This is a genomic window from Microbacterium thalassium (assembly GCF_014208045.1).
GTDB classification, from domain to species: Bacteria; Actinomycetota; Actinomycetes; order Actinomycetales; family Microbacteriaceae; genus Microbacterium; species Microbacterium thalassium.
This window is the reverse complement of the sequence record NZ_JACHML010000001.1, coordinates 1312041-1369711: the sequence shown is the minus strand read 5'-3', so window position 1 is coordinate 1369711 and position 57671 is coordinate 1312041. Positions and strand designations below refer to the sequence as shown.

Annotated in this window: 50 protein-coding genes (2 of these 50 cut by a window edge); 36 read left to right on the top strand and 14 right to left on the bottom strand. The window is 71.4% G+C overall.

Translation table 11 applies throughout. The annotated features are described in order from the left end of the window. From HD594_RS06340 to HD594_RS06290, 11 genes are all read left to right on the top strand, one after another. A protein-coding gene (locus HD594_RS06340) for an ATP-dependent helicase (protein WP_184750142.1) crosses the window boundary here: on the top strand, positions 1-275 show its 3' portion. Its footprint begins 4507 nt before the window's first position; 275 of the gene's 4782 nt are visible here — the last part of the coding sequence; its start codon lies beyond the left edge, outside the window; its stop codon occupies positions 273-275. After that, positions 262-1056 carry a DNA-formamidopyrimidine glycosylase family protein gene (locus HD594_RS06335; protein ID WP_184750141.1) on the top strand — a complete coding sequence of 265 codons (795 nt, stop codon included), beginning with the start codon at positions 262-264 and terminating at the stop codon, positions 1054-1056. The genes HD594_RS06340 and HD594_RS06335 overlap by 14 nt, the downstream gene beginning before the upstream one ends. Positions 1057-1309: 253 nt before the next feature. Then, the gene (locus HD594_RS06330) at positions 1310-2470 is read left to right on the top strand and encodes an ABC transporter ATP-binding protein (RefSeq protein ID WP_309297737.1); all 1161 of its coding nucleotides are present in this window, start codon (positions 1310-1312) and stop codon (positions 2468-2470) included. 37 nt (positions 2471-2507) lie between these two features. Continuing rightward, positions 2508-3701 (top strand): polyamine ABC transporter substrate-binding protein, encoded by a 1194-nt coding sequence (locus tag HD594_RS06325; RefSeq protein ID WP_184750140.1) that lies wholly within the window; start codon positions 2508-2510, stop codon positions 3699-3701. Beyond that, on the top strand, positions 3694-4638 hold the full coding sequence (locus HD594_RS06320) for an ABC transporter permease (protein ID WP_184750139.1): 945 nt from the start codon (positions 3694-3696) through the stop codon (positions 4636-4638). The genes HD594_RS06325 and HD594_RS06320 overlap by 8 nt, the downstream gene beginning before the upstream one ends. A gap of 2 nt (positions 4639-4640) precedes the next feature. Beyond that, a complete protein-coding gene (locus tag HD594_RS06315; RefSeq protein ID WP_184752623.1) occupies positions 4641-5549 on the top strand; it encodes an ABC transporter permease in 909 nt (302 codons plus the stop codon). A 140-nt stretch (positions 5550-5689) separates the two neighbouring features. After that, positions 5690-7399, top strand: a complete 1710-nt coding sequence (locus tag HD594_RS06310; protein ID WP_184750138.1) for an amidohydrolase — start codon at positions 5690-5692, stop codon at positions 7397-7399. 38 nt (positions 7400-7437) lie between these two features. Beyond that, positions 7438-8868, top strand: coding sequence for an NAD(P)/FAD-dependent oxidoreductase (locus HD594_RS06305; protein WP_184750137.1), 1431 nt, complete (start codon positions 7438-7440; stop codon positions 8866-8868). Further along, positions 8865-9227, top strand: a complete 363-nt coding sequence (locus HD594_RS06300; protein WP_184750136.1) for a cupin domain-containing protein — start codon at positions 8865-8867, stop codon at positions 9225-9227. The genes HD594_RS06305 and HD594_RS06300 overlap by 4 nt, the downstream gene beginning before the upstream one ends. Before the next feature lie 17 nt (positions 9228-9244). Next, the gene (locus HD594_RS06295; protein ID WP_184750135.1) at positions 9245-10360 is read left to right on the top strand and encodes a DmpA family aminopeptidase; all 1116 of its coding nucleotides are present in this window, start codon (positions 9245-9247) and stop codon (positions 10358-10360) included. 181 nt (positions 10361-10541) lie between these two features. Then, on the top strand, positions 10542-11246 hold the full coding sequence (locus tag HD594_RS06290) for a hypothetical protein (protein WP_184750134.1): 705 nt from the start codon (positions 10542-10544) through the stop codon (positions 11244-11246). A 55-nt stretch (positions 11247-11301) separates the two neighbouring features. Here the strand turns inward: HD594_RS06290 and HD594_RS17825 are convergent, their stop codons facing one another. Continuing rightward, positions 11302-12870 (bottom strand): PucR family transcriptional regulator, encoded by a 1569-nt coding sequence (locus HD594_RS17825; RefSeq protein WP_184750133.1) that lies wholly within the window; start codon positions 12868-12870, stop codon positions 11302-11304. A 170-nt stretch (positions 12871-13040) separates the two neighbouring features. Between HD594_RS17825 and HD594_RS06280 the strand changes: the two genes are divergently transcribed. The 4 genes from HD594_RS06280 (at position 13041) to HD594_RS17820 (ending at position 17268) form a co-directional block, all read left to right on the top strand. Then, entirely contained in the window at positions 13041-14528 is a 1488-nt protein-coding gene (locus tag HD594_RS06280; RefSeq protein WP_184750132.1) for a CoA-acylating methylmalonate-semialdehyde dehydrogenase, read from the top strand. A gap of 25 nt (positions 14529-14553) precedes the next feature. Further along, complete coding sequence (locus HD594_RS06275) at positions 14554-15927, top strand: aspartate aminotransferase family protein (RefSeq protein WP_184750131.1); 1374 nt, start codon at positions 14554-14556, stop codon at positions 15925-15927. A 281-nt stretch (positions 15928-16208) separates the two neighbouring features. Then, the gene (locus tag HD594_RS06270) at positions 16209-16616 is read left to right on the top strand and encodes a transferase (RefSeq protein ID WP_184750130.1); all 408 of its coding nucleotides are present in this window, start codon (positions 16209-16211) and stop codon (positions 16614-16616) included. Between the two features lie 40 nt (positions 16617-16656). Further along, positions 16657-17268, top strand: a complete 612-nt coding sequence (locus HD594_RS17820; protein WP_184750129.1) for a thermonuclease family protein — start codon at positions 16657-16659, stop codon at positions 17266-17268. A 13-nt stretch (positions 17269-17281) separates the two neighbouring features. On the opposite strand, the gene HD594_RS06260 is transcribed toward HD594_RS17820, so the two are convergent. Beyond that, positions 17282-17680, bottom strand: a complete 399-nt coding sequence (locus HD594_RS06260) for a DUF1304 domain-containing protein (protein WP_221446567.1) — start codon at positions 17678-17680, stop codon at positions 17282-17284. 35 nt (positions 17681-17715) lie between these two features. Here HD594_RS06260 and HD594_RS06255 point away from each other — a divergent pair, with 35 nt between their 5' ends. After that, complete coding sequence (locus tag HD594_RS06255; protein ID WP_184750128.1) at positions 17716-18492, top strand: LysR family substrate-binding domain-containing protein; 777 nt, start codon at positions 17716-17718, stop codon at positions 18490-18492. A 206-nt stretch (positions 18493-18698) separates the two neighbouring features. Here the strand turns inward: HD594_RS06255 and HD594_RS06250 are convergent, their stop codons facing one another. The 4 genes from HD594_RS06250 to HD594_RS06235 form a co-directional block, all read right to left on the bottom strand. Beyond that, positions 18699-21179 carry a CHAT domain-containing protein gene (locus HD594_RS06250; RefSeq protein WP_184750127.1) on the bottom strand — a complete coding sequence of 827 codons (2481 nt, stop codon included), beginning with the start codon at positions 21177-21179 and terminating at the stop codon, positions 18699-18701. 76 nt (positions 21180-21255) lie between these two features. Beyond that, the gene (locus HD594_RS06245; protein WP_184750126.1) at positions 21256-22881 is read right to left on the bottom strand and encodes a S8 family peptidase; all 1626 of its coding nucleotides are present in this window, start codon (positions 22879-22881) and stop codon (positions 21256-21258) included. 58 nt (positions 22882-22939) lie between these two features. Beyond that, positions 22940-23410 carry a hypothetical protein gene (locus HD594_RS06240; RefSeq protein ID WP_184750125.1) on the bottom strand — a complete coding sequence of 157 codons (471 nt, stop codon included), beginning with the start codon at positions 23408-23410 and terminating at the stop codon, positions 22940-22942. Next, positions 23397-24017: an RNA polymerase sigma factor gene (locus HD594_RS06235; protein ID WP_246413903.1), complete on the bottom strand. Its 621-nt coding sequence runs from the start codon at positions 24015-24017 to the stop codon at positions 23397-23399. Before HD594_RS06235 ends, HD594_RS06240 begins: the two co-directional genes overlap by 14 nt. A gap of 114 nt (positions 24018-24131) precedes the next feature. On the opposite strand from HD594_RS06235, the gene HD594_RS06230 reads away from it, so the two are divergent. After that, positions 24132-24878, top strand: a complete 747-nt coding sequence (locus HD594_RS06230; protein ID WP_184750123.1) for a glutamine amidotransferase-related protein — start codon at positions 24132-24134, stop codon at positions 24876-24878. On the opposite strand, the gene HD594_RS06225 is transcribed toward HD594_RS06230, so the two are convergent. From HD594_RS06225 to HD594_RS06205, 5 genes are read right to left on the bottom strand one after another with little or no spacing between them, the layout of a single operon-like run. After that, the gene (locus tag HD594_RS06225) at positions 24875-25363 is read right to left on the bottom strand and encodes a glutaminase (protein WP_246413901.1); all 489 of its coding nucleotides are present in this window, start codon (positions 25361-25363) and stop codon (positions 24875-24877) included. The genes HD594_RS06230 and HD594_RS06225 overlap by 4 nt on opposite strands. A 3-nt stretch (positions 25364-25366) precedes the next feature. After that, a complete protein-coding gene (locus HD594_RS06220; RefSeq protein WP_184750122.1) occupies positions 25367-26572 on the bottom strand; it encodes a cation:proton antiporter in 1206 nt (401 codons plus the stop codon). 33 nt (positions 26573-26605) lie between these two features. Continuing rightward, complete coding sequence (locus tag HD594_RS06215; protein WP_184750121.1) at positions 26606-27319, bottom strand: GTP pyrophosphokinase; 714 nt, start codon at positions 27317-27319, stop codon at positions 26606-26608. Positions 27320-27367: 48 nt separating this feature from the next. Next, entirely contained in the window at positions 27368-28207 is an 840-nt protein-coding gene (locus tag HD594_RS06210; protein ID WP_184750120.1) for a transposase, read from the bottom strand. Next, a complete protein-coding gene (locus tag HD594_RS06205; RefSeq protein ID WP_184750119.1) occupies positions 28183-28971 on the bottom strand; it encodes a patatin-like phospholipase family protein in 789 nt (262 codons plus the stop codon). Before HD594_RS06205 ends, HD594_RS06210 begins: the two co-directional genes overlap by 25 nt. 175 nt (positions 28972-29146) lie before the next feature. Between HD594_RS06205 and HD594_RS06200 the strand changes: the two genes are divergently transcribed. The 4 genes from HD594_RS06200 (at position 29147) to HD594_RS06185 (ending at position 33235) form a co-directional block, all read left to right on the top strand. Beyond that, positions 29147-30013: an LLM class F420-dependent oxidoreductase gene (locus HD594_RS06200; RefSeq protein ID WP_221446566.1), complete on the top strand. Its 867-nt coding sequence runs from the start codon at positions 29147-29149 to the stop codon at positions 30011-30013. After that, positions 30010-30639 carry an HAD family hydrolase gene (locus tag HD594_RS06195; RefSeq protein ID WP_271171324.1) on the top strand — a complete coding sequence of 210 codons (630 nt, stop codon included), beginning with the start codon at positions 30010-30012 and terminating at the stop codon, positions 30637-30639. The genes HD594_RS06200 and HD594_RS06195 overlap by 4 nt, the downstream gene beginning before the upstream one ends. A 119-nt stretch (positions 30640-30758) precedes the next feature. Beyond that, complete coding sequence (locus HD594_RS06190; protein ID WP_184750117.1) at positions 30759-32120, top strand: cryptochrome/photolyase family protein; 1362 nt, start codon at positions 30759-30761, stop codon at positions 32118-32120. A gap of 56 nt (positions 32121-32176) precedes the next feature. Beyond that, positions 32177-33235 carry an LLM class flavin-dependent oxidoreductase gene (locus HD594_RS06185; RefSeq protein WP_184750116.1) on the top strand — a complete coding sequence of 353 codons (1059 nt, stop codon included), beginning with the start codon at positions 32177-32179 and terminating at the stop codon, positions 33233-33235. 33 nt (positions 33236-33268) lie between these two features. Here the strand turns inward: HD594_RS06185 and pheA are convergent, their stop codons facing one another. Continuing rightward, complete coding sequence (gene pheA, locus HD594_RS06180) at positions 33269-34231, bottom strand: prephenate dehydratase (protein WP_184750115.1); 963 nt, start codon at positions 34229-34231, stop codon at positions 33269-33271. Positions 34232-34299: 68 nt separating this feature from the next. On the opposite strand from pheA, the gene HD594_RS06175 reads away from it, so the two are divergent. The 10 genes from HD594_RS06175 to HD594_RS06130 all read left to right on the top strand — a co-directional run bounded on the left by HD594_RS06175 (position 34300) and on the right by HD594_RS06130 (position 43834). Next, on the top strand, positions 34300-34800 hold the full coding sequence (locus HD594_RS06175) for a flavodoxin domain-containing protein (RefSeq protein ID WP_184750114.1): 501 nt from the start codon (positions 34300-34302) through the stop codon (positions 34798-34800). A gap of 42 nt (positions 34801-34842) precedes the next feature. Next, a complete protein-coding gene (gene pgm / locus HD594_RS06170; protein WP_184750113.1) occupies positions 34843-36486 on the top strand; it encodes a phosphoglucomutase (alpha-D-glucose-1,6-bisphosphate-dependent) in 1644 nt (547 codons plus the stop codon). Beyond that, complete coding sequence (locus HD594_RS06165) at positions 36483-37169, top strand: HAD family hydrolase (RefSeq protein WP_184750112.1); 687 nt, start codon at positions 36483-36485, stop codon at positions 37167-37169. Before pgm ends, HD594_RS06165 begins: the two co-directional genes overlap by 4 nt. Positions 37170-37360: 191 nt before the next feature. Continuing rightward, complete coding sequence (gene phnD, locus HD594_RS06160) at positions 37361-38350, top strand: phosphate/phosphite/phosphonate ABC transporter substrate-binding protein (protein ID WP_271171323.1); 990 nt, start codon at positions 37361-37363, stop codon at positions 38348-38350. A gap of 64 nt (positions 38351-38414) precedes the next feature. Beyond that, positions 38415-39221 (top strand): phosphonate ABC transporter ATP-binding protein, encoded by an 807-nt coding sequence (gene phnC / locus HD594_RS06155; protein ID WP_184750111.1) that lies wholly within the window; start codon positions 38415-38417, stop codon positions 39219-39221. Further along, positions 39218-40033 carry a phosphonate ABC transporter, permease protein PhnE gene (gene phnE, locus HD594_RS06150; RefSeq protein WP_184750110.1) on the top strand — a complete coding sequence of 272 codons (816 nt, stop codon included), beginning with the start codon at positions 39218-39220 and terminating at the stop codon, positions 40031-40033. The genes phnC and phnE (HD594_RS06150) overlap by 4 nt, the downstream gene beginning before the upstream one ends. After that, a complete protein-coding gene (phnE, locus tag HD594_RS06145) occupies positions 40030-40902 on the top strand; it encodes a phosphonate ABC transporter, permease protein PhnE (RefSeq protein ID WP_271171322.1) in 873 nt (290 codons plus the stop codon). Before phnE (HD594_RS06150) ends, phnE (HD594_RS06145) begins: the two co-directional genes overlap by 4 nt. A 178-nt stretch (positions 40903-41080) precedes the next feature. Then, complete coding sequence (locus HD594_RS06140) at positions 41081-42202, top strand: Gfo/Idh/MocA family protein (protein ID WP_184750109.1); 1122 nt, start codon at positions 41081-41083, stop codon at positions 42200-42202. Beyond that, on the top strand, positions 42195-43097 hold the full coding sequence (locus HD594_RS17340) for a DUF6807 domain-containing protein (RefSeq protein WP_184750108.1): 903 nt from the start codon (positions 42195-42197) through the stop codon (positions 43095-43097). Before HD594_RS06140 ends, HD594_RS17340 begins: the two co-directional genes overlap by 8 nt. Further along, positions 43094-43834 (top strand): cupin domain-containing protein, encoded by a 741-nt coding sequence (locus tag HD594_RS06130; RefSeq protein ID WP_184750107.1) that lies wholly within the window; start codon positions 43094-43096, stop codon positions 43832-43834. The genes HD594_RS17340 and HD594_RS06130 overlap by 4 nt, the downstream gene beginning before the upstream one ends. Before the next feature lie 103 nt (positions 43835-43937). Here HD594_RS06130 and HD594_RS06125 read toward each other — a convergent pair whose 3' ends face one another. Then, the gene (locus HD594_RS06125; RefSeq protein ID WP_338103829.1) at positions 43938-50279 is read right to left on the bottom strand and encodes a rhamnogalacturonan lyase family protein; all 6342 of its coding nucleotides are present in this window, start codon (positions 50277-50279) and stop codon (positions 43938-43940) included. A 496-nt stretch (positions 50280-50775) separates the two neighbouring features. Here HD594_RS06125 and HD594_RS06120 point away from each other — a divergent pair, with 496 nt between their 5' ends. Beyond that, entirely contained in the window at positions 50776-51774 is a 999-nt protein-coding gene (locus HD594_RS06120) for a LacI family DNA-binding transcriptional regulator (RefSeq protein ID WP_309297736.1), read from the top strand. Here HD594_RS06120 and HD594_RS06115 read toward each other — a convergent pair. Next, positions 51767-52441, bottom strand: coding sequence for a rhamnogalacturonan acetylesterase (locus tag HD594_RS06115; RefSeq protein ID WP_184750105.1), 675 nt, complete (start codon positions 52439-52441; stop codon positions 51767-51769). The genes HD594_RS06120 and HD594_RS06115 overlap by 8 nt on opposite strands. Before the next feature lie 61 nt (positions 52442-52502). Here HD594_RS06115 and HD594_RS06110 point away from each other — a divergent pair, with 61 nt between their 5' ends. The 4 genes from HD594_RS06110 to HD594_RS06095 form a co-directional block, all read left to right on the top strand. Further along, a complete protein-coding gene (locus tag HD594_RS06110; RefSeq protein ID WP_184750104.1) occupies positions 52503-54296 on the top strand; it encodes an ABC transporter ATP-binding protein in 1794 nt (597 codons plus the stop codon). Positions 54297-54298: 2 nt separating this feature from the next. Continuing rightward, positions 54299-55255, top strand: coding sequence for a glycoside hydrolase family protein (locus tag HD594_RS06105; protein ID WP_184750103.1), 957 nt, complete (start codon positions 54299-54301; stop codon positions 55253-55255). Positions 55256-55505: 250 nt separating this feature from the next. After that, positions 55506-56798, top strand: a complete 1293-nt coding sequence (locus HD594_RS06100; RefSeq protein ID WP_184750102.1) for an ABC transporter substrate-binding protein — start codon at positions 55506-55508, stop codon at positions 56796-56798. 79 nt (positions 56799-56877) lie between these two features. Further along, positions 56878-57671, top strand: the 5' portion of a protein-coding gene (locus tag HD594_RS06095; RefSeq protein ID WP_184750101.1) for a carbohydrate ABC transporter permease. The gene runs 202 nt beyond the window's last position; 794 of the gene's 996 nt are visible here — the first part of the coding sequence; its start codon is at positions 56878-56880; its stop codon lies beyond the right edge, outside the window.

The window sequence follows — 57671 nt, the reverse complement described above, 5'->3', positions numbered from 1 at the left end:
TCGCGCTGTACCTCGAGCGGGGAGGCAAGTCCGCGCTGGCGTTCACCGGCGACGAGGCGGTTCTCGCGGCCGCCGCCGGCGATCTCGTCGCCACCGCCCGGTCACGACGGCTCGAGACCCTCACGATCGAGCAGGTCAACGGCGCGTTCATCCATGGCTCGGGCATCGCGCGGACCCTGCGCGAGGCGGGATTCGTCGAGTCGCCGCGGGGGCTGACGCTGCGCCGTCTCACCGCCGGCGATGCGGCACGCGAGGCGGCACGTGCCCGAGGGTGACACCGTGTTCCGCACCGCCCGGCGCCTCGACGAGGTCCTCGCCGGCGCCGTGATCACGCGCTTCGACGTGCGCGTCCCCCAGCTCGCGACGGCCGATCTCACCGGCCTCACCGTTCACGGCGTCGCCGCCCGCGGCAAGCACATCCTGCACCGCATCGGCGGCGACACGCTGCGCACCCACCTGAAGATGGAGGGCCGGTGGCACCTCCAGCGACCCGGCGGCCGCTGGCCGCGACCCGCATACACGGCCCGCGCCGTCATCGACGCGACCGCACCGGACGGCAGCCGGTGGGAGACCGTCGGCTTCGACCTCGCCGACATCGCGCTCGTCCCCACCGCGGAGGAGGACCGGCTCGTCGGGCATCTCGGCCCCGATCCGCTGAGCGACGCGTGGGACCCCGCCGAAGCCGCGCGCAGACTCGCCGCCGACGACCGCGCCGCGCACGTGGCGCTGCAGGACCAGCGCAACGTGGCCGGCTTCGGCAACGAGTACGCCAACGAGATCCTGTTCGTCCGCGGCGTGCACCCCACGACCCCGGCTCGCAACGTGGACACCGCCGCCCTCGTCGACGTCGGCGCGCGGATGATCCGTACCAACCGGGACCGGCTCCACCGCACCTTCACCGGCGACAGCAGGCGCGGAGCCACGACGTGGGTGTACCGCCGTGAGAACCGTCCCTGCCGGCGCTGCGGCACGCCCATCCGCGGCGCCGCGCTCGGCGCCGATCCCACCCGCGAGCGGATCGTCTTCTGGTGCCCGCGCTGCCAGAGCGAGTCCTGAGCGAGCGGTGACGGACGATCTGTCGCGCCGCGTCGGGAAGTCCCGATCAGAGCCACATGCCGCCGACGATACGCCTGCGTTTCCGCGCCGTTACAGGCCCCCGGACGGAATGTCCGAGACGCGTTCACGCAGGCGCGGATCGTCCGGTTACCCCGGGCCGCCATTGCATCATCTGAGACCAGATGTATTGAATGACCCAAACATCCCATGACCGCGCACGGCTGCGCGGTGCTACCAGGAGGGCACTGCAGAGGTGACCACGGCAATCGAGACCGACACGGCGGCATCCGCCACGATGGACGGCCGCGGGGCCGTGCGCCTCGAAGGCGTCACCAAGCGATACGGCGACGCGGTCGCCGTCGACGACCTGTCCCTGTCGATCGAGCCCGGCGAGTTCATCTCGTTCCTCGGCCCCTCGGGCTGCGGCAAGACGACCACGCTGCGGATGATCGCGGGCTTCGAGCACCCGGATGCCGGATCCATCAGCATCTCGGGCGCCTCGGTCCTGAACGTCCCGCCATACCGGCGCGACGTGAACACCGTGTTCCAGGCGTACGCGCTGTTCCCCCACCGCTCGGTCGCCGAGAACGTCGCCTACGGTCTGCAGCAGCGCCGCACGCCCAAGGCCGAGGTCCGCGAGCGCGTGTCGCAGGCCCTCGACATGGTGCAGATGCGCCACCTGGCCGATCGCAAGCCCACGCAGCTCTCGGGCGGCCAGCAGCAGCGCGTCGCCCTCGCCCGCGCGCTGGTCAACCGCCCCGCGGTGCTCCTCCTCGACGAGCCGCTGGGCGCCCTCGACCGCCAGCTGCGCGAGGAGATGCAGCTCGAGCTGAAGCTCCTCCAGTCGCGGCTCGGCATCACGTTCGTCTTCGTCACCCACGATCAGGGCGAGGCACTGTCGATGAGCGACCGCATCGCGATCATGCGCGCCGGCCGCATCGAGCAGCTCGCCGACGCCGACACCGTGTACGCGCGCCCCGCATCGGCGTACGTCGCGGCGTTCGTGGGCCAGCAGAACTTCTTCCACGGCGACGCGGCCGAGTCGGGCGCCGCCGTCGCGTCGCCGCACGCGCTCGTGCGCGGAACCGGCACCGAGCTCGCCGGCGTCGCGAAGGGCGAGGCCGCGGTCCGGCCCGAGTTCATCTCCATCGAGAAGGCGACGGCCGGCTCGGCATCCGACGCCAACACCGCCCGCGGCGAGCTCATCGGCGTCTCGCACCTCGGCGACACCATGCAGTTCCTGGTGCGCCTCGGCGACGAGCAGAGCCTCATCGTGCGCCGCCCGACGCCCGAGGCGCCGTCGCTGCGCGTGGGCGACGATGTCCTGTGCTCGTGGAGCGCCCAGAACGTGCTGCTCTTCCCGTCCGACGACTCCGCCGAGCAGGGCGGGTACATCGCACCGCCCACCCACTGACCCCGCACCACCGCCTCCCCACCCGAAGGAGAACCCGATGTCCGACATCCACAGCAACGTGCGCATCCTCGCCCCCGAGGGTAAAGCGCAGGCGATCATGCGCGAGGTCTCGCGCCGCCGCTTCCTGAGCGTCGCCGCCATCACCGGCAGCGCCGCGTTCCTGGCCGCCTGCTCGAGCGGCGGCACCGACGGCGGCACGGCTGCCGAGCCGCAGGCCACCGGCGGCGCCCTCGAGGACAACCTGTCGATCTACACGTGGGGCGACTACGACTCCCCCGACGTGCTGGATGGCTTCACGTCGGAGCTCGGCCCGAAGATCACGATGGACTCGTACTCGTCGAACGAGGAGCTCATCGCGAAGCTCGTCGCCGCGAAGGGCACCTCGGGCTACGACATCGTCGTCCCCACCGGCGTCTTCGTCCCGCAGATGATCGAGAACGGCCTGCTCGAGAAGTTCAACAAGGACCTGCTCCCGAACATGGAGAACCTCGACGCGGCGTACCTCGGTCGCTCGTGGGACCCCTCGAACGACTACACCGTCTGCAAGGCGTGGGGCACCACCGGCTACGTGTACGACAAGACCGTGATCACGCGCGAGCTGACCACGTGGAACGACTTCTTCGACGCCGCTCAGAACGAGGCCAGCGGCAAGACGTCGATGTCCGACGACCCGGCCGGCATCATCGGCTCGTACTTCTGGGCCAACGACATGGACTGGAACACCGAGGACACCGCCGAGCTCGACGCGTGCGAGGACTTCCTCGTCAACGAGATCGCCCCGCACATCTCGGCGTTCGACTCGTACCCCGGCTCGGGCGGCATCCCGCAGGCCACCCAGGTGCTCATGCAGGCCTGGAACGGCGACGCGCGCCTGGGCATCCAGGAGTCGCCCGACCCCGAGCGCTGGCAGTGGGTCCTCCCCGGCCCGCAGACCGAGCTGTGGATGGACAACTGGGCCATCGCCGCGGGCGCACCCCACCCCGAGGCCGCGCACGCGTTCATCAACTGGTCGATGACGCCGGAGAACCTGCTGCTGAACCTCGACTACGTCGGGTTCAACGTCGGCGGCAAGGACATGGAGCAGGCGGCGGCCGACGAGGGCCTCGACTACCTCGACATGATCTTCTTCACCCCCGAGCAGCTCGAGACGATGCACGAGCAGGAGCTGAATGACTCCCAGCAGCGCCGCGTCGAGATCTGGTCCGCGATGAAGGCCGCCGCGGGTGCCTAAGACCCGTTCGGCAGGAGCCGCGCTCGCGATCCCCGCGTGGGCGTGGCTCCTGCTCTTCTTCGTCGCCCCGGTGCTGTTGGTCGTCTACTTCAGCTTCGGGTACAAGCCGGGGATCTTCGGCACGCACGCCACCGACATCCTGTCGTTCGACCGGTACATCGAGGCGATGTCGCCGACGTTCTTCACCACCTTCCAGAACACGCTGTGGGTGGGCATCGGCGGCACCGTGCTGTGCTTCCTGGTGGGCGCCCCGGTCGCGTACTGGATGGCGTTCAAGGTGCGCCCCGAGCGCCGCGGCCTCCTCATCGCGCTCGTGCTGGTGCCGTTCTGGACCAACTTCCTGGTCCGCACCATCGGCTGGCAGATCATCCTCTCGCCCGAGGGCGCGGTGTCGCAGTTCCTCTCGCCGGTCCTCGGCGGCCCGATCGAGCTGCTCTACACGCGCGAGGCCGTGCTCCTCGGCGTCGTGTACAACTACCTGCCGCTCATGATCCTGCCGCTGTTCGTCGCGTTCGACCGCGTCGGGCCCGCTCTGCGCGAGGCGTCGAAGGACCTCGGCGCGGGCAAGATCACGACGTTCTTCCGCGTCACCCTCCCCCTGTCGCAGCCCGGCATCATCGCCGGCGTCCTGCTGGTGTTCATCCCCCTCATGGGCGACTACATCACCGCGACGGTCCTCGGCGGCGCGAAGGGCAACATGGTCGGCCAGCTCGTGGCCGCGCAGTTCCAGACGGCGCAGAACTGGGCCCTCGGCTCGGCCATGGCCGTCGTCCTGATGCTCATCATCACGCTGACGATCGCGGTGTGCGGCTTCATCATCTACCTCATCGCCCTGCCGTTCCGCATGCGGAACCGCCTGGTCCTGGGACCGGCCGACGCGGCCGAGACGGATGCCGCCGCAGCAGCCGCCAAGACCCCCTCGGAGGTGTCGTCGTGACCATGACGAAGACCGAGGCCATCGCGCGCCTCGACGAGCCCGAGACCGGCGCCAAGGTGCGGCGAGCCCGCTCCCCCAGGTCGTGGTCGGACATCGCGCTGAACATATGGGGCATCCTCGTGCTGCTCTTCCTGTTCGCGCCGATCATCGTGATCGTCATCTACTCGTTCAACACGGGCCGACTGCTCATCTCGTGGGACGGCTTCGGATTCGACGCGTTCCTGACGATCCTCGAGAAGCCCGCGATCCAGAACGCCGTGCGGGTGTCGCTCATCACCGCGTTCATCGCGGCGATCATCGCCACGGCTCTCGGGACGCTCGCGGGCATCGCGATGGCGCGGCATCCCGGCAAGTGGACGTGGTGGTTCCTCGGCCTGCTGCTGTTCACCTCGGTCACCCCCGAGATCGTCGACGCCGTGGCGCTGCTGCCCTGGATGGTGTTCCTCGGTCAGGACCTGGGGCTGAGCATGTTCGACGACGGCATCGTGCGACTGTCGATCGGCTCGTCGCTGTTCGCCACCGCGGTCGTGTCGTACATCGTCCGGGCGCGCCTGGTCGGCCAGGATGCGAACCTCGAGGAGGCCTCGGGCGACCTGTACGCCAAGCCTCTGGCGACGTTCATGAAGATCACGCTGCCGCTGGCGATGCCGGCGGTGCTCGCGGGCTTCCTGCTGGCGTTCACGCTGGGCCTCGACAACACGATCATCGCGTCGTTCGTGCAGGTCTCGGGAACCACCCCGTGGCCGGTGTACGTCCTCAGCGCCGTGCGCTCGGGCATGCGACCCGAGATCGCCGCCGTGTCGACGATCATGCTGGTGCTGACGCTCATCGCGCTCGCGGTCGTCGCGCTCGTCCTCAAGCGCGCGGGCGACTCGGCCACCGACATCGCGCGCACCATGGCGGGCGGCTGATCCGCCCCGCTTCGTCTCGCTGCACTCGCTCAGCGACCGGGCCCCGACGCCCGGCGGACCCCGGTCGCTGAGCGAGGAGCGAAACCCAGGGGACGAAGCGCTCGTCGCTCGTTCCACACCAGCAACAAGGAGTTCCGCCCATGTCCTACGCCGACCTCGTCTTCACCGGCGGTCCCGTCTTCACCGCGAACACGGTGCGCTCGCGCACCAGCTTCGTCGCGGTGAAGAACGGCCGCATCGTCGCGCTCGGCAGCGACCGGGTCAGCGACCTCCTCGGACCGGACACCGAAGTCATCGACCTGGCGGGGCGGATGCTGATCCCCGGCTTCCAGGACGCGCACGTCCACCCGGTGTGGGGCGGACTCGACATGCTGCGCTGCGACCTCTCGGAACTCCACACCGCCGAGCAGTACCTCGCCGCGATCGCGGAGTACTCCGCCGCGCACCCCGACGACGAGTGGGTGCTCGGCGGCGGGTGGGGGATGGCCGCCTTCCCGGGCGGGACGCCCACGGCATCCGCCCTCGACACCGTCGTGCCCGACCGGCCCGCGTTCCTCCCCAACCGCGACGGGCACGGCGCGTGGGTCAACTCGGCCGCGCTCCGCCTCGCGGGCATCGACAAGCACACCCCCGACCCCGCCGACGGCCGCATCGAGCGAGACGCCGACGGCAACCCCACGGGAACGCTGCACGAAGGCGCCATGGGGCTGGTCAACCGCCACCTGCCCGAAGAACCCCTCGAACGTCTGACCGAGGCGCTGCTGCTCGCCCAGCGCCGCCTCCACTCGCTCGGCATCACCGGCTGGCAGGACGCCATCGTCGGGACCTACGGCGACGCCGGCGACCCCGCCGACGCCTACATGAAGGCGGTCGCCGACGGCGACCTCACCGCCCGCGTCGTCGGCGCGCTGTGGTGGGACCGCAACGCGGGGCTCGAGCAGATCCCCGACCTCATCGCCAAGCGCGAGAAGCTCCAGGCCGGCCGCTTCGCCGCCACGAGCATCAAGATCATGCAGGACGGCGTGCCCGAGAACTTCACCGCGTCGATGCTCGAGCCCTACTGCGACGGCCACGGCCACCGCACCGACAACTCCGGCATCTCGTTCGTGCCGCCCGAGATTCTGAACGAGGCCGTCGCGCAGCTGGACGCGGCGGGCTTCCAGGTGCACTTCCACGCGATCGGCGACCGCGCCGTCCGCGAGTGCCTGGACGCCGTCGAGCACGCGATCGCCCGCAACGGCCACGGCGACAACCGCCACCACATCTCGCACATCCAGGTCATCCACCCCGAGGACATCCCGCGCTTCCGCGAACTCGGCGTCGCCGCGAACATGCAGTCGCTGTGGGCGGCCTACGAGCCCCAGATGGTCGATCTGACGATCCCGTTCCTCGGCAGGGAGCGCACCGCCTGGCAGTACCCGTTCGGCGACCTGCTGCGCAGCGGCGCGGTGCTCGCCGCGGGTTCGGACTGGTCGGTGACCTCGCCCGACCCGCTCGCGGCGATCCATGTCGCGGTGAACCGCAAGTCCGCCCCCGGCCACGAGGAGGGCGAGTACGACGCGTTCCTCCCCGAGCAGGCGATCGACCTCGGCACGTCGCTGACGGCGTACACCGCCGGCTCGGCGTGGGTGAACCACCTCGACGACGTCGCCGGGACGATCGAGGTCGGCAAGTACGCCGACCTCGCCGTCCTCGACCGCGACCCGTTCGCGGGCCCCGCCGATCAGATCGGGACGACCCGCGTCCTGCAGACCTTCGTCGAGGGTGAGCTCGTGTACGCCGCCCCCGACGCCCAGACCCCCGGCACGCCCGCCGACCAGGCCACCGACATCCCGGCCTCAGCGGTCTGACCGCCGGGACTCCGACACCGAACAGGGAAGTGATAGCCGTGGGAACCACGGTCTTCGAACGGCACCGGCCGTCAGCATCCGTCATCGAGCAGAGCCTCGAGGGCTCACGCCACGACGTCTTCTGGCTCGATGATCTTCCGGCAGACCTCACACCGGCGCGCCCCGCGCTGAACGGCGAGCACGAGGCCGACCTGGTCGTGGTCGGCGCCGGGTACACGGGGCTGTGGACCGCGATGCTGGCGTTGCGCCGTACACCCGGCATCCGCGTCGCGATCGTCGAGGCGAAGACCGTCGGCTGGGCGGCGTCGGGCCGCAACGGGGGCTTCTGCGAGGCGAGCATCACGCACGGCTACGACAACGGCGCCAGCCGCTGGCCCGACGAGATCGACACGCTCGAGCGGCTCGGCATGGAGAACCTCGACGCCTTCGAGGCCGATCTCGGCGAATGGGGGGTCGACGCGCAGTTCGAGCGCGTCGGCGAGCTCGACGTCGCCGTCGAGCCCCACCAGCTCGAGTGGCTTCACGAGGAGATGGAGCACGCGGACGCCGACACCGTGTTCCTCGACGAGGCGGCGGTGCAGGCATCCGTCGCCTCTCCGACCTACCTCGGTGGCGTGTGGCACAAGCGCAACAACGCGATCCTGCATCCGGCGCGTCTCGCCGCGGGGCTCGCGAAGGCGGCCGAGGAGCGCGGCGCGACGGTGTTCGAGCACTCGCGCGTGACCGGCCTCGACTCGACCGGCGCGAAGGTGCGCGTGACGACGGATTCCGGCGCCGTCACCGCCGACCGCGTCGTGCTCGCCACGAACGTGTTCCCGTCGCTGCTCAAGCGCAACCGCCTCATGACCGTGCCGGTCTACGACTACGTGCTCATGACCGAGCCTCTGACGGACGAGCAGTGGGATGCCGTCGGCTGGCGCGACCGCCAGGGCATCGGCGACATGGCGAACCAGTTCCACTACTACCGCCCGACGCAGGACGGCCGGATCCTCTTCGGCGGGTACGACGCCATCTACCACTTCGGCCGCAAGGTGCGCTCTGCATACGAGAACCGGCCGGAGTCCTGGGAGAGGCTCGCGAGCCACTTCTTCACGACGTTCCCGCAGCTGGAGGGTCTGCGCTTCAGCCACCGTTGGGCCGGCGCGATCGACAGCTCGACGCAGTTCTGCGCGTTCTTCGGCACCGCCCGGAAGGGCCGCGTCGCCTACGCCGCCGGCTTCACCGGGCTCGGTGTGGGCGCTGCCCGCTTCGCCGGCGAGGTGATGCTGGACCTGCTGGAAGGCGAGCCGACCGAGCGCACGGAGCTCGAGATGGTCCGCAAGCGCCCGCTGCCGTTCCCGCCCGAGCCTGCGGCGGCCCTCGGCATCAACGCCACGCGCTGGTCGCTCGACCGCGCCGACCACAACGACGGAAAGCGGAACATCATCCTGAAGACCCTCGACGCGGTCGGATTGGGGTTCGACTCATGACCCAGCACCCCTCGCGCCTGGTGGCCGCAGCCCTCGTGGACGCCGCAGTGCTCGTGCTCGCGCACGAGCCCGTGCCCGCCGATCAGGTCGTCGCGGGCGCCCCGACCACCGGCTACGCCGTCCTCGACGACGGCGCCGGCCGCGAGATCGGCGTATGGGAGATGTCGCCCGGCGCGATGAGCGACACCGAGGCCGACGAGGTGTTCATCGTGCTCGCGGGCGACGCCACCGTCGAATTCGCCGACCCCGCGCATCCGCCCATCGAGCTGCGCCCCGGGTCGGTCGTGCGCCTCGAAGACGGCATGCAGACGGTGTGGACGGTGCGCGAGACGCTGCGGAAGGTCTACATCGCGCCATAGGCGCCGGAGGCTCGACCATGCACACCACACGCGCGCGAGACCTGGGCATCCCGTTCGCGGGCACGCCCGGTCGGCACAACGCGATCACCGACGTCCCGGGGATCGAAGTCGGCTACACGACGCTCATCCACGGCGAGCCCGGGGCGGACAGCGTCGCCCGGACCGGCGTGACGGCGATCCTCCCGCGCGGCCGCGCCGGCGTCGGCATCCCCTGCGCCGCCGGGACGTACTCGCTCAACGGCAACGGCGAGCTGACCGGCCGCGCGTGGATCGACGAGTCGGGCTCGTTCTCGACGCCGATCGCGATCACCAGCTCCCATGCGGTGGGGGCGGTGCACCGCGGCGTCGACGAGTGGGTGCACGCGGTGAACCCCGCCGTGTCGGCGCAGTGGATGCTGCCGGTCGTCGGCGAGACGTGGGACGGCTACCTCAACCAGATCAATGCGGGGCACGTCGAGCCCGCCCACGCCCGCACGGCGCTGGATGCGGCATCCCCCGGCCCGATCGCCGAGGGCAGCGTCGGCGGCGGCACCGGCATGAACTGCTACGGGTTCAAGGGCGGCACGGGCACCGCCTCGCGTGTCATCGACCACGACGGCACCGCGTACACCGTCGGCGTGCTGATGCAGGCGAACTTCGGCTCGCGCGAGGAGTTCACGGTGGCCGGCCGGCCGCTGGGCCCGGACTCGGCGGCGCCCGCCCCCATCGAGGACGACGGCTGGTTCCTCCGCGACGGGGAGCGGGCCCGCTCGGTCCCCGGGGCGGGCAGCGTGATCGTGGTCGTGGCCACCGACGCGCCGCTGCTGCCCGGCCAGTGCGCGGCCCTCGCCCGCCGCGTCCCGCTGGGGCTCGCGCGCACCGGCACGACCGGGAGCCACTTCTCGGGCGACATCTTCCTGGCGTTCTCGACCGCCAACTCCGGCTCGCTCACCTCGCGCATGGCCGACCGGACGTCGTACGAGTCGCTGCGGTTCATCCCGTGGGGCCGCGTCGACGCGCTCTACACCGCCACCGTCCAGGCCGTCGAAGAGGCCGTGGTCAACGCACTCGTCGCCGCCGAGGACATGGCCGGGCGCGAGGACCACGTCAGCTACGCGCTGCCCCACGACGAGGTGCGCGCGGCGTTCAGCTGACCCCGCTGAGACAATTCTCGTCGAATCAAGTGAACTTATATTCACGACTCTTCTTCATCCCACAGTCGATTTCGCACTGCCACTAGCGTTCCCCCTCGCAAATATGTAAATTGCGATTCACTGCGTGCGACGATGCTCGCAGAGACCCCCGGGCGCCCCGCCCGAGACCGTGGAGGAATCAATGTCGAACTCTCACCGCGCATCGGTCGCGGTCCCGATCGCGACCACCTGGCCCACCATCACCCCGACCACCCGCTGGACCGCGCTGGTCGGGACCGTGCTCTATCTGCTCGAACTCGTGTTCCTGTTCGGGCTCTGGGTGGCGCCGGCCGCCGGCCTGTCGGCCGCCGAGCTCACCCAGCACTGGGCAGCGAACGCCGGGATGCACGCGTTCAACGTCGCGTGCGTGAGCATCGCCGTGCTGGGGCGCATCGTCTTCGCCGCCGCCGTGCGCGACGCCCTCCGCGTGTCGCCGCGCGTGCGCGTGGTCGCCGACATCGCGTTCGCGATCACGGTCGCCGGCGTGGCCATCGAGATCGCGCTCATGACCGTCGGCTCGGGCGTCGCCGTCGTCGGCGCCGTGGACGAAGGCGCAGCAGTGCTCGCCGCCGGCATCGTCGGGCTCGGTCAGGCCGGCACCGGCGTGCCGGTCGCGATGGGCATCTCCGGCATCCTGCTGTCGATCGCGATGCTGCGCACCAAGGTGGTCGCGTCCTGGATCTCGGTCGTGGGCCTCCTCGGCGGAATCGCCTTCGCGGCGCTGATCCTCGCTCCGCTGCCGGGTCTCGCCGCCTTCGCGACGCCGGTCGCCCTGCTGGCTCTGGTGCTGGTCGTGATCTGGATGCTCGCGACCTCGATCGCCTTCATCCGCCGCACGAACGCCTGACCTCACGGGCACGACGGCCGTCGACCTCCATTCGGGGTCGGCGGCCGTCGGCGCGTCAGCGCCCCGAGCTGCGACGCACGAGAAGCGCCAGGTGCAGGGCGGTCTGGGTCTCGCCGTCGTCCAGATCGACCCCGAGCAGCTCCTCGATGAGGGCGATGCGCTGGTAGAACACCGACCGCGACAGGTGCGATGCCGTCGCCGCCGCCGTGCGGTTTCCCGGATGGGCCAGCATCGCCTCGAGCACATCGAGCAGGTCGCCGCCGCGGCCGAGATCGTGCACGATCAGCGGCGACAGCATCCGCTCGCCGTGCTCGAGCACGCGGTGGTCGTCGCGCAGCGCGGTGACCAGCTGCACGAGCGGCCGGTTCTCGGCGCGGCGCAGCTGGGGCCCGCGCCCCGAACGCCGGCCGCGGGCGAGGTCCACCGCCTCGTGCAGCGAGGCCAGCGCCCCGTCGATGTCGGAGCCGACGCGACCGACCGACACCACGAGCCGATCGGTCTCGGCCGAGCGGTCGATGGCCGCTCGGCCGAAGGCCAGCGCCTCGGCGTCGTCGAAGGGGACGTCGGCGGGGAACGAGATCAGCAGGGCCGTGGCGGGGCCGGCGACGCCCTCGGGTCCGCTGCCGACGAGCACGCGTCCGCGCGCCGCGCGTGCGGCCGCCTCGGCGGCCTCGACCGAGACGGGCGTCCCCGCCACGACCATGCCGTACAGCGCCGCACCGCGCATTGGAAGTCCCGCCGCCTCCAGACGCGCGGCGGCGCCGCCCGCGCCGGCGAATCGACCGGCCAGCAGGCCGTCGACGAGACGACCGCGGCCGATGCGACCCCACTCGTCCTTCGTGCCGTCGGCGAGCCGCCCGAGCGCCAGCGCGATCGCGCCCTGCTCGAGCACGGCCGTCCGACCCGCCGGATGCTCGGGTCCGGGCAGCGCCAGCAGGTGCCCCCACCGGATGCCACGCGCCTCGACCGGCACCACGAGCCAGTCGTCGCCGTGTGCCTCGCCGGATCCCTGCGCGCGACGGTGCGCGGCCCGCGAGCGCAGCTCCCAGTCGGTGAACAGCTCAACCTCGAGCGAGAGGGGCACGTCGGCCGCGATGACCTCGTGCGCGAGGTTCTCGAGCACGACCGGGGCCCCGAGCGTCTGCCCCAGCTGACGGACGATGTAGTCGGCGGGCGACCCGCGCAGCGCGAGCGCGGTGAAGCGCTCGCGCACCTCGTCCCGCGCCCGCAGCGCATCCGTCTGACCCGAGATGATCCGGCGGTGGACGGCCTCGGTGATCGTCACGAACCGCATCTCGCGGTGGAGCACGATCAGTGCGAGGCGGTGCTCGCGCGCCGCGCGCGCGACCACGGCAGGCAGGTAGCGGTAGTGCGTCCCGAGCTCGAGGATGATTCCCGACAGGCCGGCGTCGGCGAGGTCGCCGATGAACCGGTCGAGTTCGGCGGGCTCGGCGGGCCACGTCGCTCCCGTCGACAGCAGCATCTCGCCGCCCGACAGCATGCGCGGCACCGTCACACTGTCCGACACGTGCAGCCAGCGGACCGGGGCCTCCAGCGCCTCGTCGCCGACGACGACCTCCGGGATGCCGTCGACGATCTCGGGAAGCGCGATCACCTCGCGCACGGTCGGGAGGATGACACCGGCCGCGCCGCGGTCCGGACGATCCGTCCGAACAGGGCGATCTTCGCGACTCACGGACTCCACGCGGGGCCCTCCTGCTCTGCAAGGCTGGGATCCAATCACCCTAGACGATCCCCGGTCGATCTGTCCGAGAAGCCCCCGAGAGGAACACCATGACGCTCATCCGCCACGTGATCGCCGGCCAGGAGACGGGTGCCGCAGATCGCACCGGACCGGTCTTCAACCCCGCCACCGGCGAGGTCGCCGCCGAGGTCGCGTTCGCCTCCGCCGACGAGGTCGAGGCCGCCATCGCGGCCGCCAAGGCGGCCCTCCCGGCGTGGCGCTCCTCCGGGCTGGTCAAGCGCGCGGACGTGTTCTTCCGGCTCCGCCAGCTGCTGATCGAGCGTCAGGACGAGCTGGCCGCGATCCTCACGCGCGAGCACGGCAAGGTGCTCGCGGACGCGAAGGGCGAGATCAGCCGCGGCATCGAGAACGTCGAGTTCGCCGCCGGCCTCGTGCACCTGCTGAAGGGCGAGCGCAGCGAGCAGGTCGCCCGCGGCGTCGACGTCCACTCGGTCAAGCAGCCGGTGGGCGTCGTGGGCGCGATCACGCCGTTCAACTTCCCCGCCATGGTCCCGCTGTGGATGACCGCGTCGGCCATCGCGTGCGGCAACACCGTTGTCCTCAAGCCCAGCGAGAAGGACCCGAGCGCGTCGGTGTACCTCGCGAAGCTGTTCGAAGAGGCGGGTCTTCCCGCGGGCGTCCTCAACGTCGTCCACGGCGACAAGGTCGCCGTGGACGCCATCCTCGACTCCCCCGACGTCAAGGCGGTCAGCTTCGTCGGCTCGACGCCGGTCGCCCGCTCGATCTACCAGCGCGGCACGGCGAACGGCAAGCGCGTCCAAGCCCTCGGCGGCGCGAAGAACCACATGGTCGTGATGCCGGATGCCGACCTCGACGGCGCCGCGAACGCCGCCGTCTCGGCCGCCTACGGCTCCGCCGGCGAGCGCTGCATGGCCGTGTCGGTGCTGGTGGCCGTCGGCGACCAGGTCGCGGACGCCCTCGTCGCGAAGGTCGCCGCCGCCGTGAAGGGCCTCACGATCGGCGACGGCACCGATCCGTCCAGCGACATGGGTCCGCTCATCACGCGCGAGCACCGCGACAAGGTCGCCTCGTACGTCACGGGCGCCGAGGCCGAGGGCGCGAAGGTCGTCGTCGACGGCACGGCGCAGGAGTTCGACGGCGACGGATTCTTCGTCGGCGTCTCGCTCGTCGACGACGTCAAGCCCGGCATGAAGGTCTACGACGACGAGATCTTCGGTCCCGTGCTCTCGGTCGTGCGCGTGGACACCTACGACGAGGCGGTCGAGCTGATCAACTCCAGCCCGTTCGCCAACGGCACCGCGATCTTCACGCGCGACGGCGGCACCGCCCGTCAGTTCGAGGTCGACATCGAGGTGGGGATGGTCGGCGTGAACGTGCCGATCCCCGTCCCGATCGGCGCCTACTCGTTCGGAGGCTGGAAGAACTCGCTGTTCGGCGACTCGCACATCTACGGACCCGAGTCGATCCACTTCTACACGCGCTCGAAGGTCGTGACCACGCGCTGGCCCGACCACACCCCCTCCCAGGTCGACCTCGGCTTCCCGAGCAACCACTGATCCGCCGCGCCCCCGAAAGGACACCATGACGCTCATCGAGCAGCCCGGCACCCTGCCCGACCGCGACGCCGAGGCGCGCGTGCGCGCGGACGACCGCGCACACGTGTTCCACTCGTGGAGCGCGCAGGCCCTGATCGACCCGCTTCCGGTCGCCGGCGGCGACGGCGCGACGTTCTGGGACTACGCCGGCAACAGCTACCTCGACTTCAGCTCGCAGCTGGTGAACCTGAACCTCGGCCACCAGCATCCGGACCTCGTCCGGGCGATCCAGGAGCAGGCGGGGCGTCTGGCGACGATCCAGCCCTCGATGGCCAACGACGTCCGCGGCGACCTCGCGCGGCGCATCGCCGAGGTCGCGGGCGACGGCTTCGAGAAGGTCTTCTTCACCAACGGCGGCGCCGACGCGAACGAGAACGCGGTGCGCATGGCACGCCTGGTGACGGGCCGCCGCAAGGTGCTGTCGATGTACCGCAGCTACCACGGCAACACCTCCACGGCGATCACGCTCACCGGCGACCCGCGGCGCTGGCAGAACGAGCCGGCGGACGGCTCGGTGGCGCACTTCTTCGGGCCGTACCCGTACCGATCGGCGTTCCACTCCTCCTCGCAGGAGCAGGAGACGCAGCGCGCGCTGGAGCATCTCGAGCAGACGATCGTGCTCGAAGGCGCCTCGACGATCGCCGCGATCATCATCGAGACGGTCGTCGGCACCAACGGCGTGCTCGTGCCGCCCCCGGGCTATCTCGCGGGCGTCCGCGAGCTGTGCGACCGGTTCGGCATCGTCTACATCGCCGACGAGGTGATGGTCGGGTTCGGCCGCATCGGCGAGTGGTTCGCCTTCCAGGCGTTCGATGTCACACCCGACCTCATCACCTTCGCCAAGGGCGTGAACTCCGGCTACGTGCCGCTGGGCGGCGTCGTGATCTCGGAGCGGATCGCGTCGCACTTCGACACGCTGACCTTCCCGGGCGGGCTCACGTACTCGGGCCACCCGCTGGCGTGCGCCGCCGGCGTGGCGACGTTCGAGGTCTTCGAGCGCGACGGCATCCTCGAGCGCGTACGGGACCTGGGCACCCGGGTCGTCGAGCCGCGCCTGCGCGAGATGGCCGAGCGCCACCCGTCGATCGGCGACGTGCGCGGACGGGGACTGTTCTGGGCGATCGAGCTGGTGAAGGACCGCGGGACCCGCGAGCAGCTGGTGCCGTTCAACGCGAGCGGCAAGGATGCGGCCCCCATGGCCGAGATCGCCGCGGCCTGCAAGGCCGAGGGCGTGTGGCCGTTCACGCACTTCAACCGCATGCACGTCGCACCGCCGCTGGTGATCGCCGAGGACGAGCTCGTCCGCGGGCTGAACGTCATCGACCGGGCCCTCACGTCGGCCGATCGCCACGTGCGCTGAGCCGCTCGGCCACCCGCCTCGTATCGAACGGCGGGGATCCCGCGCGACACGCCGCGCTCCCGACCTGCGGGACCGGCGCGCCGCGGAGGATCCCCGCCGTTTCGCGCGAGGATCCCCGCCGTTTCGAACCCCGCGCCCGACCGGATCGCCTCGTGCTGCATCCGAATGGGGCATTCGACCGGAAGAAGATTCCAGAGAATGAATTCGATTCGGGGGAATGAATCCGGCAGCCGCCGTGTTCTTTCTTTACTCGGCCCCGTGCGGGGCCGCAGGAGGGGACAGTGGGCAAGAACTACGTCGACATCGAGAACGACCGGGGCGAGACGCTGCGCTATCGCAAGCACGCCAACGGCCGGGGACTGATCGCGCACGGGGCCAAGGTGCACGCGACCGCCATCGTGGAGACGGGTGCCTACGTCGAACCGGGCGTCCGGATCGCAGAGCGCGCGCACATCGGTCGCGGCGCCTGGATCGAGTCCGATGCCGTCATCGGCCCGGATGCCGACATCGCCACCCACGCCCACATCGGTCCCGGCGCCGCCATCGGCGCAGGCTCGAAGATCGGCATCCGCGCCTACATCGGCGCGGGCGCGAGGGTCGCGGTCGGCTCGCTCATCGGCGACGACGTGACCATCGACGACGGCGAGCGCGTCGCCACCGACCGCCGCGGCGAGCGTCACGCGGCCTGACGGCGCGCCGCGAGCCGGCTCACCTCGGTAGTGTGCGGGTGTGGACCGCAGCGCACGTCGTCCGCGCCGGACGGGCGCGCTCGGTGCTTCGATCGCCATCATCGCGGTCGTCGTGGCCGCGCTCGCGTGGCTGAGCCTCAGCGGTCTGCTGGAACCGCGCGACGACGGCGCTCCCCCGGCGCCCGTCGCGCAGACCCCGGCGCCGGCCGTGACCGGACCGCCCGCGGATGCGTTCGCGATCACGGTGGAGCACATCATCGACGGCGACACCGTGAAGGCGTCGGCGCAGGAGCCGAACCCGGTCATGCCCGACGCCGAAGCGGTCTCGGTGCGCCTCATCGGCATCGACACGCCCGAGACCTACCCCGACGAGGAGTGCTGGGGCTCCGAGGCCACCGAGGCGCTGCGCGACCTCGCGCCCGAGGGGTCGACGCTGTGGGCCGCACCCGACACCGAGTGGCACGACCGCTACGGACGCGTCCTGCTGTATCTGTGGACGCCGGACGGCGTCTTCGTCAACGAGCAGCTGATCGACGCGGGCGCCGCCGAGGCCCTGCGGGTGGCGCCGAACGACAGCTACGCGGAGCTGTTCGCGGGCGCCGAGGCGGCGGCGAGCACCGCCGGCGCGGGCCAGTGGAGCGCCTGCTCCTGAGCCGCCGGGACTCTCACGCGAACAGCATCAGCACGAAGCCGATGATCGGCAGCGTCCCCTGGGTGAGCGCCGCGCGCAGGTACTTCCGGCCGGTCGTGATCAGCACGAGCGCGGCCGCCGCCATCGACCCCAGCGTGAACAGGATCAGCGTGCGCCCGGCGACCTCGGCGACGGTCTCGGGGGCACCGGCCCAGAAGAGGACGATCCCGAGGGTCGCGCCGATCGCGAGGAAGAGGTTGTAGAAGCCCTGGTTGTAGGCCATCGGCCGGACGATGTCGGCGGCGGCCTGGTCGGGCACCCCGAATCGCCGCCAGATCACGGGACGCGCCCACTGGACGCTCTCCATCACGAAGATGTAGACGTGCAGCAGTGCCGCGAGCGCGGCGAAGACCGTGGCGATGATCGCGATCATGAGCGAACCATATCGCCCGGGCTACGCTGGGCGGCATGGCGAAACGCGGCGGCGGCCCACGCAAGCCCCCGCGCGGCGCGGGCGGCGCCAAGCGCGGCGCCGGCGCCGGCCGGACCGGCAGCGCCTCGCGGCACGGCGGCCGCGCGCAGCGCCCCGCGGCATCCGCGCAGCGCTCGCGCGACGCGGGTGTCGCACAAGCCCCGGACCCCGCACCCGAGGGCCCTTTCCGGCTCGGCGCGATCCCCGGCGCGACGCCCGGCAAGTGGATCGACATCTGGCACGAGCGGATGCCGCAGGTCGAGCTCGTCCTCACGCCGGTGACCGTCGCGGACCAGCGCCGCGCGCTCGCGGACGGCGAGGTCGACGCCGCCCTCGTCCGGCTTCCGATCGCGGACGACGAGGGACTTCACGTCATCCCGCTGTACGAAGAGGTCCCGGTGGTGGTGGCGTCGAAGGACTCCCACCTCACCGCCGCCGACGAGCTCGACCTCGCCGACCTCGCCGGCGAGGTGATCATCGTGCCGCGCGACGATGTGCTCGCGGTCGGCGTGCCGGGCGGCATCCGTCCCTCATTCGACCCGCCGGAGGACACCGAGCAGGCGATCGCCACGGCGGCGACCGGCGTCGGGATCGTGATCGTCCCGATGTCGCTCGCGCGCCTGCACCGCCGCAAGGACGCGGAGTACCGGCCGCTGCGCGGAGGCCCCCCGTCGCCGGTCGGGCTCGCGTGGCCGGAGGAGGGCACGACCCCGCTGGTCGAGACGTTCATCGGGATCGTGCGGGGGCGCACCGCGAACTCGTCCCGGACATGAGAGAGGGGATGTCGCCGACCTGGGTCTCTGCGACATCCCCCGGAAGCACTCGGAAGGTCTCGACGCCCCCCGGCGCGTCCCCCCGGCCTTCCTGCCCCCAGTGCCCGGTCACCGTTCCGTGAGCGCGAGCTGCGTGAGTGCTTCCGAAGGGGAAGAGGCCGCGACCGGGCGCCTGATACATGCCCGCCGAAAGAATCCGCGACACGTCAGAATCCGGCGCCGTGCACCTGGAAGGGGGCCCGGATGCCGGTGCGCTCGGCCGCGGCCGCGAGCGCTTCGGCCGGCGGCCTCGCGGAGAGCTCCGCGTGCAGGGCGCCGAGCAGTTCGCACGCGTCGTCATCGGCCACCACGACGGGAGCGGCGACCACGCAGTGCGAACCGGCGTGCAGCCACGTGCGCGTCATGCCGACCGCCTCCTCCCCCCACCGGACCGACGATCGTCCGACCTCGCACGAGGACAGGACGACGGTGCCGGGGACACGGCCGACCAGGTCGAGGTCGTATCCGAACAGCGTGCCGTCGGCGAGTTCGAGGCCGGAGAAGAGCGGGTTGTCGGCCGCGTGGCGTCCGTGGGCGGCGACGTGGAGGAGATCCACCTCGCCGGCGAGGCGGGAGACGCCGCCCACCGAGGCCCGATCGCCCTCGAGCACCTCGGACCGCTGCCACGCTGCCGCGCCGCGCGCGACCTCCTCCTCGCCGCGGAGCACGCGCGGGCCGACCGCGAATCCCACGCGCGCCGGACGTCGCGCGACCGCGGCGCGCATCGCCACCCACCGGGTCGCACTCGAAGCCAGCGTGAAGACGCGGCCGTGGAGTGCCGGAAGCATCGCCCAGGGGATCCCGCTGAGCAGGCCCGGCACGGTGATGACGAGGCGGCGGGCCCCCGCCGCGGCGACCGGACCGTCCACCAGGTGGCGTGACAGCACGCCGAGGCGGTCCTCGAGGGAGCGCCTCACCACGGCCGCCATCGGGCCCGATCGCACGCTCGCGGCGACGTCGAGGTCTGCGCGAAGCCCGGGGACGGCGTCGCGAACCGCACGCCACGCCGGGATCGGCAGCAGCCGCGTGCGGTCGGGCGTGACCACCAGCGCGTGGAGCGCGTCGCCCGAGAAGACGTACGCGATCAGGGCGGTCTCGGCATCCAGAGCGGCGCGCGCATCCTCGAGGCCGACGGGACGCTGAACGGCGGCGGTTCCGGTGGCCGCCCACTGGCGCTCTCGCACCCTGTTCTGCAGTTCGGCCGCCCGCGGACTCGCCAGCCAGTCGCCGCCTTCCGCGCGCAGCACGCGAAGCTCGGCGAGCGAATCAGCGAGTTCGTGGTCGGGCGGCGGACGCAGCGGGATCACCTGCATGCTCAGATGGCGCGCGCGCTCCGACCAGTCGAACACGGTCTCCGGACGGCCCGAGCGAACAGCGGCGGCGAGCCCGAGCGCGAGGAGCCCGTTGCCGTGCATGACGGCCGACGTCTGCAGGTCGAGACTTCCGAACGCGCTCTGCCAGCCGTCGAGCAGCTCGAGTCCGACCGCCGCGGTCCGGCGCGCGTCGGCGAACCGCCCGCGTGCCGCCGCACGTGCCGACCACACCTCCTGCACGAGCAGCCTGACCTCGAGCGACGCCGTCGCGGTGGTCCCCACGCGCCGCGCACCGCCTTCGGCCGGCGCGCCGCGGCGGGCGGCCCAGAGCTCGCGCGTCAACCGCAGCGCGACCCCTTCGTCGGCGAAGCCGTGCGCGTCGAGTTCGGCCGCGAGCGATTCGATCCGCGCGCGCGACGGCGCCCTGCCCGGCGACGTCTGACGACGCCCCGACGGGAGCACCTGACCCTCCGAGAGCTCGGCCCGCATGCGCACGGCTTCGGCCCGCGCCGCCCAGGCGTGATTCCCGAGCGACCGGAAGCGCCGGGCGGCCGTCACCGCGACCCGCCGCGCCGCCGCGGGATCATGCAGGATGAGCGACCTGGCCAGGTGGAACTCGGACACCGCCCGGTCGCCGGTCATGCGGTTCGCGCCGAAGACGTCCGCCGCGTCGGCGAGCAGCCTTTCCGCTTCGGCCGTGAGCCCGGCGTCGCGCAGGACCTGGGCGCGGTCGGCATCGCACACGGCGGCGTGCGCCGGCGACTCCGCGCCGAGCACGGCGCGCGCTTGGGACATCGCGCTGAGCGCTTCGACGAGGTCGCCGCGCAGGAGGGCGACATACCCCTCGTTGTGCCGGGCCTCGGCCTGATCGACCGGCTGCCCGACGTGCGCGAAGATCTCGCTCGCCCGCGCCGCGTCAGCCGCGGCCTCGTCGAGCCGGCGGCGGTGGATGTTCACCAGCGTCCGGTTGACGACGAAAGTCCCGAGTGTGGTCGACTCCTGGGCATCGGCCTCGATCGCGCGCGTGAGCCAGCGCTCGGCATCGGCGAGCCGGCCGAGCTGCTCCGCGATCGCGCCCATCTGGCCCGCGAGCACCGCCACCGTGGATGGCGCGAGCCCGGGCGAGGCCAGCGCTTCGGTGCAGATCCGCTCGCCCCCGGCGGGGTCGCCGGTCCTGCTCGCCACCCACGCGAGCGTCCCCGAGATCCGCGCCCGCAGATCGGGGTCGGTGGTGGAGCGCAGTCCAGCTTCGAGGTCGCGTCGCGCCGGACCGAACCGACCGGCGTTGGCGTGCTCCACCCCCGCGGCATGCAGCTCCTCCGGCGATCGCCCCATTCCCCCATCTTGGCGCTCGCCGTCGACCGGCACGACACAGCCGCCGATCGGTCGACGCCGATCCGCCGGCCCCGGGTCAGGCGAGAGGCCGCCCCGCCGCCTCCGTCATCACGGCAGCGCATCGGGCCGCAGGCTGGTCGCTCTCGGCGAGCACCGGAACGAGCGCGGCCGCCAGCCTGCCGGCCACGTGCGGTGCGGCGAACGAGGTGCCGCTCCACAGCGCGAACCCTCCCGTGTAGTCATCGGGATCGATCGTCTCTCGTCGCATGCCTCCGCGGTCGTCGCGGCTGCCCGCCTGGACCCCGCCCTCGAAGGGCGGCGATGTGCTGAGCACGGCGGCTCCCGGCGCGTAGGTCCGCACCCAGCCGCCGATGTTGCTGAACAGCGCGACGCTGCCGTTGGGGTTGAGCGCCCCGACGGACACGTGGGGGGCGGCATCCGCACCGGCCGGCTCCTCCACGGTGTAGTCGGCTCCGGGCCAGTTCCACAGCGCCGCCGGAAAGGTCGGCCGGTCGGTCGCCTCGTTGCCCGCCGAGCACACCACCGCGCACCCCGCCGCGCGTGCGATCGCGAGCAGCCGGCTCAGCGTGCGGTCGAAGAGCACGTCCTCCGGCGTCTCGTGGTAGTACCCGAGCGACATGTTCAGAACGTCGATCCGACGCCCGCCGTCGGCGACGGGTGTGACCATCCACTTCACCAGCGTCCGCACCGCGTACATGAACGCGCCCTCGAGCATCGTCCCCTGGCTGTCGGCCACCCGGACGGAGATGATCTCGGCCTCCGGGCACACCTGCCGGACGATCCCGGCGATGAACGTTCCGTGACCGGCGGATGCGTCCAGCTCGCCGTCGAACGGCCCGGAGACGTCGCCGAGCGCCTCGGGGTCGGTGGTGTCGTCGTCGATCCCGATGACCTTGCCGTCGAACACCGGCTTGCGTGTGACGATCGAGTCGGGAAGCCACGCGTGCTCGCCGCATCCGGTGTCGAGGACGGCGACGACCGGGCGACGCCCGCCTTCTGCGACGGCGATCCGCGGCTCAGGGGCGGCGCCGATGTACTGGACGACCTGCCTCCCGCCGCTCCCCGGCTCGAGATAGCTGTCGGTCCCCGGCGCGTTGGTGCGGCCGAACGGGTTGGTGCGGCCGAACGGGTTCGTCCGCCCGAAGGGATTGGTGCGACCGAACGGGTTGGTCCGTCCGAACGGATCGACGCTGAGCACATGGTCCAGCGACACGCCTTCCAGATCGATGCCGGTGCGCGCTCGGGCACGCTGCAAGAGGCGCCACGCGTCGATCGGCGGAACCGGCTGGTCGTCGCGATCCGGGCTCGGCTGGGCGAAGATGTCGACGCGGTAGATGGTGGGCAGGCCGAAGCGCTCCCGTCCCCGACGGGCCCGGTCGTACGCCGTCTCGAGTTCGAGGTCGGATCCGTCGAGGTTGCGCAGGGCGATCCCCCAGCCGAAGTCGGCCGCCGCGGGTGCGAGGATCTCGATCAGCTCGCCGGCGCGGCCACCGTCTGTGACCAGCAGGTGGTCCGGCGCGTACGACGTCGGGTAGGCGGTCACCCCCGGGACGGGTTCGCTGGTCGGGTCCAGCGGCACGCCCTGTGCGCGTGCGGCGTCGTACCGCTGTCGCCAGTCGCCGCGTCCGTCTCCGGCCTGGGCCGAGCCGCGGGCAGCGTCGTCGGGGGGCAGATCGCTCATCTTCTGGTCTCCTCAGAGTCTCTGGCGCCGGCCGCTCCGGGCGGCCGCGCGCCCCGGGTCACACCTCGAACTGCGGGGTCTGGAACTCGCTCAGTTCGCCGTCGGGCCGCCGGATCACCAGGCGCAGGCGCGCGAGCCCGGACGGAACCTCGTCGAACGCGAATCGCCCGTGCTCGCCCGATTCCGCCGACCAGTCGCGTTCGCCGTGCACCAGTCGCACCGCGAGCGCATCGCCGTCGACCCACCCGTCGACGCGGCGTCCGCCGCTCTCGGTCGCGGCGATGTGCAGCAGCACGCTGGTCGTGCCGTCGCTGAACTGCAGCGTCGCTGTGTCGGTGTCGCCGCGGACCGCTCCCAGTTCCGCCGTCTCGACGAGCGTCAGCAGCGCGTACTCGCGCGAGAGGTCCTCGACGGCGACGGCCGCGACCATACGGTCGACCAGGTCGGCGGGCACGGGATCGATCTCGCTCCACGCGTCGCGCATCCGCGCGAAGATCGCCGCGTCCGTGGCGTAGTCATCCTTCTCCATCGTCGTCTCCTCCCCATCCGGCGCCCTCGAGTTCGGCGCGGAGTTTGGCCAGGCAGCGCTGACGCGTCGGCCCGATCGACCCGATCGGCATCGCGAGGTCCTCGGCGATGCGCGCGTAGTCGGGTCGCTCCTCGAACGCGACGATCCTCAGGAGCCGCTGGCATCTTTCGTTGAGCGTGCCGACCGCCCGCCAGAGCCGATGGGCTTCGTCATCGGTGGCGGCGGTCTGCTCTGCGGACTCCTGGGCGGGAAGGTGGGGCTCGAGCGCCTCGGCCTCGGTGGCGTCCGCGCGGCGGTGCTGCTTGCCGACGCGCCAGGCTTCGCGGCGCGCGCACATCGTCAGCCAGCCGGACACGGCCTGCGGGTCCTGGATGGACTCGTGCCGGCGCACGAGTGTCAGCCACGTCGTCTGGACGACATCCTCAGCCAGCGCACGGTCGAGCCCGTAGGCCCGCACGACGTGCCACAGCGGCGGCGTCATGAGGCGCACCAGTTCGTCCATGGCGCGCGCATCCCCGTCCCGCCAGCGCAGGAAGTACTCGGCGGCGCGCTCCCAGCGCGCCGGTTCCCCAGTGCCCACGGATGCGTCCGGTTCCGCATTCGTCATGGCGCCCATTGTGTCCACACCGGCACAGAGCGCGATAGACCCCTGCTGATACATCGCGACGGATATATCTCGCCCGGTCTCGTCGGATGCCGTCGCGCGACCTAGACTTCACGCATGCCCACCGCGCCGATGCTGTACCTGTGCGCGCGTCCGCAGCGCGATGCCGCGCAGGCGGAATACGAATCCTTCCGAACCGCGATGAAGCTCGACGCCGCGCAGCTGGATCACCTCGATCTCGTGCGCGAGCAGCTGCCCGACGACGTGCTCGACCGCTACAGCGGCTTCGTCGTCGGCGGCAGCCCGTTCAATCTCACCGACCCCGAGCACACCAAGACCGATGCGCAGCGACAGGTCGAGGCGGCGCTCGAGCGCGTGGCCGCGGGCATCGCCGACGGCTCGGGGCCGGCTGCGATGTTCACCTGCTACGGCATCGGCGTCGTCACGCGGATGCTCGGCGGCGAGGTCACACGCGGGTTCCCCGAAGACACCGGACCGGCACGGGTGGACCTCACTCCGGAAGCGGCGCGCGACCCGCTCTTCGGCGCCCTCGCGCACCGCTTCTCGGCCCTCACCGCGCACAAGGAGGGAAGCAGCGAGCCGCCGCCGGGTGCCGTCCACCTCGCGGCGAACGAGGAGTGCCCGGTGCAGGCGTACCGGGTCGGCGACCGCCTGTACGCGGTCCAGTTCCATCCCGAGCCGACCGCGGACGCCTTCGTGGCGCGCATGGTGGTGTATCGCAACGACGGCTACTTCGACTCGGATGCCTTCGACGAGGTGGCCGGGCGCGTGCGCGCGGCATCCGTCACCGAACCCACGCGCCTGCTGCGCGCGTTCGCCAAGCGGTTCGGCCCCACGGACTAGGCGCCCGCCGGCGGATCCCGCAGCAGCGCGATCCGCTCGTCGAGGTATGACCGAAGCGGCATGTACCCGCCCTGGGCGCTCCAGCGCACGCTCGGCACGCCGCGGACGATCGCGAGGGGAGCGGATGCCGCACCCGACGCATCCGTCGTGTCGAGCACCCGCCACCCGATGTGGACCGTCTCGCCCTCGGCGAATCCACCCCGTCGCGCCGCTGCGGCGAGTTCGGCGCGGCGGCGCTGCGCGGCGGCGGTGTATCCGCGACGGACCTCCTGCCGGGACCGGACGACGTCGCCGGTGGCCAGCACCGCGGTGTCGGTGAGCAGCAGCGCGCCCAGGTGCCACGCGGTGCCTCGCGGCACGATCCGCTCGGCGCGGGCGATCCCCAGCACGCGGCGCGGCCGGATCAGCTCGCCGAGGGCCTCACGCGGAGCGCCGGCGAGCCGGTCGCGGGCATCGGCGAACATGGCGGCGAAGACGTCCCTCATGGGTCACGCCACGTCGTCGTCCTGCGGGAAAGGCCCGATCTGCCGGGGAGACTCGCCCCGCAGCCCCATCGCGACCAGCGGGAAGATCAGCACCGAGAGCATGCCGGCGCCGACGAGGATCGCCGCGTGGGCCGTGGTGAGGATCTTCTCGGACACGCCGATCGAGGTCACGGCGACGATGATCGGCAGCCCCGTCGATCCCATCAGCAGCAGCGACGCGCGTTCGCGCAGCGTCGCCCCGGGCTCGGCCACGATCGTGGACGGGATGCCGCGAACGACGAGCATCGCCAGCAGCGCGAGCGCGACGTAGGCGAGCAGGCCCGGGTCGTCGATCAGGGCCTGGAGGTCGAAGGTGACGCCGGTGTAGATGAAGAAGATCGGCACGAAGAAGCCGAAGGCGATGCCCTCGACCTTGCTCTCGACCGCCTTCTGGTCGCTCTCGGCGGCCTCGCGCATCGCCAGGCGCCACACCACACCGGCGGTGAACGCCCCCAGGAGCAGGTCGATCTGCAGCACGATGCTCAGCGCGACCAGGACGGCGATGATCAGGAACATCGCCCGGACGGCGAACTGGCCGGAGGTGTGCAGTGTGGCGCTGACGATCTCGTGCAGTCGCCCCTTCGGCACGCGCATCGCGAACCACACGGCGAAGCCCGCGATGACGGCGAACAGCAGCAGAACAAGGGTGGCCACCCCCGGGTTGCGTCCGCCGAGAAAGACCGAGATCGCGATGAGCGGCCCGAACTCCCCCACCGTGCCGAGCGCGCTCACGGCCTTTCCGAACGGCGTCTTCATCTCTCCGGCGTCGCGCAGGATCGGCAGCAGCGTGCCCAGCGCCGTCGATGTCAGCGCGATTCCGATGATGACCGCGGGTTCGCCGGGCACCAGCAGCCACCCGACCGCGACGCCCGCGATGACGCTGACGAACCACCCCATCCACGCGCGCTGGCCGGTGCGGCCCCGCAGGGCACTGGCCTGGATCTCGGTTCCGGCGACGAAGAACAGCAGTGCGAGGCCGAATTCGCTGAGGGTCGACACGACCTCGCCCGGCTGGATCAGATTCAGCAGGCTCGGCCCCGCGAGGATGCCGAGCGCCAGCTCGAAGACCACGACGGGGACGCGCACGAGCCGGCCGATCGCCCGGGACGCGAGTGGCGCGAGCACCGCCAGTACGGCGATCGCGAGCAGTGACGCGACATGCTGTTCCACCCGCTCAGCGTAGTGGCGGGCGGGTTCGCAACGTCAGAGCCGGATGACGCCGGTGGCGGGTGTCGGGGTCGCACCCCGGATCTCGCGGTGCAGCCGCTCCATGCGCGTGTCGAGCTCGGCGGCGGTGTCGGCGGCGTCCTTCAGGCTGTCCAGGAGCGCGCCCGGCACCTGCCGGTCGTACTTGTAGTAGATCTTGTGCTCGAGGCTCGCCCAGAAGTCCATCGCGATCGTGCGGAACTGCACTTCGACGGGGACCTCGATGCGGCCGGTCGAGAGGAACACCGGCACCTCGAGGATCGCGTGCAGGCTCTTGTACCCGTTCGACTTCGGCTCGGCGATGTAGTCCTTGACGTTCAGCACGCGGATGTCGTCCTGCTCGCTGAGCAGGTCGAACAGGCGGTAGACGTCCGCGACGAAGCTGCACGTGATCCGCACGCCGGCGATGTCGGTGATGTTCTCGCGGATCGAGGGCAGGTCGGCATCGACGCCCTTGCGCTGCACCTTCTCGAGGAGGCTGTCGGTGGACTTCAGCCGCGACGAGACATGTTCGATCGGGTTGTAGTCGTGCGTCTGGAGGAACTCCTCGCGCAGGATCGAGATCTTCGTCTCGATCTCCTGCATGCCGAAGCGGTAGCCGAGGAGGAACCTCTGCATCTCGTCGCGCAGCGACCGCAGCTCGCCGGCGGTGAAGGTGAACGAGGTGTCGTCGGGGTCGGCGTCGTCGATCGCGACGGCGGGAACAGCCATGCCCGACACCCTAGGCGGCTGGTCTACGAAGGTCCTGTGAGCCGGGGATCATTCGAGCGCGGATCGCGCACGCTCGGCCGCCCGGTCCGCGTCGCGCGACGCGCCGGCCGCCGCCGCGTGTGCGTCGTCGAGCTCGGTGAGCGTCGCGTCGGCGGAGGCGAGATCGGATTCGAGACGGGCGAGGTCCCGGCGCAGGTCGTCGATCCGCTCGCGCAGGTGGGCTGCGCGCTCGCGGACCCTGTCCCGCCGGGCCGCGACCTCGGCCAGTTCGCGACCGGCCGCGTTCGCGGCCCGTTCCGCCTCGCGGGCCGCCTTCTCGGCGGCCCGGCGGGCGCGGCGTTCGGCGAGGTCGTCGGGCGGCGCCGGCAGCTCGATCCCCGGCAGCGTCCCGCCGACCGCCGCGGCGAGGTCGGCGGGCTCGAACGCGCCGGCCTCCAGCGGCGAGACCAGCCGGCCGGTCATGACGGCCGCGGCCGCGGCCGGATCCATCACGGCCGCGTTGATGGTCTTCTCGACCTGCTCGCGCGCTGCCGCGCTGACCGCGACGCCGTGGTCCGCGGCGAGCGCGACCGCCTGTGCGGCGAGGGCCGACACCAGGGCGCGGCGCTGCCGGCCGAGCTGCGCGAGTTCGCCGGCGTCGAGGTCGTCCTGGGCCTCACGCAGCGCCGCTGCGAGGTCGAGGGCCTCATCGAGGCCGCCCGTGCGCACGAGGGCATCGACCGCCCACGCCGAGACCACCGGCTTGCGGAGGTCCCCGACCAGCTTCGCGAGCGGCGGTGCGGATGCCGCGGCCCGGGCCTTGCGCGCCGACGTGAATTCGCCGGGCGGCAGCGCGTACAGCTCCGCGGCGATGACGTCGAGCTCTACGGCGTCGTGGGCATCCGGCATCCGGCCATTGTGCCCTCCGGCTCGTCGTCCGGACCACCCCGGGCGTCGAGGGAGGCCGTCGCCGCGCGCCGGCCTTCGGCGATCAGGCGCGGCACATCGGCCATGGTCCACTGCGCCATGCGCTCCATCTCGGGCTGGATGAGCACGACCGACGGATCGCGCACGAGATCGGCGGTCTGCGTGACGGTGCGCATCATGCGCACGTTCTCCCACTTCGCGTGCAGTCGCACCACGATCACGCGCGTGGCGCCGAGCGCGCGAGCGGCCTCCACCGGGACATTGTCGACCATGCCGCCGTCCGCCAGCAGCGCTCCGTCGCGCCGGACCGGCGGGAGGAGCCCGGGCACGGCGATCGTCGACCGCAGCGCCAGGCTGAGCGGTCCGGTGTCGATCGTCACGCCCCGCCGGGTGCGCAGATCGGTGGCGACCACGGCGAACCGGCGCTCGAGGTCTTCGATGAGCGGGTCGGCGCCGAGCGCGCGGTCGACCGACTCTGTCAGGGCACGCGTGTCGAGCAGGCCCCAGCGCGGGGCGAACGACCACCGGGCGATCGCGCTCCAGCGGAATCGGAGCGCGGCCTCCTCGATCGTCGCGGGGTCGATGCCGGCCGCGTAGGCCGCGCCGACGAGCGCGCCGGAGCTGGTGCCGGTCACGAGTCCGGGACGGATGCCCCGCTCGGCGAGCACCTGGAGCACGCCGACGTGCGCCGCGCCGAACGCGCCGCCACCGCCCAGCGTCAGCCCCAGTGAAGGGTCTTCGCCCACGTCTCCCCCTGTCCGCTCATGCAAGGCGAAATTATCACCGCGCGGATGGGAGGGCGCCGGTGGCGCCGGCCGCCGGCCGCACCGCCGCAGCACGCCGCGGTCCACGATGTCGCGGGTGGATAGTGTGTTGCCCGAACCCTGCGGCGGATCGCCGCCGCGCGAACGGAGGCGACCTGTGGCCACGACATCATCCCCCGCGGCGCAGGCGCTGGGCCGGTTCGGTCTGTGGCGCCGAGGCGCACTGCTCACGCCCGAGCTGGCAGCGCAGGCAGAAGGCCTGGGCTACACCGCGGTGTGGATCGGCGGGTCGCCCGACGCCGACCTCGTGATCGCCGAGCAGCTCTTGGATGCGACGGAGCGGCTGGCGGTCGCCACCGGCATCGTCAACATCTGGACGTCGCCGGCCGAGGAGGTCGCCGCATCCTTCCACCGCCTGGAGCGGACGCATCCGGGCCGCTTCCTCCTCGGCATCGGCATCGGCCACCGCGAGGCGCTCGGCGAGCGCTACCAGAAGCCGTACGCGGCACTGACGTCCTACCTCGACGTGCTCGACGCGGAGGGCGTGCCCGCCGAGCGGCGCGTGATCTCGGCGCTCGGGCCGCGGACCCTGAAGCTCGCGGCGGAGCGATCGGCCGGCACGCATCCGTACATGACGACCCCTGTCCACACGCGCTTCGCCCGCGACATCGTCGGGCCCGGCGGTCTCATCGCTCCCGAGCAGCGGCTCGCGCCCGACCTCGACGTCGCCGCCGCCCGCGCGACGGCCCGCGAGTTCCTGTCGCGGTACCTCGCGCTGACCAACTACCGCCGCACTCTCGAGTCCCATGGCTTCACGACCGCGGAGCTGGAGAACGGCGCGACCGATGACGCCGTCGACGCGCTCGTGCCGCACGGGACGCCCGCCGACCTCGCCGCGGCTCTCCGCGCCCATCTGGAGGCCGGCGCCGACCACGTGTGCATCCAGGTGCTCCCGGCGAGCGAGGACCCGCTGCCCGCGCTCGCGGCGCTGGCGGGCGAGCTGGGGCTCGGCCGCCCGCAGTGACCGGCCTCAGACTGCCGGACGGTGTCCGCGGCGTCGTGTTCGACGTCGGCGAGACGCTCGTCGACGAGTCCCGCTCATGGATGGCGCAGGCCGAGCGCGCTGGAATCACGCCGTTCACCCTGATGGGGCTCGTGGGCTCGCTCATCGAGAGCAATGAGGATCACCGTCGCGTATGGGAGGTGCTGGGCATCGACCCCCCGCCGGAGTCCCCGGGGATCGACAGCGCCGACCTCTACCCTGACGCCGTCGGATGTCTGCGCGCCGCCGCCGATCGGGGTCTCACGGTCGGCATCGCCGGCAACCAGCCTGCCGGTGTCGAGGCGCGGCTGCGCGCAGTCGGCGTCGACGCCGACTTCATCGCATCGTCGGCGGCCTGGGGCGTGGCCAAGCCCTCTGCGGAGTTCTTCTCACGCGTGACGGATGCGGCCGGGCTGAGCCCGAGCGCGCTTCTATATGTCGGGGACCGGCTCGACAACGACGTGCTGCCCGCGCGCGCCGTCGGCATGCGCACGGCCCTCATTCGCCGCGGGCCGTGGGGTCACATCCATGCGCGCCGGCCGGAAGCAGCGCTCGCCGACCTGCGCCTCGATTCACTGGATGACCTCGCGCGCGCGTTCGGCGCCTGACCGGGCGACCCCGCGCTCACGGCTCGCCCGGACCGAACGGCAGGCTGAACACGTACACGGTGTGAACACGTTCGCCACGTTCCCCGCCCCCCGCACTCCCGCACCGGCAGGATGGACCTGTGACGTCCCCCTCGATCGTGTGGCTGCGCGACGACCTGCGCCTGGCCGACAACCCCGCCCTGCGCGCGGCGATCGACCGCGACGAGCCTGTGGTCGTGCTGTACGTCCTGGACGAGGAGTCGGACGGCATCCGGGCGCTCGGCGGAGCCGCCCGCTGGTGGCTGCACCACAGCCTCGCCGACCTCGACACCCGCCTGCGCGATCGCGGATCGACGCTCGTGCTGCGACGCGGTCCGGCGGCACGCGTCGTGCGGGACGTCGTGGCGGATGCCGCCGCCGGCGCGGTCTTCTGGAACCGACGCTACGGCGGACCCGAGCGCGCCGTGGACGCCGAACTGAAGGCGGGGCTGCGCGACGCCGGCGTCGAGGTCGCCTCGTTCGCGGCATCCGTCCTGTTCGAGCCGTGGACCGTGCAGACCGGCGCCGGCGGGCCCTACGCGGTGTTCACCCCGTTCTGGAAGGCGTGCCAGGCGATGCCCGCTCCCCGCGCGCCGCTCCCGGAGCCGCGCGAGATCCCGGGGCCGGCGGCGGCTCCGGCATCCGACGAGCTCGACGGCTGGGGGCTGCTGCCCACGCGCCCCGACTGGGCCGAGGGCCTCCGCGAGACGTGGGAGCCGGGCGAGCTCGCCGCCCGCCGGCGACTGCGGGACTTCCTCGACGACGACCTCGCCGACTACGACCGAGCCCGCGACGAACCGGCCGCCGGCGTCACGTCGAACCTGTCGCCGCGGCTGCGCTGGGGCGAGCTGAGCCCCTACACGGTGTGGCACGAGACCGTGCGGTCCGAAGCCGCCGAGCGACACGCGGGTCCTGCCCAGCGCTTCCTGTCGGAGCTGGGCTGGCGCGAGTTCGCGTGGCACACGCTGTTCCACTTCCCCGACCTCGCCACGCGCAACTGGCGCGCGCAGTTCGACGCGTTCGCGTGGCCCCGCCTGAAGCCCACTCACCTCGAGGCCTGGCAGCAGGGCCGCACCGGCGTCCCCCTGGTCGACGCCGGCATGCGGGAGCTCTGGCGCACCGGGTTCATGCACAACCGGGTGCGGATGGTGACGGCGTCCTTCCTCGTGAAGAACCTCCTGATCGACTGGCGCCGCGGCGAGGAGTGGTTCTGGGACACCCTCGTGGATGCGGATGCCGCGGCGAACCCGTTCAACTGGCAGTGGGTCGCGGGGTCGGGGGCGGACGCCGCGCCCTACTTCCGCGTGTTCAACCCCGTGCTGCAGGCCGAGAAGTTCGACCGGCACGGGTCCTACATCGCGCAGTGGGCGCCCGACAGCGGCGAGCTCGAGCCGCTGGTCGATCTGAAGGCCTCGCGCCAGGCGGCGCTGGACGCATACGAGGCCGTCAAGCGGGCACGCTGAGGCGATGCCGTGGTGAGCGGAATAGAACGGATGCCGCTGGCGGTTGAGACGAGGCGATGAGCTCTACCGCGACACCGGCCCTGTCCGTCCTCGACCTCGTGCCGGTGCGCACGGGCCAGACGAGCGCGCAGGCGATCGCGTCGTCGATGGCGCTCGCGGCCACCGCCGACCGGCTCGGGTACCGCCGCTACTGGTTCGCCGAGCACCACAACATGCCGGCCGTCGCGTCGACGACGCCGCCGGTGCTGGTCGCCGCCGCCGCCTCACGCACCTCGCGCATCCGCGTCGGCTCGGGCGGGGTCATGCTGCCGAACCACTCGCCGCTGGTGGTCGCCGAGCAGTTCGCGGCGCTCGAGGCGATCGCTCCGAGCCGCATCGACCTGGGCCTCGGCCGCGCCCCGGGCTCGGACCCCGTCATCACACAGCTGCTGCGCCAGAGCGGCACGACCAGCGACGTCGAGCGGTTCCCCGAGAACGTGCGCGACATCGCCGCGCTGGTCTCGCCCGCGGGCGCCGGCATCCGCTTCTCGTCCGGCGGCACCTACGACGTGCACGCGACCCCCGCCGCGACCGGCGCACCCGAGCTGTGGCTGCTGGGCTCGAGCGACTACTCGGCGCAGCTGGCGGCCTCCCTCGGGCTCCCCTACGTGTTCGCGAACCACTTCTCGGGGCAGGGCCTCGAGCGCGCGCTCGAGCTGTACCGCACGCGGTTCCAGCCGTCCGAGGAGCACCCCGCACCGCGGACCTTCCTCACCGTCAACGCCATCGCCGCACCGACCTCCGAGGAAGCCGAGGAGCGCTCACTGCCGAACCAGCTGACGATGATGCGTCTGCGCACGAACAAGCCGCTGATCCCCGCCGAGACCGTCGAGCAGGCGCGGGCGAGCGCGGCGACCGTCGATGCGATGGGCGCGCAGATCATGGCATCGGCCCGTTCGACCTGGTTCGTCGGGACCGGTGAGGCCGTGGCGTCGCAGATCCGCGCCTTCGCGGCCGAGCACGGCGTCGACGAGGTGATGGTCTCGCCGATCGCCGGCGCGTACGACGGCGAGCCGCTGGACGCCTCGCCCGGGCGCGCGCAGACCCTCGATCTCATCGCCGCCGCGGCGGCGTGACCCGTCCCGCAGCGCCGCGGCGCCTGCGGCGGCTCAGACCCCGGGCTCGCCGCTGATGAGGCCGCGCAGCCAGTCGCGCGCCTCGACGAACACGTCGTCCGAATAGCGGTCGGGATACCGCACGACCGCGCGGTCGGCGCGCGGGTAGGACCCCAGGAAGATCACCTTCGGGCTGAACCGGCGCAGTCCCATGAGGGCGTCCGCCATCCGCTCGTTCTCGATGTGCCCGTCGGCGTCGACCACGAACCGGTAGCGTCCGAGCTCGTCGCCGATGGGGCGGGACGCCAGCAGCGACAGGTTGATGCCGCGGGTCGCGAACTGCTCGAGCATCTCCAGCAATGCGCCGGGGTAGTCGTCGGGGAGCTCGACGATGAGCGACGTCTTGTCGGCCCCGGTGGGCGGCGGCGGCACGACCGGGCGGCTGACCAGCACGAATCGCGTCACGGCGTTGGGGTTGTCGCCGATGCCCGACGCGAGCAGCTCCAGGTCGTGGTGCTCGAGGATGCCGGGCGCCGCGATGGCGGCGTGGGCGTCGCTGGTCCCGTCGAGCAGGCCCATGGCGCTGGCGACGTTGCTCGCCGCGGGGATGTGCGCGTGCCCGGGGAGGGTGCGCGTCAGCCACTGCAGGCACTGCGCGTACGCGACGGGGTGACCCGAGACCAGCGAGACGTCCTCGAGCCGCGTGCCGCGACGGCCGACGAGGACGAAGTCGACCGGCACGAGGTACTCGCCGATGATCCGGAGACCCGGCATCGTGGCGAGGGCGTCCTGGGCGGTCGAGACGCCGCCGTCGACGGAGTTCTCGATCGCGATCATCGCCGCGTGGGAACGGCCCTCGACGACATCCGCCAGCGCCTCGCCGACGTTGTGCACGGGCCGCCAGTACTGATCGCGCGCCTCGGCGACCTGCGCGAGCGCAGCCTCGGTGAACGTGCCCGCCGGGCCCAGGAAGCTGTACGTGCGGCGGGTTTCCGCCGCTGCGTCGAGGTCGCTCATCACGGATCAAGCCTAGCCAGGGACCTTCGGCACTGGCCCGTCGCGCCGACCGGGCTCACCCTGGGCGCATGGCACGCATCCTCGTCGCCTATGCGACCAAGCATCACTCCACCGCCGAGATCGCCCAGGCGATCGCGGACGAGCTGCGCTCGCGCGGCCACGACGCCGACTGCCTCGACGTGCACGACGCGCACGCGCGCGGCTACGACGCGGTCGTCCTCGGCAGCGCCGTCTACATGGGACGATGGCGCCGCGAAGCTCGCCGCTTCCTCTCGCACGAGAGCGACATCCTCGCGCTCACGCCCTTCTGGGTCTTCAGCACGGGTCCGGTCGGCGAGCCGAAGAGCGCCCCCGACGAGGACGAGAAGTGGCTCGAACCCGAAGCCGTCATCGCCCAGGCCGAGGCCCTGAACGTGCGCGAGCACGTCGTGTTCGGCGGACGCATGCCCCGCGATCCCCACGGGTTCATCGAGTCCTCGATGGCGCGCAACACCCCCGAGGAGTTCCAGGATCTGCGGGACTGGGAGCAGATCCGCGCCTGGGCGGCGAAGATCGCCGCACAACTGTGACACGTCTGCGCACGCGGGGCCCGGCAATGACAGACTGGGCACATGAGTCGCGCAGGACAGCCCGCCGAAGCATCCGACCTCATCGACATCGATGAGCTGATCAACGCCTACTACGACCGAACGCCCGACCCTCAGGTGGCCGCGCAGCGCGTCGCCTTCGGCACGAGCGGCCACCGCGGATCGAGCCTGTCGACCAGCTTCAACGAGTGGCACATCCTCGCCACGACGCAGGCGATCGTCGACTACCGCACCGAGCAGGGCATCACCGGCCCCCTCTTCCTCGGCCGCGACACGCACGGCCTGTCGCTGCCGGCCGAGCGCACCGCGATCGAGGTGCTCGTGGCCAACGGCGTCGACGTGCGCGTGGACTCGCGCGACTCGTGGGTGCCGACGCCCGCGCTCAGCCACGCGATCCTCGCCTACAACAAGGGGCGGAGCGAGGCGGATGCCGGCCGCGCCGACGGCATCGTCGTGACCCCCAGCCACAACCCGCCGCGCGACGGCGGCTTCAAGTACAACCCCCCGCACGGCGGCCCCGCCGACACCGATGCGACCGGGTGGATCGCCGCCCGCGCGAACGACCTCATCGCCGCCGGGCTCGACGGCGTCAAGCGCACCAAGTTCGCCGACATCGACGGAGACGCGCTCGATCACTACGACTTCCGCGAAGGCTACGTGGCAGACCTCGGCCAGATCATCGACGTCGAGGCCATCAAGACCGCGGGTGTGCGGATCGGCGCCGACCCGCTCGGCGGCGCCTCCGTCGACTACTGGGCGCTCATCGGCGAGAAGTACGGGCTCGACCTCACCGTGGTCAATCCCGAGGTCGACCCGACGTGGCGCTTCATGACCCTCGACTGGGACGAGAAGATCCGGATGGATCCGTCGTCGCCGTCGGCGATGGCGTCGCTGGTCGCCCGCCGCGAGGAGTACGACATCCTCACCGGCAACGACGCGGACGCCGACCGGCACGGCATCGTCACGCCCGACGCGGGCCTGATGAACCCGAACCACTACCTCGCCGTCGCCATCGACTACCTGTGCGCGCACCGCCCGGGCTGGCCGGCCTCGGCGGCCGTGGGCAAGACACTCGTCAGCTCGATGATCATCGACCGCGTTGTCGCCGCGGAGGACCGCACGCTTCTGGAGGTGCCGGTCGGATTCAAGTGGTTCGTGCCGGGCCTGCTGGACGGCTCGGTCGTGTTCGGCGGCGAGGAGTCGGCCGGCGCCTCGTTCCTCCGCAAGGACGCCTCGGTGTGGACGACCGACAAGGACGGCATCCTGCTGTGCCTGCTCGCCGCCGAGATCCTCGCGGTCACGGGCAAGACGCCCTCGCAGCGGTACGCCGAGCTCGAGGCCGAGTACGGCTCGTCGGCCTATCAGCGGGTCGACGCCCCGGCGACGCCGGCGCAGAAGGCGGCGCTGTCGAAGCTCGCCCCCGAGGCGGTCACCGCCACGGAGCTCGCGGGCGACCCGATCACCGCGAAGCTGTCGCACGCACCCGGCAACGGGGCCGCGATCGGCGGTCTGAAGGTCCAGACCGAGTTCGCGTGGTTCGCCGCGCGGCCGTCGGGCACCGAGGACGTGTACAAGCTGTACGCCGAGTCACTGAAGGGACCCGAGCACCTCGCGCAGGTGCAGGAGGAGGCCCGCGCGGTGGTCAGCGCCGCACTCGCCGACGCATGACGCGCCGGACCCTCATCGTCGACTTCGACGGAACGGCCTGCGTGGGCGACGCCCCGGCGCTCGATTACGCCGCAGCGCTCGACCCGCTCGCCGAGGGCCTCGACCTGCTGCGGCGCGTGCAGAGCTGGCTGGAGGACCCGCACGCCACCGCCGGCGCCGACGAGGACCTGCGCCACGCGGATGACGTCTACCAGGCCGCGTGGGCCATCGCCCAGGCCGCCGACATCCACCCGCAGCGGATCAGCGAGGTCTACCTCGCCTCGCGGGCCCGGCTGTCGGCCGGCGAGCTCCACGCCGAGCGCGCGCCCGGCCTGGAGGACCTGAGCGCGGCCGTCCGGGATGCGGGCGGACGGATCGTGCTGGTCACGAACGCGCCGCGTGAGGGCCTCGATCAGATCTTGGACAGGCTCGAGATGACGCACCTGTTCGACCACGTCGTCGGCGATGCCGGCAAGCCCGCCGGGCTCGGCCACATCATCGCCGAGGTCGCCGGGGTCGACGGCGGGGATTCGGTGGCGAGCATCGGAGACATCTGGCGCAACGACCTCGAGCCCGTCCGCGCCCTGGGCGGGCGGACGGGACTGATCGACCGCTTCGCGCTGAGACGCGGTCCCGCGGACTGGAGCGCTCCGTCTCTCGACGGGCTCGTCCCCGCCGTCGCCGCCTGGGCGCGCGGCCTCTGAGACGCACGATCGTTTACGGCGTGGCGACGACTCTGTAAACAACTCGCTACGTCTGCCTATGTGACGGCCTCGCGGCCCGCAGGGGTGGCTAGCGTGGGCCGGAGTGCACGGCCTCACAGCAATCTCGCGGCCGACAGCATCCGGACCGGCGCGGCCGACAGCATCCGCGCGTCACCAAGAAGGAGAACCACGTGCGCAATCACAAGTTCCTGGGCGCCGTCGCGGTCGCGGCGGGGCTCGGACTCACGCTCGCCGGCTGCGCGAGCAGCCCCAGCGGCAGCACCGAGGAGACCGCTGCCGCCGACCCGGAGTCGATCGTCCTGGGCCTGGTGCCCTCGCAGGACGTCGACCAGCTGGTCACCGACGGCGACACGCTCGCGGGCCTGCTGAGCGATGAGCTCGGAGTCCCGGTCGAGGTCAACATCACCGACAACTACGCCGGACTCGTCGTGGCGATGCAGACCGACCAGGCGCAGATCGGCATGTTCGGCCCCATCGGCCTCGTGCAGGCGCAGGACGAGGCCGGCGCCGTGCCGGTGCTGCAGTCGGTGCGCTACGGCGACAGCGTCTACGTGACCCAGTGGTTCACGAACGACCCCGACACGTTCTGCCTCGATGACATCGTCACCGAGACCGACGAGGACGGCGTCGACTACCTCTTCTGCAACGGCACCGAAGAGGGCAACGTCGGCCCGCTCGGCGAGGACGCCCTGGCGCTCGTCGCGCAGGACGAGACGATCGCGTTCGTCGACGAGGGCTCCGCATCGGGCTACTACTACCCGGCCACGCAGCTCCAGCAGCTCGGCCTCGACCCGTTCGACCTGAGCGGCGCGTTCTTCGCCGGCGGCCACCCCAACGCCGTCCGCGCGGTCTACGACGGCGATGCGACCGTCGGCGTGAGCTACAACGACGCCCGCACCGGCCTCGCCGAGGAGACGCCCGACATCGGCACCGAGGTCGTCGTCTTCGCGCACTCGACCCTCATCCCCAACGACGGCGTCTCGGTCTCGGGCTCGCTCTCGGAGGAGTGGCAGCAGAAGATCACCGACGCGTTCCTCGCGATCGCCGACACCGAGGAGGGCGCCGCGGCGCTCGACGCGGTCTACGAGATCGACGGACTCGTGCCGGCCGACCTCGACGCGATCGACCAGGCCCGCGCGGTCTACGAGAACTTCGGCTGACCCGACCCACACACTCCGGGTGGAGGGGTCGCCCCCTCCACCCGGAGTCGCGAGAGTAGTTTCTGTGATCCGCTTCGACAACGTCTCGGTCCGCTACCCGACCGGCACGCTCGGGCTCGACGGCATCGACCTCGAGATCCCGGACGGCCAGTTCGTCGTGGTGGTGGGCCTGTCCGGCGCCGGCAAGTCGACCCTGGTGCGCACCATCAACGGACTCGTCCCCACCACCTCGGGGACGCTTCAGGTCGACGACCGCGTCGTCAGCGGCGCGAGCAAGCGCCAGCTGCGGCGCCTGCGCGCCCAGGTCGGCATGATCTTCCAGTCGTTCAACCTCGTCACCCGCACGAGCGTCATGAACAATGTGCTGGTCGGCCGCCTCCACGCGACCTCGTGGTGGCGTTCGCTGCTGGGGCTCTGGAAGCCCGCCGACCGCGAACTCGCGTTCGAGGCGCTCGAACGCGTCGGCATCGTTGACAAGGCGTGGGTGCGCGCCTCGCAGCTGTCGGGCGGCCAGCAGCAGCGTGTGGCGATCGCCCGCGCCCTGGCGCAGGAACCCAAGGTGATCCTCGCCGACGAGCCGGTCGCCTCGCTCGACCCGCCGACCGCGAACCAGGTGATGCGCGATCTCGAGCGCATCAACCGCGAACTCGGCATCACCACCGTCGTCAACCTGCACTTCCTCGACCTCGCCCGCCGCTACGGCCAGCGGATCATCGGCATGCGACAGGGACGGATCGTCTTCGACGGCACCGCCGACGAGGCCGACGACGCGGTCTTCGAGGAGATCTACGGCCGATCGCTCACCGCCGCCGACGTCCTTCCCGGCGACGCCGCGGCCGAGACCACGACGACCGGCGACGCACCGGCATGACGACCGTCATCCCCGCACCGCGCCCCGGCACGGCATCCCGCCGACCGGTGAAGCCGCGCGCACCGTGGACGCTGTGGGCGGGGCTCGCCGCCGCCGTGGTGCTCACGGTCTGGGCCGGCCTGGGCATCGAGTTCACCCTCGTGCCGCTGTTCACCGACTTCGGCCGCGGCTGGGTCGTGATCGAGCAGTTCCTCAACCCCAACTGGGGCTTCATCTTCCAGGTCGGGAACGCCTGGTTCGAGACGCTCGCGATCGCCGTGCTCGCGAGCCTCGGCGGCTGCCTGCTCGGCCTGATCGCGGCGATGCTCGCCTCGAAGGTGACGCTGAGCAATCCCGTCGCTCACCAGATCGTCAAATGGACGCTGTCGGTCGTGCGCTCCATCCCCGACATCGGCTACGCGTTCCTCTTCGTCGCGCTCGTCGGCGTCGGCTCGCTCGCGGGCATCCTGGCCCTGGTCATGTTCAATCTCGGCATCGTCGCCAAGCTCACGAGCGAGTCGATCGACGCGGTCGATCGCGGACCGATCGAGGCCGTCGACGCGTCTGGCGCGAACGGCATCGATCGCGCGCGGTGGGCGGTGTACCCGCAGGTGCTGCCGAACTTCCTCAGCTACAGCCTCTACGTGTTCGAGCTGAACATCCGCGCCTCGATCGTGATCGGACTCGCCGGCGCCGGCGGCATCGGAAACGTCATCATCGTGCAGCTGGGCCGCTTCGCGTGGGAGAACGTCTCGGCACTGTTCATCGCGACGTTCGTGGTGGTGCTGCTCGTCGACATCGCCTCGCAGGTCGTCAGGCGGAGGATCACGTGAGCACGTCGATGATGCGGCCCGCGCCGCCGAGCAAGCTGTGGCCGACGATCTGGCTCATCGTGTCGGCGATCGTCGTCGTCGCGGCGATCTGGGCGGTCGACGCGAAGTGGGCCAGGATGCTGGACCTCCCCGGCGCTTTCGTCAACTACGCGGTGCTGATGGGCGAGGGCGTGGTCCAGAACCCGTTCGTCGACCCGTGGAGCGAGTACTGGAGCCTCGCGACCAGCCGCATGCTCGAGTCGGTGCAGATGGCGTGGATCGGCACGCTCATCGGCGCCGTGCTCTCGCTGCCCCTCGGCTTCCTCGCCGCACGCACGATCGCGCCCGCCGGCGTGGTGGTCGTCGTGAGGCAGTTCCTCAACGCCATCCGCGCGCTTCCCGAGATCGTGCTGGCGATCGTGCTGATCATGCCGATCTTCGGGCTCGGTCCGCTCACGGGCGCGCTCGCGCTCGGCGTCGGCTCGATCGGCACGCTCGGCAAGCTCACCGCCGAGGCGATCGAGTCGATCGATCCGGGCCCGGTCGAGGCGGCGCTCGCGTCGGGTGCAGGCGCGTCCCAGCGCATCCGCTGGGCGATCCTGCCGCAGGCGTTGCCCGAGATCGTCGCGTTCTGGCTGTACCGGTTCGAGATCAACATCCGCGCCAGCGCCGTCCTCGGCGTCATCGGCGCAGGAGGCATCGGGTCGCTGCTGTCGCAGCTGTTCAATCGCCGCGAATGGGCGCAGATCGGCGTCACTCTCGTCGTGATCATCGTCGTGACGATCCTGGTGGACACCGTCTCGGGCGCCGTCCGCGCGCGCATCATCTCCGGCGGCAGCCGCCGGACCCGCCGCCGCGAGCGTCGCGAACAGGCCGAAGCGATCGTCTGACCCGCACGTATCGTCGAGTGCACATGCTCTCGCCGGGTGCACACGCTCGTGACGGTCGATTTCGTGTGCACTCGGCGAGAAGATACGCACTCGCCGACGCGAACAAAGGGGAAGCGCTTTCCGTGAATCTGCGGAACAATGGGGGCATGCGCACAGAACGCGATGGAGCCGCTGTCCGATGAACGCTGCCGCACCGATCCGCACGGCCGTCGTGGGCGCCGGGGGCATCGCCCGCGGCATCCACCTTCCCGCCCTCGCCGGCAACCCCGACACCGAGATCGTCGCCGTCGCGGACGTGGATGCCGCTCGCGCCCGCGCGGTCGCCGACGAGTTCGGCGTGACGGATGCCTTCACCGACGTCGACGCGATGCTCGCGGCATCCGCCCCCGACCTCGTCGTCGTCGCCACTCCCCCGGGCGCCCACAGAGAGGCCACCATCGCCGCGCTCGACGCGGGCGCGTGGGTGTGGTGCGAGAAGCCGCCCGCGCTGAGCCTCGCCGACTACGACGAGATGGCGGCGCACGAGGGCGCGGACGGTCCGTACGCCTCCTATGTGTTCCAGCACCGCTTCGGATCGGCCGGCCGGCGCCTGCGCCGGCACCTGGACGAGGGGACGCTCGGCGCTCCGCGCGTCGCCCAGTGCCACACCCTCTGGTACCGCGACGACGCCTACTTCGACGTGCCGTGGCGCGCCAAGTGGGCGACCGAGGGCGGCGGTCCGACGATGGGCCACGGCATCCACCAGATGGACCTGGCGCTGTCGATCCTCGGCGACTGGTCCGAGGTGACCGCCATGATGGCCACGCTCGCCCGCTCGACCGAGACCGAGGACGTGTCGGCGGCGATCGTCCGGCTCGAGTCCGGCGCCATGTGCGTCCTGACCAACAGCCTGCTCTCGCCGCGCGAGTCGAGCCTGCTGCGGTTCGACTTCGACGACGCCACCGTCGAGGTCGAGCACCTCTACGGCTACGACAACTCGCACTGGCGGTGGACGCCCGCGCCGCACGTGGACGCCTCGCAGACCGACGACTGGCTCCCCGAGACGGACGAGGCGAGCTCGCACGCCGCCCAGCTGCGCGTGCTCGTCGACGCGTTCCGCCGAGGCGTGCGCCCGCCCGCGAGCGGCGCCGACGGCCGCCGCAGCCTCGAACTCGTCGCCGGCATGTACAAGTCCGCGATCGAGGGGAGGCCCGTCCGGCGCGCGGAGCTCACCGCCGCCGACCCGTTCTTCGGCGCCATGAACGGCGGGGATCCGGATGCCGCCGCCCGCGCCTTCGGCAAGGAGCCCGCCCATGCCTGACTTCACGCTGTCGCTCACCGACACCGACGCGGTCGTCACCGCGTCCGGCGTCGACATCGCGCGGTACGTCTTCGATCCCGGCGGCGCGGCGTCCGAGGGCCCCAAGCCGTACCTGCATCCCGTGCGCGCGCTCGACGGGGCGGTGCTGTCGGCCTTCCGCCCGTGGGACCACCGCTGGCACAAGGGCCTGCAGATGACGTGGACGCAGGTGTCGGGGCAGAACTTCTGGGGCGGCCCGACGTTCCAGCGCGACGTCGGGTACACGCAGCTCGACAACGTGGGGCGGATGCGGCACGACCGCTTCACCGCGATGACGGATGCCGGCTCCGAGGTCGCGTTCACCGAAGAGCTCACATGGATCACGCAGGCCGGCGAGGAGTGGTTCACGGAGTCCCGCACACACCGCTTCCACGGCCTCGACACCGATCGCCGCCTGTGGATGCTCGACTTCGCCACGACGCTGCGCAACATCTCGGGCCGCGAGCTCGAGCTCGGCAGCCCGACGACCGAGGGGCGTCCGCATGCGGGGTACACCGGCTTCGCGCTCCGGATGCCGCGCGCCTGGACCGGCGGGCGCGTGCTGTCGGCCGACTCCGACGACGCCGATGCGCTGATGGGCGCCGTCACGCCATGGCTGGCGTTCTCGGGCGAGCACGACGAGGTCGACGGCGGGGCGACCGTGCTTGTGTTCGCGGGAACGTCGACGGGAGCGCCGCCCATCAGGTGGTTCGTCCGCAGCGAGCCGTTCCCGATCATGAGCCCCTCGGCGTCGTTCGACCGGCCGATCGTGCTGGCGCCGGGCGAGGAGGTCTCGCTGTCGCACCGGCACGTGTTCCTCGACAGCATCCCCGCGGCCGGGGAGCTGCGGACGCTGGCGGCGCAGGTGGCACCGTGAGCGCCGCTCCCCCGCTGTTTCCGGGCGGCGTCGCCGTCAGCAGCCTTCAGGTCTACGACTGGGACGCGGGCGACGGCTGCGCGGGCGGCTCCCCCCACCTCCACACCGCCTCCAGCGAGGGGTACGTCGCCACGGGCGGCTCGGGTGAGGTGCACACCGTCTCGTCCGCGGGGCGTGCGGTGCATCGCCTCGAACCGGGCGAGGTCGTGTGGTTCTCGCCGGGCACCGTCCACCGGCTCGTCAACCACGGCGATCTCGAGCTGGTGGTCGTCATGCAGAACGCCGGTCTCCCCGAGGCGGGCGACGCCGTCCTGACGTTCCCGACGGACGTGCTCGAGGACCCCGAGGCGTACGCCGCCGCGGCGGCTCTGCCGGCATCCGCCTCCGACGAGGAGCGAGCGGATGCCGCACGCGCGCGCCGCGACCTCGCCCTGCGCGGCTACCGTCAGCTGCTCGACGATCTCGAGGCCCGCGGCTCCGCGGCCCTGGCCGATCTGCACCGGCGCGCGGCCGCACTCGTGCAGCCGAGGGTCGAACGCTGGCGGCGGCTGTGGTCGGCGACCGTCGAGGCCGAGACCGCGCGCACGCGGGAGCAGCTCGCGCGCCTCGCCGCGGGCGACCCGGCCATGCTGGCCGATGCCGCGGTGACCAGCGCCGCGCGGACTCCCGGGCCACGCCAGTACGGCATGTGCGGGCGCCTGCAGACGTGGGAGTGGCCGCAGCCGCGCGAAGACTGATCTCGGCGACGCCTCGACTCCTCGCCCGCGCCGAGTCCGATCGGGCGGCGCACGGAAGGCCCGGCACCCCTGACGGGATGCCGGGCCTTCGCCGTCGCGCTGACTACCGCACCCGGACCGTCAGCTCCTTCGAGCTGGTGGCACCGGCCGCGTTGGAGAACTCGGCGACGTACGTGTACGCGCCCGGGTCCCTGCCCGCGATGTACGTCGACGCGTGCTGCGCGCCGGGCGTGGCGGCGACGAGCTCCTGCTCATCGATCAGCACCCCGTTCTCGTACAGCTTGTACGTCGTCGCGTTCGTGCCCCACCACAGGTCGGCCGAGACGGTGTAGTTGCCGTCGCGGTCACGGTTGTCGTGCGACAGCTTGGGCACTGCGGGGGCGGCGTCCTTCACCGTGACGGTCGTGGACGTCGTCTCGGTCGAGCCGGCCGCGTTGACCAGCTCACCCGTGTAGACGTACGTGCCGTTCTCCTTCCCCGACACGTCGACCGTCGTGATCTGCGCATCCGGCGAATGGGGCTCGAGCAGCTGCGTCGAGATCAGCTCGCCGTTCTCGTAGAGGCGGAAGACGGACCCGTTGACACCCCACCAGAGGTTCATCGAGATCGTGTACTCGCCGTCGTGCAGACCGTCGTCCCACCCGCTGTTCGACGAGAGGTCCCCGCGGCCCGGGGCCTCGGTCGCGCCCTCGTCGGAGAACACCAGCACCTGAGCCGACTCGGTGGCGACCAGGCCGTCGTGGTTGACCGCGCGCACCGTCAGGGTGTGCGCTCCGACGAGGCCGTCGAGGTCGATCACGTCGCCGTTCGCGACCGCCGCGCCGTCGAACGCGATGTCGAGGTTGCGCACTCCCGACTCCGGATCCTCGGCCGACACGTCGACCGTGAGCGAACCCGAATCCGGCAGCAGCGACCCGCTGGCGGGAAGCCCCGACAGCACCGGCGCGGTGTCGTCCGAACCGCCCGTCGGCGATCCCGTGACCGCGACCGAGGGCAGCGGCGGCTGCTCCATGCCGTCGCCGATGAAGAAGCTCGGCCACGGCGGCTGGTTGTAGCCGGTGTTCTGCCACGCGACCGCCGTGCGGTACATCGTGTCGTGCATCAGGGTCGGGATGCGTAGCTCGGTCTCGTCGGTGGTGGAGTAGATGCGCAGCTCGCTCGAGTCGGCCGAGCGCCACGCGATCTCTTCGCGCCAGTCTCCGAACAGATCCGCCTGCACGTTGGGCGTGCCCTTGGTGCCGTTGTTCGAGCGCGCCCCCTCGTCGGAGAAGATGACCTCTTCCTCCTCGGTCTCCCAGTTCCACTTGGAGATCGTCGGATAGCCCCAGTAGGGCTCCTGATAGAAGTGGTGGTCCACGATCTCGCGCAGCGGATCGCCGTCGAACCAGGCCATGAAGTTCGCCGCGGGGATCGTGTCGGCGATCTGCGTCCCATCGGCTGCCATCAGGTAGCCCACCCGGCTGTTCCACGAGGCGTCGCCGCCGATGGCCCAGCTCTCGGCACCGGCGTAGCGCGGGTCGATGTCGCCGGAGGCGGCACGGCCCGTGTCGACCGTCGCCGGAACCGACCACAGGATCTCACCGGTCCGCGAATCGCGCATCGTCCCTCCGCGGTTCCCGGCGGAGGCCATGTCCTCGTGGGCCGAGAACGTCTCGAAGCCGGGGCGGCTCGGGTCGAGGTCGCTGGTGTGCTGCGCATCGCCGTGTCCGAGACCCGTCGAGTAGAGCAGCTCGCCGTTGTCGTCGACCGTGGCCGATCCGAAGAGCACCTCGTCCTTGCCGTCGGCGTCGACGTCCGCGACCGCGAGCGAGTGGTTGCCCTGGCCGTAGAAGCCGTACGAACCCTCGTCGTTCGAGTCGATCACCCACCGTTCGATGAGCTTCTCGCCGTCGAAGTCGTACGCCGCCATCACCGAGCGGGTGTAGTACCCGCGGCTGAACAGCGCGCTCGGCTTCTCGCCGTCGAGATAGGCGACGCCCGCGAGGAACCGGTCGACGCGGTTGCCGTAGCCGTCTCCCCACGCTCCGACGTCACCGCGCTCGGGCGTGTAGTCGATCGTGTCGATCGCCGCACCCGTCTGCCCGTCGAACACCGTCAGGTACTCCGGCCCGCTCAGCACGTAGCCCGAGCTGTTGCGGTAGTCGGCGCTGGCGTTGCCGATCGGCTGGCCGACGCCGTCGATCGTCCCGTCACCGGTCTTCACGATCATCTCGGCTCCGCCGTTCCCGTCGAAGTCGTAGACCATGAAGTGGGTGTAGTGGGCGCCCGCACGGACGTTGACGCCGAGGTCGATCCGCCACAGCCGCGTCCCGTCGAGACGGTACGCGTCCAGGTAGACGTTGCCGGTGTAGCCGGCCTGCGAGTTGTCCTTCGCGTTGGAGGGATACCACTTGACGAAGTACTCGTACTGCCCGTCGCCGTCCACGTCGCCGACGCTGACGTCGTTGGCCGAGTAGGTGTAGGGCTGGCCGTCCTTGGTGTACGAGTCCGCCGGCTTCTGCAGCGGCACCGACAGGTGATCGCCGGTCTGGACGCCGAACTCGTCGGTCTCGGTGGTCTCCACATCGTTCAGCACCTTCGTGACGAAGTAGGTGGAGTCCGCCGTGCCGTCCGCGTCGAGCAGGTTCGTCGAGTCGGTGATCGGCTCGTCCGTGATCTGCTTCCCGTCGCGGTAGACGTGGAACGAGACGGATGCCGGATCGGTCCCGAGCAGTCGCCACGTCACCAGGACGCCCTCGTCGGCCTGCACCGCCATCGGAGCGCGATCCAGGTACTCGACCTGGCGCTGCAGCACCGTGACCGCCTCGGTCGCGAGCTGCTCCGACGCCGCCCCTGCGCCGCCGGCATTCACCGCGATCACCGTGTAGTAGTACGGGATCGTCGTGAGAACCTCGTCGGCGTCGGTGTACCGGTTGGTGTCGGCCACTCCGACCAGGTCTCCCTGCTCCCCTTCGATGGTCGAGCGGAAGACGAGGTGATAGAGCGCATCGACGGGGGCGGCCCAGCCGATCTCCACCTCGCGCTTCTCGATCCGCTCCACCGAGAGGCCGGCGGGTGCGGCGGGGACGTCGACGGTCTCGTCGATGAACGACACGTCCACGGTCGCCGACGGCACCGACTCCAGGTCGGTCTGGTCGACGGCGGTGACGTGGTAGACGTAGTCGAGACCGACCCGGGCGCTCGTGTCCACGAACTCGGGCTCGCCCACGACGCCGACGAGCACGGGCTTCGGGTCGAACGGCGACTGCCGGTAGACGTTCCAGGTGAGCCCCGGCTCGTCGTCCCACTCCAGCGACACCGTGGGCGCCGCGGGGTCTGCGTCGATGCCCGCCAGCGCGAAGCCGGTGGGGCCGAGCAGGATCGGCGTGACCTCGAGACCGTTGAACCGCGTGCCCGCGGCGCTGCCGTAGGCCTCGACGTTCAGCTGGCCGTCGGTGACGAGGAACGGACCGCGCAGCGTCTCGTTGACGCCGCCGCGACCGGCGTTGCCGGTGCCCGCGTCGCGCCCCTCGACGCGGAAGCTGGTGCGCGTCGTGCCGATCCAGTCGCCCGAGTAGGTCTTCACCGAGTAGGTGCCGTTGGGCACGTCGAGGATGAAGGTGCTCGAGTCCCCGGGGAGCATGAAGTCCCGCACGAGGTCGTTCGCCGCGCCGTCCGCGTCACCGCGGTCACGTCCGGCGTTCCACGCGAGTGCCGTCTCGAAGCCGTAGCCGCGCTCCTCGGTGTAGGCCATGTCGGGCGTCACCTCGGTGTAGCCGGGCATGAGCGGGTTGCCGGTGAGCTGGAAGTCGAACTTGTACAGCGCCTCCTTCGTGGTGAAGGTCACCGTCTCGCTCGGCTCGGAGTCGCCGCGGCCGTTGACCGCCACGACGTAGTACGCGTACTCGACGCCCTCCTCGAGACCCTGGACGATGGAGCTCGTCTGCGTGACGCTCCCCACCAGGGCGAACTCGGAGTCGGGCTCCGACACGGCGCGACGGTAGATCTTGTAGATGTCCGCCGTCGCGGAGGCGTCCCACTGCAGGGTCGCGCCGCCGTTGCTGATCGCGCCCGCGACCAGGTTCTGCGGTGCGGCCGGCACCTCGGCGGGCGGCTCGACGTCCACGACCTTCTCGGACAGCGGATCGTCCAGGTCGGCGACGTCCTGCGCGATCAGGCGGGCCATCTGGATGGCGCCGTACTCCTGGAAGTGCGTGTCGTCCACCGTCCCGGAGGGGCGGTTGGGGAAGATGCCCGGGTCGACGTGGAGGAACACGGCCTTGGCCGCCTCGGGCCCGATCTCGTCGAGGTAGGCACGGCTGGAGGCCGACAGGTCGACCAGAAGCACGTCCTCCTCGACGGCGAGCTCGGTCATCTTCGCCACGTAGTCAGGGAAGCTGACGTTGAAGATGCCCGTCTCGGCGTCGAAGCTGCGCCGCGAGACCGGGGTGACCAGGATCGGGGTCGCACCGCGCTGGCGCGTGCCCTCGACATACACCCGCAGGTACTCCTTGTAGTCCTCGGGGCTGGCGTACCGGTCGTCGACGCCCTGGGTGGCGTCGTTGTGGCCGAACTGGATCAGGTGGTAGTCGCCGGGGCGGATGGCGCGGAGGATCTCGTCGAGACGCCCCTGCGTGATGAAGTTCTTGGACGAGCGGCCGCCGATGGCGTGGTTGGCGAATGCCATGTCGTCCACGAAGAAGCGGTCGATCATCTGCCCCCAGCCGGCCTGCGGCGCGTAGGCGATCGGATCGTACGTCTGCACCGTGGAGTCGCCCGAGATGTACGCGGTCGTGATGGCTCCGGCCAGACGATCGGGCAGGCGCGTGATCGTCAGCGCATTGAGGACCGCGGTCTCGCCTCCGCCCAGCTGGAGTGTGAGGATGCCGTCGACGAGGGCGATGGTGAACGCCATCTCGAGGTAGTCGCCGGCGAGCTGCGGGTTCTCCTGCACCTTCTGGATCGACTCGGTCGTGATGGTGAGCACGCTGTCGGAGTCTTCGTCGCCCGCGATCAGCTGCACCGCGTAGTCGCCGTCACCGAGGTCGACCTCGAAGACGGCGCCGTCGACGGCGACGAAGTCGCTGCGCAGGGCGTCGTCGGTGGCGCGGTCGATGTCCGCGGTCTCGGCATCCGGCGCCGTCGTGAAGCCGTAGCCCCACTCATCGTCGTAGGTCGTCGCACTCGTGACCGGAAGGGCGCCGTCCGAGACCTCGCCCGGGCCGAAGTCGAACGTCACGACGTCGCCCTCCGGCAGCGGTTCGGGTGCGATGTAGACCGGGGAGTCGACGATCGTCGGCGGCGACGTGCCGGCCGCGTTGCCCACGGTCACGCGGTAGGAGTAGGCCGCCTCGGTGTCGACGCCGGTGTCGGTGTATCCGGGTACGTCGACCGTCGCGAGTTCGGCGAACTCCTCGGTGCCGCCCGCTGCGCGCTCCACGAGGTACGACTCGGCATTGGCGACCGCCGACCACGTGAGGACGACGGTGTCGGTCGTGACCAAGGCGACCGCGAGGTCGGACGCCGCGCCGGGCGCCTCGAGTTCGGGGATCTCACCGCTGGCGACCTCTGCGGACGGGTCGGACACGACCTCGTACGCGCTGACGCCGACCACGCGGTAGGCGTAGGAGCCGCCGACGCTCACGGACTCGTCGGCGTACGTCGTCTCGGTGACGCCGTTCGCGAGTTCGCTGAAGGCGCCCGGCGTGCCGGCGCCGTCGACGTCGGCCCGCTCGATCGTGTAGGACTCCGCGCCGTCGGAGGCCGTCCAGCCGAGCTCCACGACGTCGTACGCGACCCGCGTGATGACGACGTCCGCGGGGACGGCGGGCACGACCGGGGAGATCTCGATCCCGTTCACGAGTCCCGCGATGCCGCTGCCCGAGAATCCCGCCGTGAGCTGACCGTCCTCGACGGTCGTGCGGAAGGTCTCGGTGACCGCGGCCTGGCGGGCGGAGACGCGCCCGGCCTCCTCGCCTTCGAGCGTCACGGTCGTGTTGACCGTGCTGGTGCCCGCGAGCTGGTCGCCCGACGTGATCGCGACGTCGTACTCGCCGTCGGGGAGGTCGACGAGGAACTCCCACGTCCCGCCGCCGACCCAGTCGTTGGCCATGGGGTCGGCCGGGTCCGTGCTGCCGGTGCGGTCGCGCGAGGTGAGCGAGACGCCCTCCGCGGGGACGATCCCGAAGCCGGCCGTCGCGTCGTAGGCGGTGTCGGGCGCGACCTCGGTCCACCCGTCGGCCACCGCGCTCGACCCGGTGCCGAAGTCGAACCGGTAGACCCCGTCCTCGTTCGGCTCGATGCCGGCTGCCGCTCCCCCGGGGGCGACGGCGAGCAGGGCCCCCACCACGGCGGCGCTCGTCGCGGCCGCGGTGATGCGCCGCCCGCGACGGGCGCGGGATGGGGGTGGCGCGTAGCTGGTCTGCTCGTGTCTGGCGGCATCTGACCGCTCGGACGGATGGGGCACGGTTCCTCCTTGTGTCTGCATCGGCAAAGGAGCGAACGGATGGCGCTGCGGCGCGACATCCTCTCGCGGTGAACCGGGCGCGTACGAACTCGAGCCCTGTCGTTTGTTCAGTTGCGGCCGGGCGTCCCGGCGGTGACGGACCCAGAGCGGAAAGCGTATTCCGTCCTGAATGCGGAGCAGTCTCGCACGGTTCCGGAACGCTTGGCAAGGGCTTTCCAGAAACGATTCCCGAAATCGCCGCAGGGCTTGCGGGACGCCGGACGCCTGCCCTAACGTCAGCCGCGAAACGTTTCTGAGCGCGTCGCGGGGTGACTACGGACCTCCCCGCAGGCGCGCACCCCGCAGCAGTGCGGGGCGGCGGCCCGGGCCGCCGGCCATCTGTCCGCGTCGCCGCCAGGCGGTGACCGCGCCCGCTCTACGATGGAGTCATGCCTCGGCGGGGAGGCGAAGCAGGCTGGACGAGGTGAGCGCGATGCGGCGGGTGGGGATCCGTGACGTGGCCGCCCGCGCGGGCGTCTCCATCAGCACCGTGTCGAACGCGCTGAACCGGCCGCACCTCGTCAGTGAAACCCTTGTCGAGCGCGTCCGCTCGGCCGCCGATCAGCTCGGCTATGTTCCGCTCCAGGCGGCTCAGCAGCTGCGCGCCGGACGCAGCGGGCTGCTCGGGATGACCGTCATCAACATCACCAACCCGTTCTTCGCAGAACTCGTCGCCGGCGCCGAGGACGCCGCATCCGCGGCAGGGCTGCGCGTCCTCGTCGGCAACAGCAGCGACGACATCGCCAAGGAGCGCGACCACCTCGAGCTGTTCGAGCGGGTGCAGGTCGAGGGAGCGCTGGTGAGCCCCTTCGGCGACACCGGCCCGTGGCTGGATCGGCTCCGCCGGCGAGGCATCCCCGTCGTGCTCGTGGACTACAGCGACGACGCCGGAGTGCTGCCCTCGGTGTCGCTGGACGACGTCGCCGGCGGGCGCATGGCCGCCGAGCACCTGCTGCAGCTGGGCCGACGGCGCCTCGCCTTCGTGGGCGCCCGGGACGAGGTGCGCCAGATCCGGGAGCGTCTCGCGGGCGCGCGATCCGCCGTGGCGAGCCACCCCGGCGCGACGATCGAGCCCGTCTGGGACACGCACACGTCCACGCAGGCGGGGCGGGCCTTCGGCACCTGGCTCGCGCAGCGGCCGCCCGACGAGCGGCCCGACGGCATCCTCGCCGCCAACGACCACCTGGCGATCGGACTCCTCCACGGCCTCGTCTCCGAGGGGGTGCGCGTCCCCGAGGACGTCGCCGTCGTCGGCTACGACGACATCGAGTTCGCGGCCGTCGCCGCGGTGCCCCTGACGTCGGTGCGCCAGCCCGCCCGCGAGATGGGCCGGGCGGCCGCCGATCTGCTGCTGGCGCACCTCGCCGGCGACGCGGCGGACGAGCGCCGCGACATCGTCTACCAGCCCGAACTGGTCGTGCGGGCCTCGACCGTCGGCGACGCCGGGCTCAGCTGACCAGGAGCGAGCCCTTCGACGGGGCATCGCCGTCGCGGCGCTCGATCGCTCGCAGCGACCGCGCCACGAACGCCGCGATGCGGCGCGCTCCGCGCTCGTGGAAGTGCGTGTCGTCGGCGAGCCCGTCGGGCCACACCGGATGCTCCCCCGGCGCGAAGTGGCTGAGCAGCTCGCGCGACGCCTCGGGACCGAGGTCTTCGTAGAGCCACGTCGTGAAGACCGTGAGGTCGATGAGCGGAACATCGAGGTCGTGCGCGAGGTCGCGGACCGCGTTCGGGTAGTCCCCGTGGGTCGGCGTGATCCGCCCGCCCTCGAACCACCGCCGCTCGCACGAGGTGCACAGTACGGCCCGCGCACCGAGCCCGGCCACCTGCTCGACGAACGTTCGCAGCCGCTCAGTGTAGCCGCCCCGCGAAGCGAGCAGGTCGGGCTCCTTCTGATCGTTGTGCCCGAACTGGATGATCACGGTGTCGCCGGCCCGCACGCCCGCCATGAGCTCGTCCCAGCATCCGCTCCGGATGAACGACTCCGTCGTCGCTCCGCCGAAGGCGAGATTGCGCACGGGTTCGTCGACCCAGGGCTCGAGGTACGAGCCCCACCCGGTCATCGGCAGCTCGGCCTCGGTCGGCGGGGCGACGGTGGAGTCGCCGGCCAAGTGGTACGTCATCGCTTCCTCTCCCGGCCGCCGTCGGCCCGGACCCGTTGACAGCGGCCATACGATGTTCATCATGCACCAGAAAGCGTTTACCGGCACGATCCGCATCGCGCAGGAGCCCCGCCCCGTTCGGTCGGTGCTGCGCCTGCTCGCCCGGCGCCCGGGCCGCATGACGCTCGCGGTGCTCGCCTTCGCGGTGAAGGAGATCCCGCTGTGGTTCCTCCCCGTCGTGACGGCCGAGATCATCGACATCGTCGCCACCGGCGGCGATCCGACGACGGTCCTCATCTGGTTCGCCGTCGCCGCCGTGCTCCTGCTGCAGAACTACCCGATGCACCTGGTGTACACGCGCAGCTTCATGACGGTCGTGCGCGATACCGGCGCGGACCTCCGCAACGCCCTCGCCGCGCGCCTGCAGAGCCTGTCGATCGGCTATCACACCCGGGTGAGCTCGTCGATCGTCCAGACCAAGGTCGTGCGCGACGTCGAGAACGTCGAGCTGATGCTGCAGCAGGTCACCCACCCGCTGCTGTCGTCCGCGATGGTGCTGGGCGGCGCGATCGCGATGACGGCGATCGCGGTCCCGGAGTTCCTGCCCGTCTACGCCCTGGCCGTCCCGATCGCACTCGGCCTGCGGTGGGCGCTCAGCCGCCGTTCGCGCATGCGCAACGAGGTGTTCCGGCGCGAGGTCGAGGGATTCGCCGCGCGCGTGGGCGAGATGGCCTCGCTCATCCCGGTCACACGCGCCCACGGTCTCGAGCAGACCGCGGTCTCGCGCGTCGCGACGGGGGCCGACGGCGTGCGCCGCGCCGGCCTGCACCTGGACATGCTCAACGGCCACGTCGCGTCGATCTCGTGGGTCGCCATGCAGCTGCTGGGGCTCGGATGCCTCGTGCTCGCCGCGATCTTCTCGCTCACCGGCATCCTGCCCATCACGCCGGGCGAGGTCGTGCTGCTGTCGACGTACTTCGCGCTGCTGACGCAGGGGCTGACCCAGCTGCTCATGCTCATCCCGGTCGGAGCCCGCGGGCTGGAGTCGATGCGCTCGATCTCGGAGGTGCTGCAGGAGCCCGACCTCGAGCAGAACGAGGGCAAGGCCGAGGTCGCCCGCGTCATCGGGCACCTCGAGCTCGAGCACGTGTCGCATCGCTACGCCGACGCCGAGCGGGACGCCGTCCGCGACGTCACCCTCGACATCACGCCCGGTGAGACCGTCGCCTTCGTCGGATCGTCGGGGTCGGGCAAGTCCACGATGCTCAACCTCGTGCTCGGCTTCGTCCGCCCCACGTCGGGCCGCATCCTGCTCGACGGCGTCGACATGCAGGAGCTCGACCTGCGCTCGGCGCGCCGATACGTGTCGGTCGTTCCGCAGGAGTCGGTGCTGTTCGAGGGGACCATCCGCGAGAACATCGCCTACGGTCTCGACCACGCAGACGACGAGGAGCTTCGCCGTGCCCTGCGCGACGCGAACGCGGCCGAGTTCGTCGATGCGCAGGGCGACGGCTGGGACACGGTGGTCGGCGAGCGCGGGGCGCGGCTGTCGGGCGGCCAGCGGCAGCGGCTCGCCATCGCGCGGGCCCTCGTGCGCGATCCGCGCATCCTGCTCCTCGACGAGGCGACGAGCGCCCTGGATCCCGAATCCGAGGAGCTCGTGAAGCAGGCCCTCGACCGCCTCATGCGGGGCCGGACGACGCTCGTCGTCGCCCACCGGCTGTCGACCATCCGGCGGGCCGACCGCATCGTCGTGCTCGAGCACGGGAGCATCGTCGAGCAGGGCTCGCACGAGGATCTCATCGAGCGCGGCGGCCGGTACGCCCACCTCCACGCCACCCAGGCCGGGGTCGCCCGGCCGTCCGAGACGGGATGACCATGATCGACCCCGACGCGCCCGCCCCCGGCGAGATCTTCCGCGACCCGGTCTACGACGGCGCGACCGACCCGACCGTCGTGCGCGACGACGCCGGCGGATGGTGGATGTTCTACACGCAGCGACGGGCGGCCCACCCCGACCCCGGCCCCGGCGTCGCGTGGGTGCACGGCAGTCGCGTGGGCGTCGCGCGCGGCGCGGACGGCGTCGACTGGAGCTACGTCGGCACCCTCGAGCCGGCCGCGGCCGGGCTGGCGCTGCGCGGGGACGGCCCGCCGGACGCGGTCGACGTCACCCACTGGGCGCCGGAGATCATCCACGACGGCACGCGCTGGCGCATGTACCTGACCGAGATCGCGGGCGTCCCGACGCAGTGGGCGGGCCACGAGCGCAGGATCGTGGAGTACGTCTCGGACGACCTCGCGACCTGGACGCGCCGCGGCCCGCTCGCCCTCGACAGCGACCTCGTGATCGACGCCGCCGTCACGCGGTGCCCGGACGGCCTGTGGCGGCTCTGGTACAAGGACGAGGCGGCCGGCTCGGTGACGAAGGCGGCGGTCTCCCGCGATCTGTCGGACTGGTCCCCGGCCGGCGTCGCGATCGGCGGGCGGCCCCACGAGGGTCCGTTCGCGTTCGCCCTCGGCGGGTTCTGGTGGATGCTGACCGATGAGTGGCGCGGCATGGCGGTGCACCGCTCCCCGGACGCCGTCTCGTGGGAGCGCCAGGGCGACGAAGACACGGTGATCCTCGGAGAATCGGGCTCCCCGGACGAGGGCGTCCAGGTGGGCCGTCACGGGTCGGTCGTCGTGACCGGCGACGCGGCGCTCCTGTACTACTTCACGCATCCGTGGTGGGACGGCACCGAGATCGAGCAGGCGGATGCCGCGGCCGAGCGCCGCAGCGCCGTGCACGTGGCCCGACTGCGCGTCGAGCGCGGCCGCCTCGTGTGCGAGCGCTGACCCGCCAGGACTGCCGCACGATCGCCGCCGGGGCCGGTGTCGATCGTGACCGTTCCGTGACTGAATCGTTTGAATTTCTCTGCGAAACCCCTTGCGAAACGTTTTTGAGCCCAGTACCGTAGCGGGCAAGCGCTTTCCGTCGCATTCTCCATCCGGACACTGCACGCACCACGGGACGCGCACACACCGCACCAACGGACAAGGAACGTCTCGCGGAGAATCGGACGAAGACGTTCAAGAGAGGACAAGGATGTTCAGCAAGAAGCGGGCCTTCGCAGGCGTCGCCATCGCCACCGGCGCGGCACTCGCGCTCGCCGGCTGCGCCGGCGGCGGCACCGAGGCTTCGGACACGCTCGACCCGAACGAAGAGGTCACCCTCGACCTCGCGTTCTGGGGCAACGACGTCCGCGCCGAGCTCTACAACGAGGTCATCGCGGCGTTCGAGGAGGAGTACCCGAACATCACGGTGAACTCGACCTTCCTCGGCTTCCCCGAGTTCTGGGAGAAGCGCCAGACCGAGGCCGCGGGCGGCAACCTGCCCGACGTGATGCAGTTCGACTACTCGTACATGCGTCAGTACTCCGAGAACGGCCTCCTCCTCGACCTCGACCCGTTCCTCGGCGGCATCATCGAGACCGAGCCGCTGAGCGACAACATCCTGTCGATCGGCGTCGTCGGAGGGACGACCTACGGCATCCCGACGTCGACGAACGCCTGGGCGCTGTTCACCAACCCGACCCTGCTCGACGAGGTCGGCGTCGACGACTTCGCCGGCGGGTCGTGGGACGACTACTCCGACTGGATGGCCGAGGTGACCGACGCCGGCGGCGGCGACGTGTACGGCGGCGCCGACTACACCGGCCGCATCCAGAACTTCGAGGTGCAGCTGCGCTCCGAGGGCTCCTACCTGTTCAGCGACGAGGGCGAGCCGGGCTTCGACGAGGCGCGCCTGACCGAGTTCTGGGAGGAAGGCGCACCCCTGCGCGACGGCATCACCACGCCGCAGCAGACGGCTGAGGAGCTCGCGCCGCTCGGCCCGTTCGACTCGGCGGTCTCGGCGAGCGAGCTCACGTGGGACAACTTCGGCGCCGGCTACCTCGCCAACCTCGGCGAGGGCTACCCCGAGCTGAACATCATCGCTCCCCCGGTGACGGTCGAAGGCACGCAGGACCTCTACCTGAAGCCCTCGATGCTGCACACGATCGCGGCGAACACCGAGCACCCCGAGGCCGCGGCCACGCTCGTGAACTTCCTGATCAACTCGGACGCGTCGGGCGAGATCTTCGGCACCAACCGCGGCCTGCCCGCGTCGTCGACCGCTCTCGCCGCGGCCGAGCTCGACCCGCTCAGCGAGCAGGTCAAGGAGTACGAGGCCTCGATCGCCGACCGCCTGGGCGACGCCCCGCCGGTTCCGATCGTCGGCTACGGAACGCTCGAGGAGAAGTTCCGCGTGCTGGGCACGGAGCTCGGCTTCGGCACCATCACGGTCGAGGATGCTGTCAGCCAGTTCTTCACCGAGATGGACGTGGTGCTGAACCAGTGACGTCTCCCGGGGGTCCGGCCGCCATGCGCGGCCGGGCCCCCGGACACCAGACTCCCCCCACACCACACCAGGAGATCCCGTGAGCACGACAACGACGAGAGTGATCGTCACCGGAGACAAGCGGCGGCGCGGTCTGCTGCGGCGCGAGCGCCCCGAAGGCGGGCTCGCCCGACCGGGTCAGAAGCGGCGGCAGCGGCGCGAGACCCTCGCCGGGTACGGATTCCTGGTGCCGTGGCTGATCGGGTTCTTCGGGCTCACCATCATCCCGATGGTCTACTCGCTGTACCTGTCGTTCACCCGGTACAACATCTTCCAGCCGCCGCGCTGGGTCGGCTTCGACAACTACGTCCGGCTCTTCACCAACGACCCGAACTTCATCCAGTCCGCCCAGATCACGCTCGTCTACGTGCTGGTCGGCACCCCGATCACCCTCGCCGCCGCCCTCGTCGTGGCGATGCTGCTGAACTACCGCGACAAGGGCGCCGGATTCTTCCGCTCCGCGTTCTACGCGCCCTCGCTCATCGGCGGATCGGTGTCGGTCGCGATCGTGTGGCGCGCGATGTTCGCCAGCGACGGGCCCGTCGACAACTCCCTCAGCCTCTTCGGCATCGACCTGGGCGGGTGGATCGGAAACCCCTCGCTGGTCTTGCCCGCGATGATCCTCCTGGCCATCTGGCAGTTCGGCGCCACGATGGTCATCTTCCTCGCCGGCCTCAAGCAGATCCCCAAGGAGCTCTACGAGGCGGCCGAGATGGACGGGGCCGGCCCGTGGCACCGCTTCCGCGCGGTCACCATGCCGATGCTGTCGCCGGTCATCTTCTTCAACCTGCTGCTCGGCCTCATCGGAGCCTTCCAGGTCTTCGCCTCCGCGTA

Coding starts and splice junctions, on each gene's coding strand:
- HD594_RS06325 (WP_184750140.1), top strand. CDS start 2,508: ATGTCCGACATCCACAGCAACGTGCGCATCCTCGCCCCCGAGGGTAAA.
- HD594_RS06315 (WP_184752623.1), top strand. CDS start 4,641: ATGACGAAGACCGAGGCCATCGCGCGCCTCGACGAGCCCGAGACCGGC.
- HD594_RS06310 (WP_184750138.1), top strand. CDS start 5,690: ATGTCCTACGCCGACCTCGTCTTCACCGGCGGTCCCGTCTTCACCGCG.
- HD594_RS06300 (WP_184750136.1), top strand. CDS start 8,865: ATGACCCAGCACCCCTCGCGCCTGGTGGCCGCAGCCCTCGTGGACGCC.
- HD594_RS06295 (WP_184750135.1), top strand. CDS start 9,245: ATGCACACCACACGCGCGCGAGACCTGGGCATCCCGTTCGCGGGCACG.
- HD594_RS06290 (WP_184750134.1), top strand. CDS start 10,542: ATGTCGAACTCTCACCGCGCATCGGTCGCGGTCCCGATCGCGACCACC.
- HD594_RS06280 (WP_184750132.1), top strand. CDS start 13,041: ATGACGCTCATCCGCCACGTGATCGCCGGCCAGGAGACGGGTGCCGCA.
- HD594_RS06275 (WP_184750131.1), top strand. CDS start 14,554: ATGACGCTCATCGAGCAGCCCGGCACCCTGCCCGACCGCGACGCCGAG.
- HD594_RS06260 (WP_221446567.1), bottom strand. CDS start 17,680: ATGATCGCGATCATCGCCACGGTCTTCGCCGCGCTCGCGGCACTGCTG.
- HD594_RS06255 (WP_184750128.1), top strand. CDS start 17,716: ATGGCGAAACGCGGCGGCGGCCCACGCAAGCCCCCGCGCGGCGCGGGC.
- HD594_RS06250 (WP_184750127.1), bottom strand. CDS start 21,179: ATGGGGCGATCGCCGGAGGAGCTGCATGCCGCGGGGGTGGAGCACGCC.
- HD594_RS06245 (WP_184750126.1), bottom strand. CDS start 22,881: ATGAGCGATCTGCCCCCCGACGACGCTGCCCGCGGCTCGGCCCAGGCC.
- HD594_RS06240 (WP_184750125.1), bottom strand. CDS start 23,410: ATGGAGAAGGATGACTACGCCACGGACGCGGCGATCTTCGCGCGGATG.
- HD594_RS06235 (WP_246413903.1), bottom strand. CDS start 24,017: ATGACGAATGCGGAACCGGACGCATCCGTGGGCACTGGGGAACCGGCG.
- HD594_RS06230 (WP_184750123.1), top strand. CDS start 24,132: ATGCCCACCGCGCCGATGCTGTACCTGTGCGCGCGTCCGCAGCGCGAT.
- HD594_RS06225 (WP_246413901.1), bottom strand. CDS start 25,363: ATGAGGGACGTCTTCGCCGCCATGTTCGCCGATGCCCGCGACCGGCTC.
- HD594_RS06215 (WP_184750121.1), bottom strand. CDS start 27,319: ATGGCTGTTCCCGCCGTCGCGATCGACGACGCCGACCCCGACGACACC.
- HD594_RS06210 (WP_184750120.1), bottom strand. CDS start 28,207: ATGCCGGATGCCCACGACGCCGTAGAGCTCGACGTCATCGCCGCGGAG.
- HD594_RS06185 (WP_184750116.1), top strand. CDS start 32,177: ATGAGCTCTACCGCGACACCGGCCCTGTCCGTCCTCGACCTCGTGCCG.
- pheA (WP_184750115.1), bottom strand. CDS start 34,231: ATGAGCGACCTCGACGCAGCGGCGGAAACCCGCCGCACGTACAGCTTC.
- HD594_RS06175 (WP_184750114.1), top strand. CDS start 34,300: ATGGCACGCATCCTCGTCGCCTATGCGACCAAGCATCACTCCACCGCC.
- pgm (WP_184750113.1), top strand. CDS start 34,843: ATGAGTCGCGCAGGACAGCCCGCCGAAGCATCCGACCTCATCGACATC.
- HD594_RS06165 (WP_184750112.1), top strand. CDS start 36,483: ATGACGCGCCGGACCCTCATCGTCGACTTCGACGGAACGGCCTGCGTG.
- phnE (WP_184750110.1), top strand. CDS start 39,218: ATGACGACCGTCATCCCCGCACCGCGCCCCGGCACGGCATCCCGCCGA.
- HD594_RS06140 (WP_184750109.1), top strand. CDS start 41,081: ATGAACGCTGCCGCACCGATCCGCACGGCCGTCGTGGGCGCCGGGGGC.
- HD594_RS17340 (WP_184750108.1), top strand. CDS start 42,195: ATGCCTGACTTCACGCTGTCGCTCACCGACACCGACGCGGTCGTCACC.
- HD594_RS06115 (WP_184750105.1), bottom strand. CDS start 52,441: ATGACGTACCACTTGGCCGGCGACTCCACCGTCGCCCCGCCGACCGAG.
- HD594_RS06110 (WP_184750104.1), top strand. CDS start 52,503: ATGCACCAGAAAGCGTTTACCGGCACGATCCGCATCGCGCAGGAGCCC.
- HD594_RS06105 (WP_184750103.1), top strand. CDS start 54,299: ATGATCGACCCCGACGCGCCCGCCCCCGGCGAGATCTTCCGCGACCCG.
- HD594_RS06100 (WP_184750102.1), top strand. CDS start 55,506: ATGTTCAGCAAGAAGCGGGCCTTCGCAGGCGTCGCCATCGCCACCGGC.